This is a genomic window from Streptomyces sp. WI03-4A (genome assembly GCF_033792105.1).
GTDB lineage: Bacteria > Actinomycetota > Actinomycetes > Streptomycetales > Streptomycetaceae > Streptomyces > Streptomyces collinus_A.
This window is the reverse complement of record NZ_JARAUO010000049.1, coordinates 1-55,074: the sequence shown is the minus strand read 5'-3', so window position 1 is coordinate 55,074 and position 55,074 is coordinate 1. Positions and strand designations below refer to the sequence as shown.

Below are 55,074 nucleotides of genomic sequence, written 5' to 3'. Positions count from 1 at the left end.
TGCTCGCCGACTCCGGCGTGCTCAACCAGATCCTGGGCTCGCTCCACCTGCCCCAGCCGCAGTGGCTGGAGGACACCTTCTGGCAGCGGTTCGCCGCGATCATGGTGAACACCTGGTGCGGTGTGCCGTTCATGATGCTCTCGCTGCTCGGCGGCCTGCAGTCGATCGACTCCTCGCTCTACGAGGCCGCGGAGATGGACGGCGCCAGCGCCTGGCAGCAGTTCCGGCACGTCACGCTGCCGGGCCTGCGCTCGGTCAGCTCCACCGTGGTGCTGCTCGGCATCATCTGGACGTTCAACCAGTTCGCGATCATCTTCCTGCTCTTCGGGCCGACCGGCGCGCCCGACGCACAGATCCTCGTGACCTGGGCCTACTTCCTCGGCTTCGGCCAGCAGCCCCGGGACTTCGCCCAGTCCGCCGCCTACGGCGTGCTGCTGCTGTCGATCCTGGCCGTCTTCACCTCCTTCTACTTCCGCTGGCTGAAGCGCAATGACCAGCTCGCCGTCTGACGCCGCAGGAGCCGCCGCCATGAGCACCACGACCCTCGAGAAGACGCACACGGAGCCGGCCCCCGCTCCGCAGGCCCGGCGCCGCACCCGCGGGCGCGGCGAGCGCGGCCCGCTCGGCGCCGCCCTGATGCACGGCGGCCTGATCGTCGCGAGCCTGATCGCGCTGGCCCCGGTGGCCTGGCTGTTCTTCCTGTCCCTCGGCCCGGACAAGGACGACTACCTGCACCCGGGCAAGATCATGGGCAAGATCAGCTTCTCGAACTACAGCTTCGTGCTGCAGCACACCGCCTTCTTCGACTGGTTCAAGTCGACGATGATCGTGGCCCTCGGCACCACCGTGATCGGTGTCTTCGTCGCCGCGACCACCGGCTACGCCGTCTCGCGCATGCGCTTCCCCGGCTACAAGTCGCTGATGTGGGTGCTGCTGCTCACCCAGGCGTTCCCGATCGCCATCCTGATCGTGCCGATGTACGAGATCTTCAGCGAGCTCGGCCTCATCGACACCTACTGGTCGCTGATCGTCATCAACTGCACCACCGCCGTGCCGTACAGCGCCTGGCTGCTCAAGGGCTACTTCGACACGATCCCGTTCGAGATCGACGAGGCCGGCCGCGTGGACGGGCTCAGCCCCTTCGGCACCTTCTTCCGGCTGATCCTGCCGCTCGCCCGCCCGGGCCTGGCCGTCGCCGCGTTCTACAACTTCATCACCGCCGTCGGTGAGGTCGCCTTCGCGACGACCTTCATGCTCGACGACTCGAAGTACACCTTCGCCGTCGGTCTGCAGACGTTCGTCAGCCAGCACGACGCCGAGTGGAACTACATGGCCGCCACCGCGGTGCTGATCGCGATACCCGTGTCGGTGTTCTTCTACCTCGTGCAGAAGAACCTCGTCACCGGCCTCACCGCGGGCGGCACCAAGGGCTGACGCCCCACGGTGAAAGGCTCCCGCGCGCCTGACCGCGCGGGTAGGCGGCCGCGGTGTTCCATCCGACCCCGCTGACACCGCGGCCGCCTCGCACTCCAGCCGCCCACCACGTCACCCCTGACCAGACCTCTTTCACGCAGCAAGGAAGCCATGAGCCAGCAGACCCCCGCAGCCCCGGCCGCCGACTCCGCCGTCGCCACCGTCGCCAAGCGCCGCGACTGGTGGCGGGACGCGGTGATCTACCAGGTCTACCCGCGCAGCTTCGCCGACAGCAACGGCGACGGCATGGGTGACCTGGAGGGCGTCCGCTCCCGCCTCCCGTACCTGCGCGACCTCGGCGTGGACGCCGTGTGGCTCAGCCCCTTCTACGCCTCCCCGCAGGCCGACGCCGGCTACGACGTGGCCGACTACCGCGCGGTCGACCCCATGTTCGGCAACCTGCTCGACGCCGACGCGCTGATCCGCGACGCCCGCGGGCTCGGCCTGCGCATCATCGTCGACCTGGTCCCCAACCACTCCTCCGACCAGCACGAGTGGTTCAAGCGCGCCCTCGCGGAGGGCCCCGGCTCCCCGCTGCGGGACCGCTACCACTTCCGCACCGGCAAGGGGAAGAACGGCGAACTGCCGCCCAACGACTGGGAGTCCATCTTCGGCGGCCCGGCCTGGACCCGGGTCACCGAGCCGGACGGCACCCCCGGTGAGTGGTACCTGCACCTCTTCGCGCCCGAGCAGCCCGACTTCAACTGGGAGCATCCGGCGGTCGGCGACGAGTTCCGCTCCATCCTGCGCTTCTGGCTGGACATGGGCGTCGACGGCTTCCGCATCGACGTCGCCCACGGTCTGGTGAAGGCCGACGGCCTGCCCGACCTCGGCTCCCACGACCAGCTCAAGCTGCTGGGCAACGATGTCATGCCGTTCTTCGACCAGGACGGCGTGCACGCGATCTACCGCCAGTGGCGCACCATCCTGGACGAGTACGCGGGCGAGCGGATCTTCGTGGCCGAGGCCTGGACCCCGACCGTCGAGCGCACCGCCAACTACGTCCGCCCCGACGAGCTGCACCAGGCCTTCAACTTCCAGTACCTGGGCACCGCGTGGGACGCCGAGGAGCTGCGGACGGTCATCGACCGCACGCTGGAGGCGATGCGCCCGGTGGGCGCCCCCGCGACCTGGGTGCTGTCCAACCACGACGTCACCCGGCACGCGACCCGGTTCGCCAACCCGCCCGGCCTCGGCACCCAGATCCGCACGGCGGGCGACCGCGCGCTCGGTCTGCGCCGGGCCCGCGCCGCGACCCTGCTGATGCTGGCCCTGCCCGGCTCGGCCTACATCTACCAGGGCGAGGAACTGGGCCTGCCCGACGTGGTGGACCTGCCCGACGAGGTGCGCCAGGACCCCGCCTACTTCCGGGGTGCCGGCCAGGACGGCTTCCGCGACGGCTGCCGGGTGCCGATCCCGTGGACCCGCGACGGCTCGTCGTACGGCTTCGGCGGCGGCGGCAGCTGGCTGCCCCAGCCGGCCGAGTGGGCCGAGCTGAGCGTGGAGGCGCAGACCGGCGTGGCCGGCTCGACGCTGGAGCTGTACCGCGCCGCGCTGAGCGAGCGCCGTGCGCGCCCCGACCTGGGTGCGGGCGACGCGGTCGAGTGGCTGCGCGCCCCGGAGGGCGTCCTCGCCTTCCGCCGCGGGGAGTTCGTGTGCGTCGCGAACACCACGGGGGAGTCGGTGACGACCCCGGCGTACGGCCGGGTGCTGCTCGCCAGCGGTGAGGTGACCGAGGCCGACGGCGAGGCGAAGGTGCCCGCCGACACCACCGTCTGGTGGATCGCGGCGGTCTGACGCCCTCTTCGGCGCCCGCGCTGAAAGTTCTTGCATCAACTTGACCACGGCCCGCTGCCTTTCTGGCAGCGGGCCTTTAACATCTGCGTCACCGCAAGTTTGCTGAAACATTTCAGCAAGCGCCTTCAACGTCGAAGGAACCCCCACATGGCACGCAGCACCCTCCCCACGGCGCTCGCCGTCGCGGCCGCCTTCACGGTTGGCATGTACCCGACTACCGCAGCGGCCTCGCCGCCCGGCACCAAGGACGTCACCGCCGTCCTCTTCGAGTGGAACTACGCCTCGGTCGCCAAGGAGTGCACCGGCACCCTCGGCCCGGCCGGCTACGGCTACGTCCAGGTCTCCCCGCCCGCCGAGCACATACAGGGCTCGCAGTGGTGGACGTCGTACCAGCCGGTGAGCTACCGGATCGCGGGCCGTCTCGGCGACCGCACGGCCTTCCAGAACATGGTGAACACCTGCCACGCGGCCGGTGTGAAGGTCGTCGTGGACACGGTCGTCAACCACATGGCGGCGGGCAGCGGCACCGGCACCGGCGGCTCGTCGTACACGAAGTACACCTACCCCGGCCTCTACTCGAGCCCCGACTTCGACGACTGCACCTCGCAGGTCACCAACTACCAGGACCGCTGGAACGTCCAGCACTGCGAACTCGTGGGCCTGGCCGACCTGGACACGGGCGAGGAGTACGTCCGCAAGACCATCGCCGGCTACATGAACGACCTGCTGACCCTCGGCGTGGACGGCTTCCGCATCGACGCCGCCAAGCACATCCCGGCCGACGACCTGGCCAACATCAAGAGCCGGCTCACCAAGCCCGCCGCCTACTGGAAGCAGGAGGTCATCTACGGCGCGAACGAGGCGGTCCAGCCGACCGAGTACACCGGCGACGGGGACGTCCAGGAGTTCCGCTACGCCTACGACCTCAAGCGCGTCTTCAACAACGAGAAGCTCGCCTACCTGAACAACTACGGCGAGGGCTGGGGCTACCTGAGCAGCTCGGTGGCCGGCGTCTTCGTCGACAACCACGACACCGAACGCAACGGCTCCACCCTGAACTACAAGGACGGCGCCAAGTACACCCTGGCCAACGTCTTCATGCTGGCCTGGCCGTACGGCGCCCCGGACATCAACTCGGGCTACGAGTGGTCGGACGCGGACGCCGGCCCGCCCAACGGCGGCAAGGTCAACGCGTGCTGGCAGGACGGCTGGAAGTGCCAGCACGCCTGGCCCGAGATCAAGTCCATGGTCGCCTTCCGCAACGCCACCCGCGGCCAGTCCGTGACCAACTGGTGGGACGACGGCAACAACGCGATCGGCTTCGGCCGGGGCGGCAAGGGCTACGTGGCGATCAACCACGAGTCCTCGTCACTGACCCGCACCTACCAGACCTCGCTGGCGGCGGGCACGTACTGCAACGTGCAGAACAACACGACGGTGGCGGTGAACTCGAGCGGGCAGTTCACCGCCACCCTGGGCGCCGACACGGCGCTCGCGATCTACGCCGGGAAGTCGGGCTGCTGAGGCACCTACTTCCAGGTGTCGCTCGTGGTGTAGCCGGACGAGCCGCCCGTCGTGTACGAGCGGTTCGTCCCGGACTCCCAGGTCACGTTCCCGGAGGCGTCCCTCTTGACGTACTTGTACGTGAAGGACGTGCTCCTCGGGGCGATGACCAGCTTGCGCCAGACCGGGTACGCCGCCGACGACAGCGGGATCGCGTCGGCGGCGTTCCAGGAGCCGAGGGAGGGCAGGGAGCCGACGACGTAGACGTTGGTGCCCCAGTCCGTCGTCGCCGACTCGCTGAACGTCACGTCGGTGGCGTCCGCGTCCGCCACGTTCCAGGAGTTCTCCAGCGAGACCGCCGCGGCCGCGGCCGCGGCCGACCGGTTGGCGTTCGACTCCCAGGTGACGTTCCCGGAGGCGTCCCTCTTGATGTGACGTGCCGACGGGCACGCCCACCTCGCCGGACCAGACCGGGTAGCCCGTGGAAGACAGCCTGACCGCCTTCGAGGTGTCCCAGCCGCCCAGTGCCGGGATCGACCCGACCACGTACACGCTCGTGCCGGACGACGTCGGCGCGTACTCGTCGAACGTCGCGCTCACGGTGGAGCCGGACGAACCACCGCCGCCGCCCGTGTCGTCGCAGCCGACCGTGCAGGTGTAGGAAGCGTTGTAGAAGGCGACCGCGCCCTTGGCCAGGACGGTGAGCGAGGCGCTGCCGCCGGAGACGGTCACACTGGTCGCGCCGTCGTCGACGACGCGACGCGTCGTGGTAGTCCGGCCGGTCCCCGTCCGGGGTGTCGTACTTGCTGGTGAGCGTGGTGCCGTTGTAGCCGGTGCCGGTCTGCGCGGCGGTGTGGTCGATCACCGCGTCCGTGTAGACCTTCACGCCCGCCGCGTGACAGGTGCCGACCATCGAGGCGAACTCCGCGGCCGAGCCGAAGCGGCTGTTCAGGTCGTAGGCGTACGGCTGGTAGGCGTCCTACCAGTAGTAGCTCGGCTGCTTCAGGGACTCGGCCGGCGGTGCCACCTGGACCGCGCCGTAGCCGGCCGGGCCCAGGACGTGCGTGCGCTCCGAGGCGATCGAGTCCCAGTTCCACTCCCACAGGTTGGCGATGACGTCGCCCTTGGCGGACGTGTCCGCCTGTGCGGGCGCCGCCGGCAGGACCACGGCCCCGGCCGGCGCGAGGGCCCCCGCGACGGCCGCCGTCGCGGTGCGGCGGAGGGCCCGGGGAGGTCGGTGGGACCGTCGAGATCTGGTCATGTGCGGCTCCGAAGGTGGGGGTTACGGAGGGTGCCTGTTTCAACAACCCGTGAGAGTGGGCCAGTTGGGAGGGGCCGTCAGGGCGGTCGGTGAAAGTTCTTGCTGTGAGTTTCAAGCCTCTTGCTGTAAACCTTTCGTTAGCGGTACGGTCGCGCGGGCGCCCGGCATCGAAGCCGTGCCGCGGCGTTGGGGTCGGACCCAAGAGAGCCGTAATCGCAAGGAGTTACCGCCTGTGATACCGAGATGGCCGGCGCCCCCCGCGCGCCGTACCCCACGAGCGAGGCGGGCAGCGGCCGTCACCGTCGCCGCCCTCGCCGCAGCCCTCCTGCAGCCTGTGTCCGCCCACGCGGCCACCCCGCCCGCGCCCCCCTCGGACGCGAAGCTCGCGGCCCAGCCCGCGCGGCACGACGACACCCGCGAGCAGTTCTACTTCGTCATGCCGGACCGTTTCGCCAACGGCGACCGGTCCAACGACCGCGGCGGGCTCACCGGCTCACGCCTGAGCACCGGGTACGACCCCTCCGACAAGGGCTTCTACCAGGGCGGCGACCTCAAGGGCCTGACCAAGCGCCTCGACTACATCAAGGACCTCGGCACCACCGCCATCTGGATGGCGCCGATCTTCAAGAACCGCCCGGTGCAGGGCACGGGCGCCAACGCCTCCGCCGGCTACCACGGCTACTGGATCACCGACTTCACCCGGGTCGACCCGCACTTCGGGACCAACAAGGACCTCCAGACCCTCATCGCCAAGGCGCACGCCAAGGGCATGAAGGTCTTCTTCGACGTCATCACGAACCACACCGCCGACGTCGTGGACTACAAGGAGAAGTCGTACGACTACCTCTCCAAGGGCGCCTTCCCGTACCTGACCAAGGACGGCCGGCCCTTCGAGGACGCCGACTACGCCGACGGGCGCCGGAGGTTCCCGGCCGTCGACGCGGACTCCTTCCCGCGCACCCCGCAGGTCACGAGCAAATCGAAGGTCCCGGCCTGGCTCAACGACCCGACGATGTACCACAACCGGGGCGACTCCACCTACGCGGGCGAGTCCACCACCTACGGCGACTTCTCCGGCCTGGACGACCTGTGGACCGAGCGCCCCGAGGTCGTCAGCGGCATGGAGAAGATCTACGAGCGCTGGGTGAAGGACTTCGGCGTCGACGGGTTCCGCATCGACACCGTCAAACACGTGGACATGGACTTCTGGACCCAGTGGGCCACCGCGCTCGACCGCTACGCGGCCGCGCACGGGCGGAAGAACTTCTTCATGTTCGGCGAGGTCTACACCGCCGACACCTCCCTCACCTCCCCGTACGTCACCCAGGGCCGCCTCGACGCCACCCTCGACTTCCCCTTCCAGGACGCGGCCCGCTCCTACGCCTCCCAGGGCGGCAGTGCGCAGAAGCTCGCGAGCGTCTTCGGTGACGACTACAAGTACACGACCGACAAGGCCAACGCGTACGAGCAGGTCACCTTCCTCGGCAACCACGACATGGGCCGTATCGGGTACTTCCTGAAGCAGGACAACCCCAAGGCCACCGACGCCGAGATCCTGCGCAAGGACAAGCTCGCCAACGAGCTGATGTTCCTCAGCCGCGGCAACCCGGTCGTCTACTACGGCGACGAGCAGGGCTTCACCGGCTCCGGCGGCGACAAGGACGCCCGCCAGACCATGTTCGCCTCCAAGGTCGCCGACTACCTCGACGACGACGAGATCGGCACCGACCGCACCGCCGCGAGCGACGCCTACGATCGCGGCGCCCCGCTCTACAAGGACATCGCCGCGCTGGCCGAGCTCCGGAAGAACAACCCGGCGCTCACCGACGGCGTGCAGACCGAGCGGTACGCGGCCGACGGCGCCGGCGTCTACGCCTTCACCCGTACGGACGCACGCTCCGGCACCGAGTACGTCGTCGCCCTCAACAACGCCGACGAGGCGAAGGCCGCCACCTTCGCGACCGGCTCCGCGGGCATGACGTACCGCGGGATCTACGGCACGCACGCCACGGCGGACTCCGACGCCGACCGCAAGGTCACGGTGACCGTACCGGCCGGCTCCGCCGTCGTCCTCAAGGCCGCCGGCCCCCTCGCCGAGCCCACCGCCAAGCCGTCCCTCACCCTGAAGGCCCCGGACGCCGGCGCCACCGGCACCGTCGAGCTCTCCGCCGACGTCGACGGCGGCCGGCTCGACCGGGTCGTCTTCGCCGCCCAGGTCGGCAACGGCGCCTGGCGCACCCTCGGCTCCGCCGACCACGCCCCGTACAAGGTCACCCAGACCATCGGAAAGGGCGTGAAGGCCGGCACCGCCCTGCGCTACAAGGCCGTCGTCGTCGACTCCGCGGGACGCACCGCGAGCGCCACGGCCACCAGCAGCACCGGCGCCGCGCCCGCCCCCGAGGTCCCCACCGCTTCCTCCCGCGACTACGCGGTCGTCCACTACAAGCGCGCCGACGGAGACTACGACAACTGGGGCCTGTACGCCTGGGGCGACATCGCCGACGGCGAGTCCACGAACTGGCCCGCCAGCCACCCCTTCGTGGGACGGGACGCCTACGGCGCCTTCGCCTACGTCAAGCTCAAGTCCGGCGCCTCGAACGTCGGCTTCCTGGTCATCGACAAGGACGGCAACAAGGACGTCTCCGCCGACCGGAGCATCGACGTCACCAAGACCGGCGAGGTGTGGCTCGAACAGGGCAAGGCCGACGTCCTGACCACGAAGCCCGACTACCCGGCGCAGGACGAGACCAAGGCGGTCATCCACTACCACCGCGCCGACGGGAACTACGACGGCTGGGGCCTGCACGTCTGGACCGGCGCCGCGAACCCCACCGACTGGTCGAACCCGATGAAGCCGGTGAAGACTGATGCCTATGGCGCGGTCTTCGAGGTGCCGCTCAGCGCGGGTGCCACCAGTCTCAGCTACATCATCCACAAGGGCGACGACAAGGACCTGCCCACCGACCAGTCCCTCGACCTCAAGTCGAACGGCCACGAGGTGTGGCTGTTGAACGGCCAGGAGAAGTACCTGCTGCCGCAGCCCGCGGGCAGCGCGGCCGCACTCGACCTGACCACCTCCAAGGCGATCTGGATCGACCGGAACACCGTCGCCTGGAACGGCGTCGACGGCGCCGCCTCCACCCAGCTCCTCGCCTCCCACGACGGCTCGATCACCGTCAAGGACGGCGCGCTGACCAGCGACGACGAGCGCTGGCTGCGACTGGCCAAGACCACCCTGACCGACGCCCAGAAGGCGAAGTTCCCGCACCTGAAGGACTACACCGCCTGGTCCGTCGACCCCCGCGACCGGGACCGGGTGCGCGACGCGCTCGGCGGGCAGCTCGTCGCCACCCAGCGGGCCGCGAACGGCGCCGTCCTGGCCGCGACCGGCGTGCAGATCGCCGGCGTGCTGGACGACCTGTACCCCGGCGCGACGAAGGCCGCCCTCGGGCCGGCCTTCCACGACGGGAAGCCGACCCTCGCGGTCTGGGCGCCGACCGCGCAGAGCGTCCACCTCGACCTCGACGGCAAGGCCGTGAAGATGCACCGCGACGCCACCACCGGCGTCTGGTCCGTCACCGGTCCGGCCTCCTGGAAGGGCAAGCCCTACCGGTACGTCGTGAAGGTCTGGGCGCCCAGCGTCCGCAAGGTGGTCACCAACAAGGTCACCGACCCCTACTCGGTCGCCCTGACCGCGAACTCGGCGCGCAGCCTCGTCGTCGACCTGAACGACAAGAAGCTCTCCCCGAGCGGCTGGGCGGCCCTGAGCAAGCCCAAGGCCGTGCCGCTGAAGGACGCGCAGATCCAGGAGCTGCACATCCGGGACTTCTCGGTCGCCGACAAGACCGTCCCGGCCAAGGACCAGGGCACCTACCTGGCCTTCACCGACAAGAACAGCGACGGCTCGAAGCACCTGCGGGCGCTGGCCAAGGCCGGCACCTCCTACGTGCACCTGCTGCCCGCCTTCGACATCGCCACCATCCCCGAGAAGAAGGCCGACCAGGCCACCACCGACTGCGACCTGGCCTCCTACCCGGCCGACTCCGACAAGCAGCAGGAGTGCGTGGCGAAGGCCGCCGCGAAGGACGCCTACAACTGGGGCTACGACCCGTACCACTACACGGTCCCCGAGGGCTCGTACGCCAGTGACCCGGACGGCACCGCCCGTACCGTCCAGTTCCGCAGGATGGTGCAGTCGCTGAACGGCGACGGCCTCAGGGTCGTCATGGACGTCGTCTACAACCACACGGCGGCCAGCGGCCAGGCCGACACCTCGGTGCTCGACCGGATCGTGCCCGGCTACTACCAGCGGCTGCTCGCCGACGGCTCGGTGGCCAACAGCACCTGCTGCTCCAACACCGCGCCCGAGAACGCGATGATGGGCAAGCTGGTCGTGGACTCGATCGTCACCTGGGCCAAGGAGTACAAGGTCGACGGCTTCCGCTTCGACCTCATGGGCCACCACCCGAAGGCCAACATCCTGGCCGTCCGCAAGGCCCTGGACGCGCTGACCCTGAAGAAGGACGGCGTCGACGGCAAGAAGATCATCCTGTACGGCGAGGGCTGGAACTTCGGCGAGGTCGCGAACGACGCCCGGTTCGTGCAGGCCACGCAGGCCAACATGGCCGGCACCGGCATCGCCACCTTCTCCGACCGGGCCCGTGACGCGGTGCGCGGCGGCAGCCCCTTCGACTCCGACCCCGGTGTCCAGGGCTTCGCCTCCGGTCTGTACACCGACCCCAACTCCTCCACCGCCAACGGCACCAAGGAGGAGCAGAAGGCCCGGCTGCTGCACTACCAGGACCTGATCAAGATCGGGCTGACCGGAAACCTCGCGAAGTACCACTTCACCGCCACGGACGGCAAGGAGGTCACCGGCGCCGAGGTCGACTACAACGGCGCCCCGGCCGGCTACGCGGCCGCGCCCGGCGACGCCCTCGCCTACGTGGACGCGCACGACAACGAGTCGTTGTTCGACGCCCTGACCTACAAGCTCCCCAAGGACACCTCCGCGTCCGACCGGGCCCGCATGCAGGTCCTGGCGATGGCGACGGCCGCCCTCTCGCAGGGTCCGGCGCTCTCCCAGGCGGGCACCGACCTGCTGCGCTCCAAGTCGCTGGACCGCAACTCCTTCGACAGCGGCGACTGGTTCAACGCCATCCACTGGAACTGCGCCGACGGCAACGGCTTCGGGCGCGGACTGCCCATGGCGGCCGACAACCAGTCCAAGTGGGACTTCGCCAGGCCGCTGCTCGGCGCGGTCGAGGTGGGCTGCCCCCAGATCACCGGGGCCTCGGCCGCCTACCAGGACCTGCTGCGCATCCGCACGAGCGAGAACGCCTTCTCCCTCGGCACGGCCACGCAGGTGCAGGACCGGCTGTCCTTCCCGCTGTCGGGCAAGGACGAGACGCCCGGCGTGATCACCATGCGCCTCGGTGACCTGGTCGTGGTCTTCAACGCCACCCCGGAACGGCAGGAGCAGAAGATCGCCGCTCTGGCCGGATCGCACTACCGGCTGCACCCCGTGCAGGCGGCCGGCGCGGACACGGTGGTGAAGACCTCGTCCTACGCGGCCGGCACGTTCACCGTCCCGGCGCGGACCGTGGCGGTGTTCACCCGGGCGGCGAAGTAGGGTCGGCCCGACGCCGTAGAACAGGAGTACCCATGCCGCAGATCACCGTCGACTACACCGCCGTGCTGGACGATTCGGACAGCTTCGACGCGGCCGGCTTCGCGCGGGCGCTGCACGAGGCGGTCGTCGAGATCGCGGCGGCAAGGCCGGAGGCGTGCAAGACGCTGTTCCGGGAGGCCTATGCCGCCTATGGGTACGAAGAGATGGATCAGCGGCACGCGATCGTGCACGTGACCATCGGTCTCCTCGCCGGCCGGAGCGAGGAGACCAAGGCGGCGCTGACGGAGGCCGTGCTGGAACTGCTCCGTACGCATGTGGCGCCGGAGGACGGGATCACCCTGCACGCGTCCGCCGAGGTCCGCGACCTGGACCCGTCCTACCGGAAGTTCGAGCGGTAGGACGGCGGACGGTCCGGCCGCAGGGTCAGGACGCCAGAGTGATCAGCCGGCCGGCGAGCTCCGCGAAGGGGCCGTCGGCCGGCTCGTCCTGGACCATGGCCCGCACCAGCGCGGCCATGTCCGGGTCGTAGGCCGCGCTGACCGCGGCCAGCGCGGCGAAGTCGTGCACCAGTTGCCGTTCCAGCTCGCCCCGCGGGATGCGCCGGCCGTCCAGCCAGATCAGCGCCGTGGACTCGGCGAGCGAGATCCAGGTGCGGATCACCAGTTCCAGACGCGGGGACGCGTCGGTCACGTTCAGGTGCGACAGGATCTGGTCGTAGGCGGCCTGGCGCACCGAGTCGATCAGGGCGTTGGTCGCCGAGGTGTGCTCCTTCGAGCCCACCCCGTCCGCGGGTACGGCCGGGCCGCCGCGCATGAGCGCCGAGAAGCCGGGCCCGTGGTCGTCGACGAAGTCGAAGAAGCGGCGCATCACGCGCAGCAGCCGGGCTCCCAGCGGACCCTCGTGGGGCTCCTCGAACCGGCTCGCGAGGTCCTCCGAGGCACGCTTCAACGCGGCTTCGTACAGGCTGAGTTTGCCGGGGAAGTAGTGGTACACCAGCGGCCGCGAGATACCCGCGGCCGAGGCTATCTCGTCGATGGAGACCTCGTCGGGCGAGCGTCGGCTGAACAGGTCGAGCGCGACGCCGATCAGCTGCTGCCGCCGCTCCTCGACGCCCATCCTGCGGCGAACCCCGGTACTCATGCGAACACCTTACCGATCGAATCCGGCCGCTTGTGATCACATGTCGAGCACCAGCCGATCACTCCGGGACCGGGAGACGCAGATCAGCATCGAATCGCTCCGCTCCGCGTCCGTCAGCAGCTCGTCCCGGTGGTCGATCTCCCCTTCCAGCACCCGCTGTTGGCAGGTCCCGCAGAAACCCTGCTCGCAGGAGTAGGCGGTGTCCGGCAGCGCGTCGCGCACGGCGGCCAGCACCGTGGAGTCCGCCGGGACCGTCAAGGTCCGCCCGCTGCGCCGCAGTTCCAGCTCGAACTCCGTCTCCCCGCCGGCGCCGGTCCGTGGCGCGAAACGTTCCAGGTGCAGCGTGGCACCCGCCGGCAGCGCCTCCTCGACCGCGGCCGTCAGGCCCTCCGGGCCACAGCAGTACACGGCCGTGCCCTCGGCCGCGTCCGCGAACAGGGCCGCGAGGTCGGGGCGTCCGTCCTCGTCCTCGGCCACCACCGTCAGCCGGTCCCCGGCCAGCTCGCGCACCTCCGCGAGGAACGGCATCGACGCCCGGGTCCGCCCGCCGTACAGCAGCCGCCACTCGGCCCCGTCCGGCAGCGCCCGCAGCATGGGCAGGATCGGCGTGATCCCGATCCCGCCGGCCACGAAGACGTACGACGGCGCCGCGACGAGCGGGAAGCGGTTGCGCGGTCCGCGCACCTGGAGTTCCATGCCCTCCGTCAGTTGCTCGTGTACCTCGCGGGAGCCGCCCCGGCCGTCCTCGACCAGCCGCGCGGCGACCGTGTAGGACGAGGTGTCCCCGGGGTCCCCGCACAGCGAGTACTGCCGCACCAGACCCGACGGCAGCACCAGGTCGAGGTGCGCCCCCGGCTCCCAGGCCGGCAGCCCGGCGCCCTCCAGGCGTAGCCGTACGACCCCGTCGGCGATCGTCTCGTGGGAGGTGAGCAGCAGCCGCGCCCGCGAGCGCGGCCGGCCGGAGACCGGCGGGTCCAGGGCGGGCATCGGCCACAGCGGGGAGCGCCGCACCCGGTGGCGCAGGGCGCGCCGGGTCAGCAGGGCGGCACCCGCGAGCAGGACGAGGGTGCGCGGCTTCGGCGTCACGCGGCCCCCTCGCCGGCCCGCTGCGCCTTCTCCGCGGCCAGCGCGGCGGGGGAGGCGGCCAGATAGGCGACGGCCTGGGCGGTGGAGCACTCGTGGGAGGGGTGGTAACCGCGGCTGAGGTAGCGCGGGATGGACTTCAGCATGTCCCCGGTGGCGGGCAGGGTGCCCTGCCGGCCGCGCCGGTGGAAGCCGGCCAGGGACGGCTTCTCGCCGGCCGCGGTGGGATCGTTCGCCATGAAGAAGCGGACCCCGCGCTGCCACAGGAAGACCAGCGCCGAGAAGGCCGCCGCCCAGGTGCGCACCCGGCGCCCGTAGTCGCCGTCGACGTGCAGGAACAGGTCGAAGGCGACCGAGCGGTGCTCGACCTCCTCGGCGCCGTGCCAGCGCAGCAGGTCCAGCATGGTCGGGTCGGCCCCGCGCCGGTCGAGCTCGGCCGCGTTGAGCACCCAGTCGCCGAGGAAGGCGGTGTAGTGCTCGATGGCCGCGATGAGCGCCACCCGCTCCAGCAGCCACCAGCGCCGGGGCCGGCCCGGCGGCAGGGTGCGGTCGCCGAGCAGCTTCTCGAAGAACCAGTCGACCTGCGCGGTGTACGGCGTCGGGTCGAGCCCCTGCTCCTTCAGGTACGGCAGGACCTCGTCGTGTGCCTGGGAGTGCATGGCCTCCTGCCCGATGAACCCCAGGACGTCCGCACGCAGGCGGTCGTCCCGGATGAGCGGCAGCACCTGCTTGTACACGTGCACGAACCACCGCTCGCCGGCGGGCAGCAGCAGGTGCAGCACGTTGATGGTGTGCGTGGTGAACGGGTCGCCGGGCACCCAGTGCAGCGGGGTGTCCTGCCAGGAGAAGGACACGTTGCGGGCCTTGAGCGGGATGCGCTCGGACTCCACCGGCCGGGCCTGCGTATGAGACATGGCGTCAATGTACTGACGGGTAGATCGCCTGAGAACCCCTCCGCGGCACCTTGTTGACGCTGATGTCAGCTAGCGCAGTCCGGTGATCTGCCGGCCGTCCGCCAGCGTGCCCTTCAGGTCCGCCCGCGCACCCCGGGTCGCCCGCACCGCCAGCAGCGCGCCGCGTCCGGACGCCGTGACCCCGCCGGCCGCGCGGATCGACGCGGTGTCCGGACCGCCTGCCGCCAGCAGGTACCAGGCGCCGGTCCCCGACTTCCACAGCACACCGGCCAGCACGTGCGGCCCGCGCGGACCGCAGTCCGCCACGTCCGTGCCCTTGGCCACCACCGCCCCTACCGGGCCGCCCGGCGTCCGGAACTGGGCCAGCGCGATCGTGCCGTCACCGCGCCAGGTATCGGCCCGGGTGCACACCCACTGACCGGCCCCGCCCGCGTCGGGCAGCGTCTGGTTCGCGAACGCCCAGGCGTTGACGCTGCGCACACCGGCGGAGCGCTCCGTGGACAGCGAGCAGGCGAACGGCGCCCAGGCGCGCAGCCCGTCCACGCCGCTCGCCTCCGTGACCGCGCCCGGACGCCCGGCCGTGAGACGGGCCGGGACCAGCTCGCCCAGGTCCGTGGCGAGCCGGGTGCCGGAGGCGTCCGTCACCTGGAGCACGTTCCACGAGGTGCAGCCGCCGGGCTGCAGGGCCGGACTGGCCAGCGGGGTGGTCACGCCGTCGGTGAGGGTCAGCGGGGTCGCGGCCGCGTCCGGCTTCATCAGGTCCCGCTCGGCGGCCCGCTTCACCCAGGGCGCGGTCAGATAGCGGACGTTGCCGTCGGCACGGCCCAGCACCAGCGCGCTCGCCTCGGCGCCGGTCGCGCCGTCGACCCGGGCGAAGTCGAGGGCCGCGCCCGTCGCGCCCTCCGTCGGCTCGGCGTACCGCGCGACGCGCAGGCCGTCGTAGAGCATCACCACACGCGCGGTGTCCACCACGCCCGCGTACAGCAGCCGGGGCGGGCCGGCCGGGCCGCCGGTCTGGGTGCCGGGGGTGGCCGAGACCCGGACCGTCTCCCCGGGGCGGGCCCAGACGGCGAGGGCGCGGCGCAGCAGTGCCTTGTCCCCGGTGAGCGGGCCGCGCGCGGGCCACACGGAGAAGTCGGTGCGGTCGGAGGACCGCCAGGCGGTGGGGGCGGCCCTGAGCAGCTTGCCCGGGTCCAGGGCCGCCTCGGCCGCCGGGTTCTCCGCGTACACGGGCGCGGCGGCGCCGTCCGGTCCCCAGCCGCCGCCCGGCATGGCCACCAGCGCCCCGCAGACCGCGAGGGCGGCCGCCGCGGCGAGCACGGCCTTGGTGTGCTGGCGGCGCCGCATCAGGTCGGTGGGGCGGGCCTGCAGCGAGCACGGGTCGAACTCGGGGGAGGAGAGCAGCGCGTCCTGCGCGGGCACCCCGTTGGCCTCCGCCAGCGCAGACTCGGGGTCCTGCACCCCGGCGGACTTCAGGATCCGGCGCACGTCGGCGTCGGGCAGCTTCTCCAGACCACGCAGCACGTACGCGGCCCGGGCCGGCCCGGACAGGGCGGACAGCCGCTGGTCCAGGGCGAGTTCGTCGGCCCCGCCGGAGCGCGGGAACAGCCGCAGGCCCCACACCTGGGGCAGCAGCGGCGGCCGGTGCGCCAGCCGCGGCCGGCCCTTGCGGGTGCCGGACGCGCCGAGCGCGGTGCGCAGGACCCGGAGGCGGACGAACGCGTACCCGGGGTCGCCCTCCCGGCCCGCGGACTGGGCCGGGATCACGGACGTCTGCTTGCGGCCACGGGGGAGCGCGCGCTGGGCGAGGGCGTGTGCCGTCAGCACCCGGCGGCCGCGGCCGAGGCCGGGTGGCAGGACCAGGTAGGCGAGCCGGACCAGCCGTGGGTAGTGCTCGACGAGCGCGGCCTCGGCCTGCTCGACGTCGACGACCGGGCCGGTGGCGCCGGAGGAGGCGGGTGCGTGACGCTGGGCTACATCCTGTGACTGCACATCCGGGTGAACGAGCGAGGCGTTGGTTGGTCACCGCCGGGCGGGTGACCCGGGCGGTTCAGCCCGCCGGCTCCACGAGGGCGCGCGCGTAGTTGGCCATCGACCGCTGGTAGCGCGGCAGATGCGGGGCGAGGGCGCCGATCACCAGGGACAGCCCCTCGCGGTCGCGGCCCAGGCTGGACAGGCACAGGGCCAGGCAGGCCCGTACGGCGTCGTCCAACTCGTCCGACGGCGCGTCGAGTTCCGGGGTGAGCAGCTTCACGCCCTGCTCCGCCTCGCCGATGTTCCGCAGCGAGCTGGAGAGCTGGATCTTGGCCCGCCGCCCCTTGTACCCGCTGATCTCGCTCAGGCCGCCCGCCAGCGCCTCCCGGTACAACGGCACCGCCCGGTCCGAGTGCCCGGTCGAGTCCCAGGCGCAGGCCCGCTCGAAGGGGGCGAGCGGGCTGCCGTCCGGGAGTTCGGCGGCCAGCTCGTCGATCACCGCGCGGAACTCGTGGGCCCGCTCCTCCGGGTAGTCGTCGAAGGCGGCCCAAGCGGCGGTCACGCGGTCTTCCCAGTCCTGGTTCACCGGACCACCCTCGCACATCCGTACGCACAAGGTCACCGGATTTGAGCACACCGTGCGCGGGAGCCGTATCCGAGGGGACTGGGGCATGCTTGGCCCACCGGGACCGGAGGATCGGATGAGGTTGACGCGACTGATGATCGGCGCCGCGGCGGCGCTGACGCTGGCGGGCTGTGGCGCGGGCGGGGACCGCAAGCCGGTGCCGCCCACCGCCACGGGCAGTCTGGAGAGCCTGGCCGCCGAGGTGAAGTGCAAGCCGAACATGCAGACCGACGCCGACGAGATCCGCCAGGCCATCTGCCGGAACACCGACGGCAGGTTCATCCTCGCCACGTTCGCCACCGACCGCGGCCAGCGCGAGTGGATCAACGACGCGAAGGACTACGGCGGGTACTACCTCGTCGGCCGCAAGTGGGTCGCCGTCGGTGACGACGGGGTCGTCAAGGCGCTGCGCGGCACGCTCGGCGGCGACGTGGAGATCGGTACGAACCACCACGCCCACCAGGGCTGAGCCCGGCGTCGTACACGGAGCGGACAGGGCAGCGGACACGGAAGCGGGCGGTGGGAACTCCCACCGCCCGCTTCGTTCCTCCTCGTCGGCGACCGTCCGTCCGGCTGGTCCGGCCGTCCGGCTCGTGCGGCCGGTCAGGCGCAGTTCTGGCCGCGGTTGACGCAGTTCGCGATCCGGTTCGCCAGGCCGTTCTTCGTGACGCTGATGAAGTCGTCGTGGTCCGTGGCCGCCTTGTGGAGCTGCTCCGGGAAGCCGTCCACCGCGTAGGCGTTCTTCACCTGGCCGTTCTGGAGGACCGGCGGGGTGATGTTGTAGACCAGGCGCATCGTCAGCTGCGGGATCGCCTTGAAGCCGTTCTGGCAGTTTCCGCCTGCGTCCGCGAAGGCCACGTGCGTGCGGTGGTTGGCGCTGTCCACGTTCTGGCCGTCCCAGCAGCTCTGGAAGGCGAACGTCCGCACCACCTTGCTGCCCTGCGGGCAGACCGGGTACTGCGTGGTCAGCTGGACCTTGTTCTCGAAGCCGGTGCAGCTCCAGTGCGCGTTGGCGTTCGCCAGACCGTTGGTGGTGGTCTTGGCGTCACCGGTGATGATGCGCAGGAACTGCGGCATCGCGACGACCTTGGAGGTCGGGCTGCCGACGTACTTGATCTGTGCCGAGACCGGCGTCAGGATCTTGCCGACGTTGCCTTCCTTGCCGCCGCCGTCCTTGTTCTGGTCGAAGTCCTGCGAGCCGTCCTGGATGCGGACCACGGGCCAGTAGTACGAGGACAGGTCGCTGCGGTTCTGGCAGCTGGTGCCGCCCTGCAGGAACGTCTGGTTGCTGGAGAACGCGTTGACCTTCTGGTTGCCGACGTAGTCGTGCAGGTGGTGCGCGCCGTTGGTCACGCCGGGCGCCACGATCACGTTGTCGGTGTTGTGGTTCTTGTTGGCGTTCACCCCGCACCGCGTGGTGAACGTACCGGTCGACGCGTTGCCGTTGCGGCGCGGCTTGGCCGGCACGTTCGGCTGGACCTTGGTGATGTCGACGAAGTCCGCCGCCACCGGGCCGTTGCCGGCCTGCCCGCCGATGTTCTGCTGCTGCCCGGCGCCGCCCTGCTGCTGCCCGCCGGCGCCGCCCTGCTGCTGACCACCGGTGTTGTTCTGCTGCTGGCCGCCGGTGTTCTGCTGCCCGCCGGTGTTGTTCTGCCCGCCGGTGTTGTTCTGCTGCTGACCGCCGGTGGTCTGGTTGGCGTTCTGCGCCGTGCAGGAGGCGAGGACGCTCAGATCACCGGGCACGGTGCCGCCGACACGGGTGATCTCCAGCTTGATCCGGTCGAGGATCGCCGCCCGCCGGTCCTTCAGCGGCTGCAGGATGGAGTTCTGCACGAAACTCGCGTCCTGGGCCTGGGCGTCCCGCGTGGTCGCCAGACGCTGGTAGGCGTCGGTGATCTGCCGGTCGAGGTTGGCCAGTTCCCCGGCGACCTCGTTACGGGCCTGGTTCGGCACGTTGGTGAGCTTCTGGCCCACGTCCGGGCAGGAGATCGTGGCGACCTGTGCCGTCGCTGCCTTGGTCTGGTTGCCTCCCCACGACTGGTGGTTCGACTCGTGCGCCGAGGCGTAGAAGTTCGCCCAGATCAGCCCGCCCCCACCGAGCGCTAGGGCCGCCGATGCGGCTATGGCCTTGGTGGCCAGCGGCGTACGGCGTTTTCGTGTGTTGCGTCCCATGGAACTCCTCTGACTTCCTTGCGGGGCAGCATCGAGGCGCCCGACAGGAGTGAAGCGGCGTCCTTCCATACGGACGCCGCTTCCGGGGTGTTCACCGGTCACACGAATTCATCACGGACCCACAGCGTCACGGAGGCCCCAACAGGCTCCTGAACAGCGGAAGTTCACGAGAAAATCAGGCCGTTTCAGCGGTCGCGGTCGAGGTAGGCGAGCACCGCCAGAACGCGCCGGTTGTCATCGTCCGACACCTCAAGGCCCAGTTTGGTGAAGATGTTGGAGGTGTGTTTGGCGATGGCCCGTTCCGTCACCACCAACTGGCCGGCGATCGCCGCGTTCGACCGGCCCTGCGCCATCAGCTCCAGTACCTCGCGCTCCCGCGGGGTGAGGCCGCCGAGCGGCCGGTCGTCGCCGGCCCGGCGCGACAGCAGCTGCTGGATCACCTGCGGGTCCATCGCCGTGCCGCCCGCGGCCACCCGCCGTACCGCGTCCACGAACTGGTCGGCGTCGAACACCCGGTCCTTCAGCAGGTAGCCCACCCCGCCGCTGCCGTCGGCCAGCAGCTCGCGCGCGTACAGCTGCTCCACGTGCTGGGAGAGCACCAGCACCGGCAGCCCCGGCCGCTCCCGCCGGGCCCGCAGCGCGCACTGCAGCCCCTCGTCGGTGTGGGTGGGCGGCAGCCGCACGTCGACCACCGCCACGTCCGGCCGCGACCGTGCCAGGGCCGCGTCGAGTTCGGGTCCGGACTCGACGGCCGCCACGATCTCGAAGCCGTAGGCCTCCAGCATCCGGACCAGCCCGTCACGCAGCAGGAAGAGGTCCTCGGCTAGGACAACGCGCACGGAATCTCCATGGTCACCAGGGTGGGGCCGCCCGCGGGACTGCTGACGGCCAGGACGCCGTCGAATGTACCGAGCCGCCGCTCGATCCCGGCGAGCCCGGTGCCGGCCCCGACCGCCGCTCCGCCCCTGCCGTTGTCGGTCACGGTGACCCGCAGCATGCCGTCCGCGTGCAGCAGGTCGGCCCAGATCCGGTCGGCGCCCGAGTGCTTGACGGCGTTGGTGAGCACCTCGCTCACCGCGAAGTAGGCGGCCGACTCCACCGGGGCGTCCGCACGGCCGGACAGCTCCACGGTGACCTCCGTCGGCACCGGCAGCCGCAGCGCCAGGGCCCGCACCGCGTCCCCCAGGCCGCGCTCCGCCAGCACCGGCGGGTGGATGCCGCGTACCAGGTCGCGCAGTTCCTCCAGGGCCTCGACGGAGTTGCGGCGGGCCTGGGAGAGCAGCCGCTTGGCCTGCGCCGGGTCCTTGTCGAGCAGCATCTCGATCGTCCCGAGGTCCATGCCCATCGCGACCAGCCGGGCCTGCGCGCCGTCGTGCAGGTCCCGCTCGATCCGGCGCAGCTCGGCGGCGGACGTGTCCACCGCGTCGCGCCGGGTCTCGGTCAGCACCCGTACCCGCTCGGTGAGTTCCTCCCGGCCACCGCCCAGGAGGGCCCGGGTGAGCCGGAAGTGCGCGGTCAGCAGCCGCGGGGTGAGGCGGTAGGCGGCGAAGAGGAGCACGACGGCGGTCGCGGCCGCGCCGAGCGCGGACGGCTGGTCGGTGACCGGCACGAAGCCGTACCAGTAGGTGCCGCCGTCCGCGAGCACCCGCCACAGGCCGGCGGCCACCGCGAAGCCCTCGAAGGGGTAGAAGAGCAGGACGGCCGGGAGCAGCGCGGTGACGTACCCCGCCGTCATGTCGACGGCCAGCCAGCGCAGGTCCCGCCAGGTCGCGGGGTCGGACAGCAGCATGACGGTGCGGGTCCAGGGGTTCGCGTCCTCGGGGACCGGCCGGTACGACGACCGGATCGGCATCCCGCACCACTCGTCCGAGAGCCGCCGCCGTACGTCCGCGAACTGCCGTACCCCGCCCAGGACAGCGGGGGTCGTGAAGATGCCGAGGCCGAGCGGGACGAACGCGATGGACACCAGGCTGAGGACGAGACAGAGGATGGACAGGGGCAGCATCACCAGTGCGAGCACGAGTCCCCGTACGGCGGCGAGCACGACCTCCCGTATACGGTCGCGGACGACGTCGCTCTTCGTGTCGGTGTTCATGGGGTCAGTCTGGCCGACCCCGGCACCGGGTTCACTGGCCCGGAGCCCCCTCCTGCGAGGTGGTGCCAGGTACACCCCCGCCCGCCGCGAGCAGCTTCGCCTCCACCTCGGGGGCCAGGCCGACGCCCGCGCGGTCCGGCCGCCGTGGGGCCACGCCGCCGATCCGGGTGAGCCACTCCCAGGTGTCCGCGACGGTCTCGCCGGCCGGGCGGCACACCAGCCCCGTGGCCAGCGCCCGTGACACGTCCGTGCGGTGGACCGGCTCGTACATCTCGCCGTCCGGCGGCACCCACACCGGGAGCTGGGTCCACGGCTCCACCCCGGCGTCCAGGATCACCCGCGGATCGGTCCAGCGCAGCTCCGCTTCGGCGCCGGTGACCCGGACACAGCTCTCCAGCAGTTCGCCCATGGTGGTGTGGCCGGGCGGCCCGATCACGTCGTACGGCCCGCTCAGTTCTCGCTGTACCGCTCCGAGGAGCCAGCCGGCGAGGTCGCGCGCGTCGATGAACTGCACGGCCAGTTCGCGGGGTCCGGGCGCCAGGACCGGGCCGCCGCGGGCGATCCGGGTCAGCCACCAGGGCAGTCGGCCGACGTTCTCGTACGGGCCGAGGATCAGCCCGGCCCGGACGAGGAGGGAGCCGTCCGCGCCGAACGACTCCTGGGCCGCCAGCTCGCCGCCCCGCTTGTCCCGGGCGTAGTCCGTCGGGCCGGCGTCGGCGGCGGCGCCCTCGACCAGCGGGGCGTCCTCGGCGGCACGCGGGGGCCAGGGCCAGGCGTACACGGACCGGCTGGAGACGTACACGTACCGGCCGGCCCGGCCGCGCAGCAGCCGCGCCGCGTCCCGCACCGCGCGGGGCGCGGCCGACCAGGTGTCGACCACCGCGTCCCAGGTGTCACCGGTCCCGGCGAGCGCGGCGAGCCCGTCGGGAGCGGCGCGGTCGCCGTGCAGCGACCGCACCCCGGCCGGGGGCTCGTGCCGGCCCCGGTGGAAGACGGTCACCTCCCAGCCGCGGCCCAGCGCCGCTTCCACGACGGACCGCCCCACGAACTCCGTACCGCCCAGCACCAGAAGTCTCATGCCGGGAAGCCTGCCGGGTGCGGCCCGGGGAGGGAAGGCCCGTCTGCCGACGGCAGACGGAAGGGTTCAACGCCCGGTCGGCGGGGTGTACTTGTAGCCGACCCGGCGCACCGTCTGGATCGACTGGCGGTGCTGGACACCCAGCTTGCGGCGCAGCCGCGCGATGTGGACGTCGACGGTGCGGCCGTCGCCCACGTGGCCGTAGCCCCACACCGTGGTGACCAGCTGGTCCCGGGTGTGCACCCGGTGCGGGTGCGCCACCAGGTGGGCGAGCAGCTCGAACTCCAGGTAGGTGAGGTCGAGTACGGTCCCGTCGACGCTCGCGGTGCGCCGCACGGGGTCGATCCGCACCAGCGGGTCGGCGTCCCCGGGAGCGTCCCCGTGGACGCCCGCGCGGCCGTCATGCGCGGCCGTGTCCTCCACCGCGACCGGCGGGAACGGCAGCCGCTGGTCGGCCGGGACCAGCACGAGGTAGCCGACCATGGGCGGCCGGCCGGGGAGCGCGGGCAGGGTGTGCTCGGGGGCGGGCAGCCAGGTGGCGCCGGGCGGCAGCAGGTCGGCCACGTCGACGACCTCGTCCCGGTCGACGGCCCGCAGCCGGTGGCGTGCGGGGTGTGCCGGGGCCGGGGTGGTGGCGGTCAGGGCGGTGGGGGAGAGGGAACGAGGGGTCGCCATGAGAGGTCAGCTCTTTCGCGCGAGGAGTTCGTCGGGAGGTGCGGCGGCCGCGACTCGTGGTCGGGGCGTGCCCAAGGACGTACGTCGTTCCGCGCTGGCCGGAGGCCGGGGTACGGCTTCAGAGGGCCCGCGCGTCGAACGCGCGGCAACAGACCCGGTCGAAGTCGTGGTGCTGACGGGACGGCCAGAACGGCTCCAGGTCATGGCGACCCGTCGCGATGCGGTTCTCGAAGCTGGCCATGGGCCCATTGAAGCAGACGCGGGCGCCCGGCAGGAGCCTCCTCTCACCTCTTGGACGCCTGCCCGGACACGCGGTTGACGCCGCGCCGGCCGGCCGGGCACGACGGAGGGGCGCCCGCCGTCGTGGCGGGCGCCCCTCCGGGGAAGCGGTGCGGATCAGACCTGGCCGGCCTTCTCCAGCGCGGAGCAGCAGGTGTCCACCAGCAGGCGGGTCACCACGTACGGGTCGACGTTGGCGTTCGGGCGGCGGTCCTCGATGTAGCCCTTGCCGTCCTTCTCGACCTGCCACGGGATGCGCACCGAGGCGCCGCGGTCGGAGACGCCGTAGGAGTACTTGTCCCACGGGGCGGTCTCGTGCAGGCCGGTCAGACGCTCGTCGATGCCGGCGCCGTAGTTCTTGACGTGGTCGAGCGGCTTGGACCCCTCGCCGAGCGACTCGCACGCGGTGATGATCGCGTCGTAGCCCTCGCGCATCGCCTTGGTGGAGAAGTTGGTGTGCGCGCCCGCGCCGTTCCAGTCGCCCTTCACCGGCTTGGGGTCGAGCGTCGCGGAGACACCGAAGTCCTCGGCGGTGCGGTACAGCAGCCAGCGGGCCACCCACAGGTGGTCGGAGACCTCCAGCGGGGAGACCGGACCGACCTGGAACTCCCACTGGCCCGGCATGACCTCGGCGTTGATGCCGGAGATGGCGAGCCCCGCCTTCAGGCAGTTGTCCAGGTGGGCCTCGACGACGTCACGGCCGAAGATCTCGTCGGAGCCGACACCGCAGTAGTAGCCGCCCTGGGGGGCCGGGAAGCCGTTCTCGGGGAAGCCCAGCGGGCGGGAGCCCTCGAAGAAGGTGTACTCCTGCTCGATGCCGAAGATCGGCTCCTGCGCGGCGAACCGCTCGGCGACCTCGGCGAGCGCCGCCCGCGTGTTGGACCGGTGCGGGGTCATGTCGATGTCGAGGACCTCGCACAGGACGAGGATGTCGTCGCCGCCGCGGATCGGGTCCGGGCAGGTGAAGACCGGCCTGAGCACACGGTCCGAGGAGTGGCCCTCGGCCTGGTTGGTGGAGGACCCGTCGAAGCCCCAGACCGGCAGCGTGTCGAGACCGGCGAAAGCACCCGTGATGATCTTCGTCTTCGAACGGAGCTTGGCCGTCGGCTCGGTGCCGTCGATCCAGATGTACTCAGCCTTGAAGGTCACGGGGCCACATCCTTCGGAGGTGTGTCGGGCGCACTCGGTGCGGGTGCTGCGGCTGCGGCACCGGGGCACCGCTCGATCTGCCGCGCAGCCTGTCAACAGGCCGTTTCCCGGCCATTGCCCGAATGTGAACCCCGTGTTACCTGGGGCTTCTATGCCGCGACTCACACGGTGAGGCGAACCGGGCCCGCGTGCGGCGGGCCGACGCGGACCGGTGCGAGGTGGGGGCCGGCGACCGCCACCCCCGCACGGTCGCCGGCCCCGGCCGGGCACGCCGCCTGTTCCTCCTGACCCCGGCGCACCTCGTCGCCGGGGCCGAGGCGGCGTGCCCGCACCGTGCCCTGCCGGTCCGGCCCGGTCTCACCCCACCTTCTCGATCACGGCACGGCGGATCAGGAACTTGCCCGGCTCACGGACCTGCTCGAAGGCGGCGTTGTTGAGCAGCACGCAACTGCCGGACACCGAGGTGACCTTCACGGTCGTGGACTTGTTGTTGTCCAGGTTGGTGACCTTCAGCGTCGTCCCCGCCGGGAACTGGTTGCTGGAGGCGGCCGGGGCGCCGGCCTCGCCGGAGAGCGTGACCGTGGAGCCCTTGCAGACCTGCTGGCCGGAGGCCGCGGCACCGCCGCCGGCGTTCCCCGCGGCACCGGCCTGCTGGCCGCCCGCCTGCTGGCCGCCCGCTTGCTGGCCGCCCGCCTGCTGGTTGCCGTTGGCGTTGCCCTTGCCGGCGTTGCCCTGCTGGTTGGCGTTGCCCTGCTGACCGTTGCCGTTCTGCGCCTGCTGGGAGCCCTGAGCCGACTCCCCAACCGTGCATCCGGCGGCCTTCTGCTGGACCTCGATCTGCTTGATGACCGCCTCGCGGTTGGCGATCCGGGCCGCCGACTGCGCGTCCGGTTTCGCCTTCTGGTCCGCGATGAACCGGTCGTTGTTGCCGTGCGCCGTGGCCAGTCCCTGGCAGACGGTCGAGTCCCCGGCGGACAGGGTCCGGGCGTTCTGCGGCTGCGCGGCGTTCGAGGTCGACGCCAGTGCGAAGGCCCCGCCGCCCGCCACCGCCGCGGCACTGACGAGCAGCGCGATCTTCTTCTTCGTGCCGAGAGTTCTCCTGCGCGACATGCGCGCCTCCTGAAGAGGTAGGGGAGCGTACGCCGCTATGTACGAGATCCCGAACGCTGTTACTCAGCGGTCGGGGGGGTGATCGAAGTAACCTGCGTCACAAGGGGAGTTGAGCTCTGCTCAGTTCTTGCCCCGGGAGAGCGCGTCCTGGACGGCCTCGTCGGTCCTGGCCACCAGCGCGGTGCCGTCGTCGGCCGTGATGATGGGCCGCTGGATGAGCCCCGGGTGCTCGGCGAGCGCCGTGATCCAGCGGTCCCGCGCGCTCTCGTCGCGCGCCCAGTCCCCCAGGCCCAGCTCCTTGGCGGCGGCCTCCTGGGTGCGGGTGATGTCCCACGGCTCGAGCCCGAGCCGGTCGAGCACGGCCCTGATCTCGTCCTCGCTCGGCACGTCCTCCAGGTAGCGGCGCACGGTGTAGTCCGCCCCCTCGGCGTCGAGCAGGGTGAGTGCGCTGCGGCACTTCGAGCAGGCCGGGTTGATCCAGATCTCCATGCCGCACACGGTACGCGAAACCCGTTCTGCACGTGCGTCACGACAGCCCCGAAAGCCCTTGTGGCCAGGGGCTTTTGTCAGTGGTGGGTCGTAGAATAGAAGCAGTGTTCGAGGACATCGCCGGAGCCTTCCGGTGGGTGCCCTGACCGCGACAGGAGGATGCCCGTGCCCGCTGCCGCCCTGACGACCAAGCTGCTGCCGACCCAGTCCACCGCCAAGCGTCCCGTCCGGCTCGACTCGCCCTACGCGCCGGCGGAGAAGTCCCCGCTGCCGGCCGGCCGGCCGCGTGAGTGGTACGTGACGCACAACCGGCGCCTGAAGGCCATGCGCCTCGCCATCGCCCTGCTCGACTCCGGTGTCTACCTGCCGGCCCAGGCCCGCGACGAGACGATCCGCAGCACGGCGGAGCGGCTCGGCATACACCCGCCGTCGGCCACGACGTGCCACATGGTGCGGGCGTTCATGCGCTACTCCCGCTGAACCGGGGGACCCGGGTGCCCCGTGCCGGTGCGGGGCACCCGGGTCCGTACGCCGGCGTCCCTCACGCGGACAGCGTGCGCTCCAGCGGTGTGCGGAACCGGGGTGTCACCCTCGTCGTCCCCAGCCACGCCCGCAGCCGTTCGGCCTGCGCCGCCACCGCGGCCTCCGCCTCCCGGCCCACGCCGGCCCCGGGGATCCGCCAGACGATCTCGCCGTCCGGCCGCTGCGCCCAGCCGCCCACCACCCGGCCGTCCCACCACACCGTCGGGCCCACGTTGCCGCTGCGGTCGTACAGCAGCGGGCGCAGCTCCGGGGCCAGGTACCAGTCGCGCCCCTGCCAGGCCATCGCCGTCGGATCCAGACCGGGCAGCAGGGCGGCCCACGGCTCCCCGGGCGACTCGACCGGACCCTCGTCACCGGCGGCGACATGACCCGTGCCCTCGTCGAGGGACACCTCCCGCGCCCCGATCGCCGACAGCGCCCGGCGGACCTCCGTCACCCGCCAGCCGGTCCACCACTTCAGGTCGGCCTCGGTCGCCGGCCCGCAGGCCCGCAGCCACCGCTCCAGCAGGGCCGACTGCGCCCCGGCCACGTCGAGTTCCGGATGCTCGGGGGCGGGCGCCCAGCGGAACTGGCTCGACGTCCAGGAGCCGAGCGGGCGGCCGCGTACCACCTTCCCCTCGACGCCGAGCACGCGCAGCAGCCGGGAGGAGACCGTGTGGACGCCCTCGTAGCTCTTGCCCGGCGCGTACACGAACCGCTCGCGCAGCCGCGGTTCGTCCGCCGTCAGCTCCGCCGCCGTCGCCTGGCCGCGCCGGGCCAGCGCGGCCAGGGTGGCCGCCTCGACCTCCGCGAGCCAGGCCGCGTCCGGCGCGCCGGCCCCGGCCATGTCCTTGAGCAGCGAGGCGCGTTCCCGGGCGGCCACCGCGAGGCCCGTCGAGGCGTGCACGACGGCCGTGAGCCCGGTGGGGAACACGAACACCGTGTGCCGCATGCCGTGCATCCGGACCAGCGTGCGGTCCTCGTACAGCGCCCGCTCCGTCCCGGCCACCGCCTTCGCCGGGTCGGCCAGCCGGGCGGCCACCGCCAGGTACACCGTCGCCGGGTCCGTGCCGTGCAGGGCCACCAGCGAGTCCGCGACCTCCTCCGGGGCCGCCGCCCACGCCGAGGGTGCGAGGCGGTGGCGCAGGGCCAGCCGGGCCCGCCGCTCCGCCACACCGATGTGCCGCCGTCCGTCCGCCATGCCGACCTCCGTCGCTCACCATGCCCACCGCGCAGCATCGCAGACACCACCGACAGCCCGCCCCGTCACCCGTTCGCCGTACTCCGGGTGCGGCGGCCCGCCCCACCGGACTTCACTGCCAGCAGGACCAGCAGGAGGTGACGGCAGACGCGGAGAGCCGCGGGAACGGCGGAACCGCGGCACCGCGGATCCGTAGAGAGAGGCCGCCCCATGAGCAGCGCCCCATGAGCACCCCCACGGACCGCGCCCGGCGCGGCACGCCCGAGGACCGCGCCCGGCACGGCCGGGCGGCCCGCAAGGACGTGCCCCGCTCCGCACACGCCCTCTGGCTGCCCTCCGCCGACCGGCCCGACCCTGTCGCCACGCTGGAGCGGCAGGACCGGGACCGGCTGCCGGAGCTGCGGCCGGTCAGGTACGGGCGGATGGCCGCCTCGCCGCTGTCCTTCCTGCGCGGCGCCGCCGCCGTGATGGCCGCCGATCTGGCCGTCCAGCCGCACACGGGGCTCCACGTGCAGCTGTGCGGCGACGCGCACCTGCTCAACTTCGGCCGGCACACCTCCCCGGAACGCGCGCTCCTGCTCGACCTCCGCGACTTCGACGAGACCTTCCCCGGCCCCTTCGAGTGGGACGTCAAGCGGCTCGCGGCCAGTGTCGCCGTGGCCGCCCTGGAGAACGGGCACGCCCGCGCGAGGGCCCGTGAGGCGGCCCGGGCGGCCGTCACCGGCTACCGCACCACCATGCGCCGGCTGGCCGGGCTCGGGGAACTGGCCGTCTGGTACGAGCGGGTCGACGCGGACAGCCTGCTGCCCCTGGTCCGCTCCGCCGGCCGCCGGCGCGGCATGGGTTCCAGCCTCACCCGGGCCCGCCGCCGGACCAGCCTCCAGGCGCTGGGCAAGCTGACGGAGGTGGTCGACGGGCGGCTGCGCATCGTCCACGACCCGCCGCTGCTGGAACCCGCGGGACCCGCGGACATGGCCACCCTGCGCAAGGCCTTCAGCGACTACCGCTCCACGCTCACCGAGGAGCGCCGCCACCTCCTCGACCGCTACCGCTTCGTGGACGCCGCCCGCAAGGTCGTCGGGGTCGGCGGTGTCGGCATGCGCTGCTTCGTGGTCCTGCTCGCCGGGCGGGACGCCGACGACCCGCTCTTCCTGCAGCTCAAGGAGGCGCGGACCTCGGTCCTCGAGGCGCACCTGCCGAACGGGCCGTACGTCCACCCCGGGCACCGGGTGGTCTCCGGGCAGCGGCTGCTGCAGGCGGCCCCCGACCTCTTCCTCGGCTGGGTGAGCGGGCCGCAGGGCCGCGCCTTCTACTGGCGCCGGCTGCGCGACACGAAGGACTGCGCCGAGGTCGCGGGCCTCGGGCCGGCCGCTCTGCTCGGCTACGCCCGGCTGTGCGGCACCGTTCTGGCCCGGGCCCACGCCCGCTCCGGCGACCGCATCGCCATCGCCGCCTACCTCGGCGGCTCCGGCGGGTTCGACCGCGCCGTGGCCGAGTTCGCCCTGACCTACGCCGACCTGACCGCCGCCGACCACGCCGACCTGGGCGCGGCCGTCGCGGCGGGCGTGGTGACGGCGGAGCCCGGCGCGTGACCCCGCACCGCCCGGACGGAGCGCGGGCCTAGGCGGCCGCGTCGGGTGCCGCTCCGCCGAGCAGGGCGGTGACGAACGCGCGCCGGTCCTCCGGGTGGTCGTGGAACCACTGGCCGAGCCGGTGCCCGGCGTCCGGGAACTCCAGGCGGGTGAACCGGGCGCGGGCCGCGAGCGCGTCCCGCACCGCGTCCGTCACCTCCGGCGGGATGACGGCGTCCGTGCCCGGCACCGCCAGCACCGCCCGGCCCTCGTACGACCGCAGGGCCGTCAGCGCGGGCGAGTCCCGCCAGCCGCCCGGGATGCGGATGATCTCGCTGAACCGCCCGTCGCCCGTCCCGAAGGGCTCCGCCCAGGCGTCGGACGCGTACACGGCCGGTGCGCACAGGCCGACGGCCGTCACCCGGCGCCCGTAGTGGCGTACCAGGTCCGCGACCGTCTGCCCGCTCATGCTGAACCCCACCAGCACCAGCGGGCCGGGGGCCGGCGCGTGCGCGTCGACCACCGCCACCGCCTGCTCGAAGCGCCGCCGCAGACTCAGCTCCGCGAGCGCGCCGGTGCTTTCGCCGTGCCCCGAGAAGTCGAAGGCCAGCCCGTGGCCGCCGTGCGCCGCGACGTCGGCGAGCAGCGGCAGCAGCCGCTCCTTGCAGCCGTCGCCCGCGCCGTGCAGCAGGACGACGGTCGCCCGCCCGGCGGCCCCCGCGCTCACCGCGCTGAGCCGCTCACCGTCGTGGGCGTGGATGAATTCCTTCGGGGGGTACGGGAGTTCGCTCATGCGCCCATTCACCCACAGCCGCCGGACCGGGCGCCGGACCGGGTGCCGCGTCACAGGCCGGGGGCGCCCCACACCGGGAACCAGCGGCTCAGGTCCTGCTCGGTCCTGAGGTCGCTCGCGAGGGCCGCCTTCACCTGGAGTTCCAGGGCGCTGTCCCGGCGCTCGGCGGTGCCGGGCAGGGGCGCGAACGGGTAGAACGTGCCGCGCTTGTACAGGTAGACCAGGCCCAGGCGGCGTCCGCGCCCGTCCTCGAAGGCGACGAGGGAGCAGAGGAGCTGCGGCCCGAAGCCGTTGATCTCCATCGAGCTGTTCACCGCGTGCAGGTCGTTGACGAGCTGCGGAAGCTGGCCGGGGGAGCGGCGGGAGACCAGCCAGGAGTAGCCGTAGCCGTCCTGGGTCAGTTCCACCGGGGGGCCGGTGCGGTCGGCGTCCGCGTCGAGCAGGGCCTGCACCTCCCGGTGGGTCTGCTCGAAGGCCGCGCCCTCGACCGTGGCGAAGCACACCGCGCCCACCCCGGTCGGGGTGAACCCGGCCGCCGCCTCCAGGGTCACCGCCGCCGAGGGCAGTGCGAACAACTGGTCCAGATCCGGCGCGACCGGTTTGGTACGGCCGAGGAGGATGTCCAGCAGCCCCATCCTCAGCCCGCCTTCCCGGGCGCGGCCGCCTCGCCCAGCTCGGCGGAGATCCGCCCGAGCTGGTCGAGCCGCTGCTCCAGGGTGGGGTGGGTGGAGAAGAAGCGCTCGATGCCGGGCTCCTTGCCGGTCGCCGGGGTGAAGTAGAAGGCGTTGAACGCCTGGGCGGTGCGCAGGTCCTCGGTCGGGATCCGGGCGATGTCCCCGGAGACCTTGGTGAGCGCCGACGCCAGCGCCGAGGGCCGGCCGGTCAGGTGCGCGGCCGCCCGGTCCGCCGCCAGCTCCCGGTACCGGGACAGGGCGCGGATCAGCAGGAAGCTGATCGCGTACACGGCCGCGGAGACACCGATGACGGTGACGAAGACGACGGCGGTGTTCTGGTCCCTGCGACCGCCGCCGAACAGCTGCGAGTAGAAGGCGAACCGTACGATCAGGCCCGCGATCACGCCGAGGAACGAGGCGATGGTGATCACGGCGACGTCCTTGTGCGCCACGTGCGACAGCTCGTGGGCGAGCACACCCTCCAGCTCGGCGGGCTCGAGGCGGCGCAGCAGGCCCGTGGTCACGCAGACCACGGCGTGGTCGGGATTGCGCCCGGTCGCGAACGCGTTGGGCATGCCCATGTCGGACACGGCGACCACCGGCTTGGGCATGTCGGCGATCGCGCACAGCCGGTCGACCACCGCGTGCAGCTCGGGATACTCCTCGCGCTCCACGACCCGCCCGCGCATGGCGAACATGGCGATCCGGTCGGAGTACCAGAACTGGGCCACGAACATCGCCCCGACCAGCACCACGACCAGCAGCCAGGACTTCAGCAGCACGATCAACGCGGCGACGAAGGCCACGTACAGAAGCCCGAGCAGGAACAGCGTGACCGTCATCCGCACGGTCAGGCGCCGATCGCTCCGGAAGCGGCTCTGCATCTTGCATCACCCCGCAGTCAGGCACTCGTCCCGACTCCAGTGTGCACCTGCCGCATGCCATGAGGTGGTCCCGAGCGGCCCTAGGAGCGGCAAAAGCTCCCGGTGAGCGGCCCGCGCCGCCGCACGGCACCGGCGGGTGCGGCGGCCCGGGGGGTCTCCTGAGCGGGTGGGCGGGAAGGGCTCGGTAAGAGCTCAGTAGGGCGAGTGCAGCTGGGCGTAGCCCAGCAGGACTATCACCGCGGCCACGCAGCCGAGGACGACGGCCGTGGACACCCACGACGACCGCCGCGTCCGCACCGGGTCCGGGTCGGCCCGGAACGGCGCCGGGTCCGGCGGGTTCTCCTTCCAGCGGGCGGCGAGCATCCGGGCCCGGGCTGAGGGCTCCTTGTGCTCTGCGGAGTTCGCCCACCTGTGGTCGAACTCGCGCTCCCAGTCGTCCTGTTCAGTCATCCCCGTTCAACCTCTCTCGTCCGGCGGAGCCAAGAGGATGATCCCCCGAGAGTAGGAAGCCTGGGAAGCGGCGCTGGTCGCCCGAGATGCTGGGGGGTGGCCCGACGGTTATCGTTTACGAGTGAGAGCCGCACCGCAGGGTGCCCGAAGTCGTCTGCCCTGCTTCTCACACTCGTGCGGCACCCCTACGACCGCGCCGGACTCTTCACTCCGAGGTCGCGGCCATCCGTCTCGTGCCCGGAAAGCCGCACGAGGGGTGGAAGGAAGGTGGATCCATGAATGCACACCGCGCGAAGCGTCTGGCCGCGCTGTCCGCCGTCGGCGTCCTGATGGCCGGCGGAGCCGCGATCGGTACGGCAGGTGCCGCGTCGGCGGCGACCCCGACCCAGGTGCACACGGGCGGGGGCTGCTACTACAACAACTGGTGGGGCGGCAACTGCTTCAACCGCAACGACTTCTTCCGCAACAACTTCAACGGCTTCAACAACGGCTTCAACAACGTGCCCGTCGTGGTGGTCGTGGTGTCCTGACCCCGGCCGGTACCGCGCACGACGGAGGGCCGTCACCCGGAAATTCGCTCCCGGGTGGCGGCCCTCGGCGTTGCCGGCATCAGTCTCCGCCGCAGCAGCCGCGGGCGGCTCCCGCGTCGGCGCTCTTGCCGAGGGTGTCGGCGTCGGCCTTGACCACGTACACCTCCCAGGGCTCCCTGCCGGGTCCGTGCACCCAGACCTTGTCCTGGAGGGCGTAGCAGCAGGAGGTGTCGTTCTCCTCGAAGGTGGCCAGTCCCGCGTCCTTCAGCCGGCCGGCGGCGGCGCCGACCTGCTCGGTGGAGTCGACCTCGACGCCGAGGTGGTCCAGGCGGGTCTCCTCGCCGGGCTCGCCCTCGATGAGCACGAGCTTGAGCGGGGGCTCGGCGATGGCGAAGTTGGCGTAGCCCTCGCGCCGCTTGGCCGGTTCGGTGCCGAACAGCTTCGCGTAGAAGGTGATCGACGCTTCCAGGTCGCTGACGCGCAGGGCGAGCTGGGCACGGGACATGGCAGGGCTCCCATCGGCTTGCATTGATGTCTGTCGATGCAAGGTTGTGCCTTGGATCGACAGATGTCAACATAGACGCATGTCGAAGCAAGAACTCGTGGTGCTCGGGCAGGACGGCGGGGACGGCGCGTGCTGTCCCGGGACGGTCACCGCACCGCTGGACGAGGACCGGGCGGCGGAGCTGGCGAAGCTGTTCAAGGCGCTGGGCGACCCCGTCCGGCTGCGCCTGCTGTCGATGATCGCCTCGCGGGCGGGCGGCGAGGTCTGCGTCTGCGACCTGACCCCGGCCTTCGACCTGTCGCAGCCGACGATCTCGCACCACCTCAAGCTGCTGCGTCAGGCCGGTCTGATCGACTGCGAGCGCAGGGGCACGTGGGTCCACTACTGGGCGCTGCCCGCCACTCTCGACCGGCTCGCCGCCTTCCTGAAGACGGCGCGGACCGCCGGGGTGAGCGCGTGACCGCCCCGCTGGGACGCCGTGCCCTGGCCGAGGCCGTGGGGTCGGCCGCCCTGGTCGCGGTGGTCGTCGGCTCCGGCATCCAGGCCACCGAGCTGTCGAGGGACGTCGGCGTGCAACTGCTGGCCAACTCGCTGGCCACCGTCTTCGGCCTGGGCGTGCTCATCGTCCTGCTCGGGCCGGTCTCGGGCGCGCACTTCAACCCGGTCGTCACCCTCGCGGCCTGGCTCACCGGCCGCGGTGGCGGGGACGGGCCGACCGCGCGGGACGTCGCCGCCTACCTCCCGGCCCAGACCGCGGGCGCCGTCGCCGGTGCCGTCCTGGCCGACGCCATGTTCGGCAAGCCGCTCGTGCACTGGTCCACCCACGACCGGTCCGCCGGTCACCTGTGGCTGGGCGAGGTGGTCGCGACGGCCGGACTCGTCCTGCTGATCTTCGGACTGACCCGTACGGGACGGGCCCACCTCGGTCCCGTGGCGGTGGCGTCCTACATCGGCGCCGCCTACTGGTTCACGTCCTCCACCTCGTTCGCCAATCCGGCCGTCACCGTCGGACGCGCCTTCACGGACACCTTCGCCGGTATCGCCCCCACCTCCCTCGGCCCGTTCGTCGCGGCCCAACTGGTCGGCGCCGCGCTCGGACTGGGGCTGGTCCTCGCGGTGTTCGGGCGCCCGGCACCCGCACCCGCCGGCACCGCGCCGCTTCGGGACGAACCCGAACTCGCCGCCCCCGCACTCCCCTGACCAGGCCGCTCCCCGTTCCCCTTTCCCACCCCCGGTTCCCGAGAAGGACACCCGCGATGAACCCCCCTGCCGAGCGTCCGTCCGTGCTGTTCGTCTGCGTCCACAACGCCGGGCGTTCCCAGATGGCCGCGGCGTTCCTCACCCATCTCGCGGGCGACCGCGTCCAGGTGCGCTCCGCCGGGTCCGCGCCCGCGAGCACGGTCAACCCGGCCGTCGTCGAAGCGATGGCGGAGGCGGGCGTCGACATCTCCGCCGAGGTGCCCAAGATCCTCACCGTGGAAGCGGTCCAGGCGTCCGACGTGGTCATCACCATGGGCTGCGGCGACACCTGCCCGGTCTTCCCGGGCAAGCGCTACCTCGACTGGGCGCTCCCCGATCCGGCCGGCCAGGGGGTCGCCGCCGTCCGCCCCATCCGCGACGAGATCGCCCGGCGCGTCCGCGCACTGCTCGCCGAGATCACCCCCGGGAGCCAGGTGTGAGCGAGGCGGGCGTGAGTGGGCCGGGAGGGCGCGAGGCGGCCGGAGTGCGCGTCGTGCCCATGGAGGGCCGCCACGCCGCCGAGGTCCTCGCGGTCTACCGGCTCGGGATCGACGAGGGTGACGCCACGTTCGAGACGGCGGCGCCGAGCTGGGAGCAGTTCGACGCCGCCAAGCTGCCGGAACACCGGTACGTCGCCGTCGACGAGACGGACAGGGTGCTGGGCTGGGTCGCGGCCGTGCCGGTGTCCGACCGGTGTGCCTACGCCGGGGTGGTCGAACACTCGGTGTACGTCCACCCCGACGCCCGCGGCCGGGGGATCGGCCTGGTCCTGCTGCGCGCGCTGATCGCCTCGACCGAGGCGGCGGGCATCTGGACCGTCCAGTCCGGTGTCTTCCCCGAGAACACCGGCAGCCTCGCCCTCCACCGCAAGGCGGGCTTCCGCGTCATCGGCACCCGCGAACGCATCGGCCGGCACCACGGGGTGTGGCGCGACGTCGTCCTGATCGAACGACGCAGCCCCGTGATCGCCTAGCCGGACCGCCGGGCAGGTGAAAGCGTGCCGGGCGGTCCGGGGCCGGCGTGACGAAGTAGGGCGCCTTCACCTGTTCAGCGTTCCCCGGACGGGGTGGCGTGGCCCGAAACGACCGTCGGCCGTGTCCTTCCGGCAGGGAAGGACACGGCCGACGGCCCAGAGACGGCCCGGGGGAGCGGTCACCTGCTCTCGCCCGGGGCGATGTCACACGTCGAAGTAGAGCTCGAACTCGTGCGGGTGCGGACGCAGCTGCAGCGGGGCGATCTCGTTCGCGCGCTTGTAGTCGATCCACGTCTCGATCAGGTCGGGCGTGAAGACGTCGCCCTGGAGGAGGAACTCGTGGTCGGCCTCGAGGCGGTCGAGGACCGCGCCGAGGGAGGTCGGGACCTGGGCGACGTTCGCGTGCTCCTCGGGAGCCAGCTCGTACAGGTCCTTGTCGATCGGCTCGGCCGGCTCGATCTTGTTCTTGATGCCGTCCAGGCCCGCGAGGAGCAGCGCGGAGAAGGCCAGGTACGGGTTGCCGGAGGAGTCCGGGGCGCGGAACTCGACGCGCTTGGCCTTCGGGTTCGAGCCGGTGATCGGGATACGCATGGCCGCGGAGCGGTTGCGCTGCGAGTACACCAGGTTGATCGGCGCCTCGAAGCCCGGCACCAGACGGTGGTACGAGTTCACCGTCGGGTTGGTGAAGGCCAGCAGCGACGGGGCGTGCTTGAGGATGCCGCCGATGTAGTAGCGGGCGGTGTCCGACAGGCCCGCGTAACCGGCCTCGTCGTAGAACAGCGGGTCGCCGTTGCTCCACAGCGACTGGTGCACGTGCATGCCCGAGCCGTTGTCACCGAAGATCGGCTTCGGCATGAAGGTCGCGGTCTTGCCGTTGCGCCAGGCCACGTTCTTCACGATGTACTTGAAGAGCTGGAGGTCGTCGGCGGCGGCGAGCAGCGTGTTGAACTTGTAGTTGATCTCCGCCTGGCCGGCGGTGCCCACCTCGTGGTGCTGGCGCTCGACCTTCAGGCCCTGACGGTTCAGCTCCAGGGAGATCTCGGCGCGCAGGTCGGCGAAGTGGTCGACCGGCGGGACCGGGAAGTAGCCGCCCTTGTAACGGACCTTGTAACCACGGTTGTTCTCCAGGGCGCCGGTGTTCCAGGCACCCGCCTCGGAGTCGATGTGGTAGAAGGACTCGTTCGCGCCCGTCGAGAAGCGGACCGAGTCGAAGACGTAGAACTCGGCCTCGGGACCGAAGTACGCGGTGTCGGCGATGCCCGTCGACGCCAGGTACGCCTCCGCCTTCTTCGCCACGTTGCGCGGGTCACGGGAGTACTGCTCGCCCGTGATCGGGTCGTGGATGAAGAAGTTGATGTTGAGCGTCTTGTCCCGGCGGAACGGGTCGATGCGCGCGGTGGACAGGTCGGGTCGCAGGGCCATGTCCGACTCGTGGATGGCCTGGAAACCACGGATCGACGACCCGTCGAAGGCCTGCTCGTCGTCGGGGTCGAACGCCTCCGCGGGCAACGTGAAGTGCTGCATGACACCCGGCAGGTCGCAGAAGCGGACGTCGACGAACTTGACGTCCTCGTCCGCGATGTACTTCTTGGCCTCGTCGGCGTTCTGGAACATCCAGCTCCTCCTACTCCCGACCGTCCGCGCCGGGGTGGTAGATCGTTCGTGCGGCCAGTGCGGTGGCACACGCTGGTCTCGACCCTAGGGACCGGTGATTTCTCGGGCGTGACCCATTTGTTTCGCAGAAGTTAACCAGCCCCCTACCACCGTAGCCCCGACGCACCCTGGGCGCTCCGGCCGGAACCGGGCGCAGTACCGTGTTCGGGTGGACAACAGGCAAGCAATGGGATCCTGGCTCTCCGGGCCGCGCGCGGCCATGGAGGACGCCGGGGCCGACTTCGGCTACCGGGGCGAGCAGCTCGGCCTGCCCGAGGAGGGGCCGAACTCGATCGCACGGCCCGGCAGGCGCCTGGGGGCCCTGGCCGTCGACTGGGGACTGTGCGTGTTGATCGCATACGGTCTCATCACCCACGGCTACACCCCCGCGACCAGCAACTGGGCCCTGCTCGTCTTCTTCGCGATGAGCGCCCTGACGGTCGGCACCCTCGGCTCCACCCCGGGCAAGCGCCTCTTCGGCATCCGGGTCGTGGCCCTGCGGACCGGCACGGTCAACCCGGGGCGTTCCCTGCTGCGCACGGTCCTGCTGTGTCTCGCGATCCCCGCGCTGATCTGGGACCGCGACGGCCGTGGGCTGCACGACCGGCTCGCGCAGACGGTCGAGGTCCGCATCTAGCCCGCACCGCGTACGACGAAGGGGCCGCCCGGATCACTCCGGGCGGCCCCTTTCTCGACGAGGGGGACTAGCGGGCCTTCGGGCCGCCCCTGGGCATCCGCATGCCCTTGGGCATCGGGCCCTTCGGCAGCGGCATGTTGCTCATGAGGTCGCCCATGGCGCGCAGCCGGTCGTTGGTGGCGGTCACCTGGGGGCCGGTCAGCACCCGCGGGTACTTCAGCATGGTCGTGCGCAGCTTCTTCAGCGCGACCTGGCCCTCGCCGTTGCCGACGATCACGTCGTGCACCGGCACGTCCGCCACGATGCGGTTCATCTTCTTCTTCTCGGCGGCCAGCAGGCTCTTCACCCGGTTCGGGTTGCCCTCGGCGACCAGCACGATGCCGGCCTTGCCCACCGCGCGGTGCACGACGTCCTGGCTGCGGTTCATCGCCACCGCCGGAGTGGTCGTCCAGCCGCGGCCGATGTTGTCCAGCACGGCGGCGGCAGCGCCCGGCTGGCCCTCCATCTGCCCGAAGGCGGCCCGCTCGGCCCGGCGGCCGAAGACGATCGCCGTCGCGAGGACGCCGAGCAGCAGGCCCAGGATGCCGAGATAGACCGGGTGGCCGATCAGGAAGCCGATCGCGAGGAACACACCGAGGGTGCCGAGACCGACGGCCGCGAGTACAAGTCCGATCGTCTTGTCGGCCTTGCGGGTCATCTTGTACGTGAGGGCGATCTGCTTCAGTCGCCCTGCGTTCGCGGCGTCCGCCGCGGTTTCCTTCCTCGCCATGCCACGAAGTCTACGTGGCTCCGGGAGTGCCCACGACGGCAGTGTCCGGTGCCGTACGGCGGGGACGGGGCAGGGGGCCGGGAGGGTCAGGGGCGGCCGGTGGCCTGCTCCAGGAAGCGCTGGGCCTCCACACGGTCCTTGGCACGCCGGCGGTCCTCCAGCACGGAGGTCCAGGCGTTGCGGCGGGCGGTGCGCTGGCCGCTGCTCATGAGCAGGGACTCCACGGCGCGCAGGGCGTCGGTGAAGGACGGGATGGCGGTGGCGCGGACGGGCGCGGCCTGCATGATCGAGGTCCCCCCTCGGATCGAGTGTACGGGGTGTGATACCAGAGTCACTGTTTGGTGTTACCAGGGCGTGACCGACCGGTCAAACGCTGATGAAGCCTCGATGCGGACCCCCGGAACGCCGACGCGGCCCTGACGGCCGCCCTCATCAGCGAGGACGTTCAGGACCGCGTCGACTCGGCCATTACTGGCCAGTAAGTACTTGTGCGCGAGTTCACACGCTCGGCTCACACCGCCTGGGTGGCGACGTAGGAGCCGCGCTTCTCGACGGCCATCTGGTAGAGACGGCCGGCGCGGTACGAGGAACGGACCAGGGGACCGGACATCACACCGGAGAAGCCGATCTGCTCGGCCTCCTCCTTCAGCTCGACGAACTCGTGCGGCTTGACCCAGCGCTCCACCGGGTGGTGCCGGACGGAGGGGCGCAGGTACTGGGTGATGGTGATCAGCTCACAGCCGGCCTCGTGCAGCTGCCGCAGCGCCTCGCTGACCTCCTCGCGCGTCTCGCCCATGCCGAGGATCAGGTTCGACTTGGTCACCAGGCCGAAGTCGCGGGCGTCGGTGATGACCTTCAGCGAGCGCTCGTAGCGGAAGCCGGGGCGGATCCGCTTGAAGATCCGCGGGACCGTCTCGACGTTGTGCGCGAACACCTCGGGGCGGGCGGAGAAGACCTCCGCGAGCTGCTCGGGGACCGCGTTGAAATCGGGGGCCAGCAGCTCGACCTTGGTCCGGCCGGCCTCGCGGTCCGCCGTCTGCGCGTGGATCTGGCGCACGGTCTCGGCGTACAGCCAGGCGCCGCCGTCCTCCAGGTCGTCGCGGGCGACGCCGGTGATGGTGGCGTAGTTCAGGTCCATGGTGACCACGGACTCGCCCACACGGCGGGGCTCGTCCCGGTCGAGCGCCTCGGGCTTGCCGGTGTCGATCTGGCAGAAGTCGCAGCGCCGGGTGCACTGGTCGCCGCCGATGAGGAAGGTCGCCTCGCGGTCCTCCCAGCACTCGTAGATGTTCGGGCAGCCGGCTTCCTGGCAGACCGTGTGCAGGCCCTCGCTCTTCACGAGGTTCTGCATCTTCGTGTACTCGGGACCCATTTTCGCCCGGGTCTTGATCCACTCGGGCTTGCGCTCGATGGGGGTCTGGCTGTTGCGGACCTCCAGGCGCAGCATCTTGCGTCCGTCGGGTGCGACTGCGGACACGTCGGCTCCCTGTAGCTTCGATTCGTCGGCGTACACCAGGGTACGCCCGTACTGATTGGGCCCTGCCGGTGAGGCCAACCTCACGGCCGCAGGGTGCATTCCCTCGATCAGGCGGACGCCTTCTCGATCACCCGCGGCTTGAGCTCCGCGTTCTCCAGGATGTCGCGCAGGTGGCGCTCCACCACCGGCAGCACCTCCTCGATCGTGATGTCGCGGCCCAGCTCGGCCGCCAGCGAGGCCACCCCCGCGTCCCGGATGCCGCACGGGATGATGCGGTCGAACCACCGGTTGTCGGGGTTCACGTTGAACGAGAACCCGTGCATGGTGACACCCTTGGCGACCCGGATGCCGATCGCGGCGATCTTGCGGTCCTCGCGGCGCTGGCCGGCGTTGGAGGGCGCGTACTCCGGGCCGTTCAGCCGCGGGTCGAACTCCTCGTCGGCGATCCGCGGGTCGAAGTCGAGGGAGAGGCCGCCGAGCGCGGGCCGCTGCTCGACCGGGTCGCCGAGCACCCACACCCCGCTGCGGCCCTCGACCCGGGTGGTCTCCACGCCGTACTCGGCGCAGGTGCGGATCAGGGCCTCCTCCAGGCGCCGCACGTGCGCGACCACGTCCACCGGGCGCGGGAGCTTCTGGATCGGGTAGCCCACGAGCTGGCCGGGGCCGTGCCAGGTGATCTTGCCGCCGCGGTCCACGTCGATGACGGGGGTGCCGTCCAGCGGGCGCTCGCTGTCGTCGGTGCGCCGGCCGGCCGTGTACACCGGGGGGTGCTCCAGCAGCAGCACGGTGTCCGGGATCTCGTCGGCGAACCGGGCCGCGTGCACCCGGCGCTGCTCGTCCCACGCCTCCTGGTAATCGACGGCATCCGCGCCGAACCCCATGCGGACGAACCGCAACTCACTCACGGCAAGCGCCTCCCTCAGCGGACCGGTGTGTCAGGCCTGTAACGCGCCCACGCCACTGTACGTCCGCCCGTCACGCGTCAGCCCTGGGGCCAATCCTCACACGATCGGATGAATGCCTGGGGAAGCGTGCGATCAGCTGCTCACTCTCCGCTACATTCGCGCCGTTCGAGAGGCCAAATCGGCTGCTCACAGGCAATCCCGGCACTTCAGAGAAGTCCGGAAGGCAGGAGACCGCACCGCAGATGACGGACCGACCCGCGCAGCGCACCCCCAACCGCCAGCTCGCCGCGCTCATCGCAGAGGCGGGGTTCTCCAACGCGGGTCTGGCCCGACGCGTCGACCAGCTCGGTCTGGAGCACGGGCTGGACCTCAGATACGACAAGACGTCCGTCACCCGCTGGCTGCGTGGGCAGCAGCCCCGGGGCACGACGCCGGCCCTCATCGCCGAGGTGTTCACGCGCCGGCTCGGGCGCCGGCTCAGCGCCCAGGACCTCGGCCTGGACGCCTGCGCCCCGGTGTACGCCGGGCTGGAGTTCGCGGCCACCCCCGAGGAGGCCGTCGACATCGTCAGCGGGCTGTGGCGCAAGGACTCGGGCAGCCACGCCGAGCTGCGCAAGATCGCCTTCACTCCGGCCGGGCTCGTCGTGCCCAGCCGGGACTGGCTGATCGGCAAGGCCGACGACCGGGTGGCCCGCGAGCCGGCGCTCCGGGTACCCGCCCAGGCCCGTCCCGGCGCGCTCAAGGACCGCCCGGAGACCGTGCCGGCCCCGCCCCGGCCGCGCGGAACGACCGCCCGTGTCCCCGGGCACAAGGTCTCCGGCGGCGACATCGCCGCGCTGCGCTCGGTCGGCGAGCTGTTCCGCACCCTCGACGACGCCTACGGCGGCGGGCACGCCCGGCAGGCCCTCGTGCGGTACCTGGAGCACGAGTGCGAGCCGATGCTGCGCGGCAGTTACGACGAGCAGACCGGCCGCCGGCTGTTCGCCGCGGCGGCCGACCTCACCCGGCTCGCGGGCTGGACGTCGTACGACATCGCGGCGCACGGGCTCGCCCAGCGCTACTTCGTCCAGGCCCTGCGGCTCGCCCAAGCGGCCGGTGACCGGTCCTACGGCTCCTACGTCCTGGTCACCATGAGCCGCCAGGCCGTCTACCTCGGGCACGGCCGGGAGGCGGTGCAGCTCGCCCGGGTGGCCCAGCAGGGCGTGGGCACCGGCGCGCCCCCGGCCGTACAGGCGCTGCTGCACGCCTCCGAGGCCCGCGCGCACGGGGTGCTGGGGGAGGTGCGGGCGTGCACCGGCGCGCTGGTGCGGGCCGAGCGCGCCCTGGAGGCGGCCCGGCCCGGGGACGAGGTGCCGCACTGGGCCCGGTTCTTCGACGAGGCGCAGCTCGCCGACGAGTTCGGGCACTGCCACCGCGACCTCCACCAGTTCCGGGCGGCCGCGCAGCACGCCGAACGCTCCCTGCAGCTGCGCGCGCCCTCCTACGCCCGCAGCCGCCTCTTCTGCCGCGTCGTCCTCGCCACCGCCCGGCTCGGCCTCGGCGAACTCGACCAGGCCTGCGCCCTGGCCGCCGAGGCCGCCGGCCAGGCGGCGGAAATGCGCTCCGCCCGCGCGATCGAGTACGTCAGGGACTTCGAACGCCGCCTGGAGCCCTACAGGGACGCCCCACCGGCCCGGGGTTACCGGGAACGGGTCGCGGCACTGGGCTGAGCGGCCGGCGGCGGTGCTGGGCCGAGCGGCCGGAGTCGTGCCCGGTTGAGGTTCGGCCGGGTCACGCCGCGCGGGGCAGGGTGGCTGTCGGGTCCGCCCGGTGCAGGGAGCCCGCTGCGCCCAGGTCCGTCAGGATCGCCGACGCGGCCCGGTGGGCGGAGTGCAGGGCGCCCTGGACGGTGCTGGTGTCGCGGTGGTCGCCGCAGACGTACAGGCCGGCCAGCAGGCGCACCGGGCGGCGCAGGTCGTGCGGCGGGCGCATCGCCGGTACCGCTTCCGGGGTGTGATGCACCGCCAGCGTCTCCCAGCGGCGGGTCGGCGTGCCGTAGAGCCGGGTCAGATGGATGCGGACGGCGGTGTCGACCGCGTCGGGCGGTGTGCCCAGCACCGTCGACGAGATCAGCACCCGGCCGGCCGGCGCCCGGCTCGGGTCGACGCTGCTGAGCACCGCCGTGTGCGCCACCGGCCCGCCGCGGTCGGCGTCCAGCAGCAGCGAGGTGCCCGTCGCGAGCACCGCCGCCGGGTCGTCCGTGGTGTGGTGGACGACCGTCACCGGGTGGAAGTCCGGCACCCGCAGCCCCGGCAGCAGGTCGGCCGCGGCCCGCGCGTCGGTCGCCAGCAGCACCGCGCGGCAGCGGATCACCCCGTGCTCGGCCGTGGTCACCGCCGTCGTGGACACGGAGGTGACCCGCACCCCGGTGTGCACGGTGCCCGGCGGCAGCGTCCGGGCCAGCAGCTCCGGCACCGCCTCCGCACCGCCCTCCGGCACGCACAGCCGCCCGCTCGCGAAGGAGTGCAGCGCGAGGTCGGCGCACCTGCTGGAGGTGGTCAGGTCCGGATCGCACAGGAGGGCGGCCAGCAGCGGGCGCAGGAAGCCGTCGACGGTCCGCGCGGGCACCCCGCGGGCCGCGAGGGCCTGCGCGGCGGGCAGTTCGGGGCGGGCCAGCAGGCGCTCGACCGGTGTGGCGGCGATCCGGCCCAGGGCGGTGCCGAGGCGGGCCTGGTCGACGGCGCCGCCCACCGGCGCACCGGCCCGGCCCGGCACGGCCGACGATCCCCTGGGGGCGCTCGCCAGGGCGCGCACCACATGAAGTGCGCCCCTCGCGCTCCCCGTGGTCGCCGGTGCGCCGGCCCGGTGGGTGCGCCCGTCGCGGTGGAGCAGGACGCCCGGCGCGAAGCGGCGCAGGGCGAGCGAACCGAGCCCCGGGGTGAGGCGCAGTTCGGGACTGGACGTGGACAGCAGCTGCCCGATGCGGTCGAGGCGGAAGCCGTCCACCTTCTCGGTCGACATGCGGCCGCCCACCCAGGGGGCGGCCTCCAGGACTGCGGTCGATACTCCTGCGCTGGTGAGCCGGTGAGCCGCCGAGAGTCCGGCGATCCCGGCTCCCACGATGACGACGTCCACCTGGTACGCGGGCTCAAGCACGAGGCCCCTCCTGTGGTTGCGCGGCCGGTGGAGACGTCATGCCCCCAACAGGCCTCGGGAATACCCGAGTTCGGGTCGAGGGTAGGTTCGCTCTCGGTCAGGAACAGTCGCGCATCGACAGAGCACGGTCGCACGACGGTCGCATACGGTCACAAGGCAGCGCGGATCGCGTCGTCGACCTCAGGGAACGCGAACGCGAACCCCGACTCCAGCAGCCGCTTGGGCACCACCCGCGCACTGCCCAGCACCTCCCCGGCCATCTCGCCCAGCACCGACCGCAGGACGGGCGCCGGGACGGCGAACAGCGTCGGCCGCCGCAGCACCCGCCCCATCGCCTCGGTGACCTCACGGTTCGTCAGCGGCCGGGGCGCCGTCAGGTTGAACGGCCCGGACAGCGTGTCGTGGTCGATCAGATGCCGGATCGCGGCGACCTCGTCGTGCAGCGCGATGTACGACCAGTACTGCCGCCCGTCGCCCATCCGGCCCCCGAGCCCCGCCCTGAACAGCGGGAACAGCTTGGCCCAGGCCCCGCCGTCCCGGGCCACGACCAGCCCCGTGCGCAGCAGCACCGTCCGCACGCCCGCCTCCTGCACCGGCGCCGTCGCCTCCTCCCACTCCACGCAGAGCGACGGCAGAAAACCGTCCCCCGGCGGCGCGTCCTCGTCCACGGCCCGGTCGCCGGTGTCGCCGTAGACGCCCATCGCGCTGCCGTTCACGAAGACCCGCGGCGGTGTGTCCAGCGAGGCCACCGCCTCCGCCAGGGCGGCCGTGCCGAGCACCCGGCTGTCCCGGACCAGCCGCTTGTACTCGGGCGTCCAGCGCCGGTCCCCGATGCCCGCCCCGGCGAGATTGACCACCGCGTCGCAGCCGACCAGCCCCGCCGCGTCCACCTGCTGCCGTTCCGGGTCCCAGCGGACCTCGTCCGCCCCCCGGGGCGCGCGGCGCACCAGGCGCACCACCTCGTGCCCGTCCGCGGTCAGGGACCGCACCAGGGCGCTGCCGATGAGACCGGACGCGCCGGCCACCGCGATTCGCGAAGGTTCCATGAGGTCATCCTTACCCCGTGCGCCCCTAAGGTGGCCGTCATGTCCGCACCGTCCATACGTCTCGCCCTGCCCGCCGACGAGGAGCAGCTCGCCGTGCTCGACCGGACCGCCTGGTCCGTCCTGCACTCCGTGCAGCCCGCGCCGCTGCCGCCGTACCCGCCCTTCTTCGACGAGCGCCACCGGCCGCACGACTACCTGGTCGCCGAACACGACCGGCGGATCGTCGGCTACGTCCGCCTCGTGCGCGCCACCGCGTTGGCCGCCAACGCCCACGTGCGCCAGATCCAGGGCCTGGTGGTCTCCGACGAGGTCCGGGGCATGGGCGTGGGCCGGGCGCTGGTCCGGGCCGCGATCGAGGAGGCGCGCCGGCGCGGCGCACGCCGCCTCACCCTGCGCGTGCTCGGGCACAACGCCCCCGCGCGGGCGCTGTACGAGTCCGAGGGCTTCGTGGTCGAGGGCGTGCAGCCGGAGGAGTTCCTGCTCGACGGCGAGTACGTCGACGACGTGGCCATGGGCCGCTTCCTCTGAGCCCCACGGCTCCGCCGAGCCCCACGGCGCGCCGAGACCGGTCCTACGACGTGATCAGCCGGCCCGTGTCGACCGGGACCGTCGCCGAGCCCGCCCGGCCGGCGTCGCCCGCCACCTCGTCCGCCGTCAGGACGTAGCCCGTCTCCGTGTCCGAGGTGGAGCGGGCGAAGACCACCCCGAACACCCGGCCGTCCGTGGTCAGCAGCGGGCCGCCGGAGTTGCCCGGCAGCACCGTCGAGCGGATCGAGTAGATCTCCCGGGTGACCGTGCTGTCGCCGTAGATGTTCCGGCCCGTCGCCCGGATCCGGTTCGCCACCGTCGCCGCCTGCAGGTCCAGGCTGCCGTCCTGCGGATAGCCCGCGACCACCGCCGAGTCGCCGTGCGCCGCGCCCCGGTCGAACCGCAGCACCGGGGCGCGCAGCGCCGGCACGTACAGCACCGCCACGTCCCGGTCCGGGTCGAAGAGCACCACCCGGGCCGCGTACGCGGGACCGACCCCGCCCACCCGCACGCTCGGCCGGTCGATGCCCGCCACCACGTGCGCGTTCGTCATCACGTGCCGCGGCGTGTAGACGAAGCCGCTGCCCTCCCGCCCCTCGGTGCCGGAGGCGCCCTCGATCTTCACCGTGCTCCGCCGGGCCGCCTCGGTCGCGGCGGGCGTGACGTTGTCGCCGCTGGGCCGCGCCACCCGGGCCGTCGATTCGTTCTCGAACGGGTTGAAGACCTGCGGGAAACCCGCCTCCGTCAGCGCCGAGGTGGCCCGCGAGAACCACACCGGCGTGGTCGCCGGCATCGTCTGCTGCACCGCGCCCAGCAGCGTCGAACCCCGGATCGCCGTCGTCAGCGTCTGCGACGAGGACGCGCCCAGCACACTCGCCGCGACCCACGCCACGATCAGCACGGCCACCGAGTTGGCCGCCGCGCCCCCTATACCGTCCGCCACCCGCAGCGGACCCCGGCCCTCCCGGGCCAGCTCCCGGCGCAGCCGCAGCGCCAGCCGGCCCGCCAGCTCGTGCCCCACCATGCCCGGCAGCAGCACCGTCAGCACCGCGAGCACGGTCGCCTCGGCCGACCCGCGCGCCACCAGACCGGTCACCCACGGCAGCGCCCACACACCGACGACCGCACCGCCCACGAACCCGGCCAGCGACACACATCCGGCCACCAGCCCACGCCGGTAACCGGAGGCCGCGTAGCCGACGACCACCAGCACGAGCACCAGGTCGAGCAGGTCCACGGAGCCGCCTTTCTCTCGGACCCCCTAATACGGGCAGGACGGGCCCGGTGATCAGTCACGCGAGCGCGTGCACGACCCCGGACGGCGAACCGGCCACGTTCGGGTATACCCCCAGAAACGTCCCGCACCGGGACGATGGTTCCGCCAGGTGGCAGAGCGCACATCGCGAGCGGCCCCCGGGCGGCCCGACAGTGACACCATGCGTGCCTTCCGAAGAGCGCGGGCGCCACAGGAGCGGCGGGCCGGGCGGATCCCCGGCGGCGCCCTGGTCGCCCTGGGACTCCTGCCCGGCCTGACCGCCGTGCTCGCCCTGACCCTGAGCGCCCGCGGCGTCGAGCGTCCCGTCGCGGTCCCCCTGGGACCGGCCGGGGTACAGCCCGCCGCGGACCACACCGCCGGCCGGCCGCTCATCGTGCCGCGCTCCGCCTGGCTGGACCGCACCACCGCGCCGCGCACCCCGCCGCCCCCGCGCTACGACGACCGGGTCGTGGCCGTCTTCGTCCACCACACCGACTCGCCCAGCCGGTACGACTGCGCCGACGCGCCCCGGATCATCCGCGGCCTGTACGCCGGCCAGACCGGCCACCGCCGCTGGGACGACATCGGCTACAACTTCCTCGTCGACCGCTGCGGCACCATCTACGAGGGCCGCGCCGGAGGTGTCGACCGGCCCGTCACCGGCGCCCACACCCAGGGCTTCAACCACCGCACCGCCGGCATCGCCGCCCTCGGCACCTTCACCGCGGGTGCCTCCGTGCCCAAGGCCATGACGGACGCGATCGCCGCCCTCGCGGCCTGGAAGCTCGGTCTCGCCGGCATCGACCCGCGCGACCACGTCCACCTGGTCTCCAGCAGCGGCCTGAGCCGCTACCGGGCGGGCAGCACCGTCGTCCTGCCCGCCGTGTCCGGCCACACCGACGGCTACCCGACCAGCTGCCCCGGCGCCGCCCTGAGCGCCCGGCTCCCGCAGATCCGGGACACGGCCGCGCGCCTCCAGGGCCGGACGTCCACAGCCACGCAACAGGCGGCTCACCGGTCCCCCTGAGGCCGCCGCCCTACCGTCGGGGCATCGAGCACCGCGCCCCCGGGGCGCGCCGACGGGAGGCGGGGAGACGATGAGCGGTCGAACGGAACGGCAGGACGAGCGGCCGGAGTGGTCGGGGCGGTCGGAACAGCCGGAGCGGTCGCGGCGGCGGGCGCCTGCGGACCCGTCGTGGACGCGGGCGGCGCGCCGCCCCTGGACGGTCGCCTGCGTCGTGGCGGCCGTCGTGCTCGGACCGGCCGCGGCGACCGCGTCCGCGCTCGACCGGGCCAACGCCGCGCCGCTCCTGCACGCCCCGCAGCGCGGGACGCACCAGGGAACCGTCAGCCCCTGAAGCGGTCCCACAGCTTCGGGTACAGCTCGGCGAGGGCGTCCTCGCGCTCGAAGTCGACCGGTGTGCCCTCCGGCTCCGCGGGCGCCGGCTCGATCCCCAGGTCCGGGGCGACGGTGCCGGTGAGCTGCTCGTACGCCTCGTCCGCCGCGTAGCCCAGCTCCTCGCCGTCGCCGTCGATCTCCTCGTCGAAGTCGCCGAGCAGGTCGGCCAGGGTGTCGGGGGCGTGCAGCCCGCCCTCGAAGACCTCCCGGCCCTGGCCGATCAGCCAGCACCGGAAGTAGTCGAACGCGTCGTCGCTCGCCCCGTCCAGCAGCACCCAGGCGGCACCCCACAGGTCCCAGCGGTAGGCGCGGTTGTACCGGGCCTCGAAGTGACGGGCGAAGTCCAGGACCATGTCCGGGTCGAGCTGGAGCAGCCGGTCCAGGAGCAGGTCGGCCTGCTCCTCCGGGTCGCCCTCGGCGGCCTCGCGGGTGGCGTCGATCAGCTCCCAGAACTCCGTCTCGTCCATCACGCCACCAGCATCGGGCCTGAGCCGGTGGGGCGCACGTGGAGTGCGGCGGATCGTTATGTCCCGTACAGCGCGGCGAGCCGTACGGCGTCCCGCGCGAACCGCTCCCGCAGACCGCGCGGCGCGAGCACCTCGGCCTCGGGCCCGAGGGCCGTGAGCTGGTCGTGCGCCACCTCCTCCGACTCCACCGGCAGGGTCACCGTGACCCACCCGTCCCCGTCCGGCTCGCCCGCGCCGGCCAGCGCCTCCCGCGCGGAGAGCGGATCGACCACCCGCGGCAGCCCGCGCGCCCCGGCCGGGGACAGCCGTACGACGGCCTCGGCGCGCAGGATCGACCGCGCGAACCGCTCGGCCTGCGCCGCCCAGTGCGCGGGCAGGTCGAAGTCCGGGTCACGGGCGAAGCGCTCCTCGTGGACCTCGACGGCGCCGAAGCGGTCCATGCGGTACGTGCGGAAGGCACCGCCCTCGGGCACCCGCGCGCACAGGTACCAGACGCCCGCCTTCAGCACGAGCCCGTACGGCTCCAGCTCCCGCTCGACGGTGGTCTCCCCGCGCCGGTAGGCGGCGGTGATCCGCCGGTCCGCCCAGACGGCCTCGGCGATCACCGGCAGCGGCCCGGGCGTCCTCGGCTCCCGGAACCAGGCGGGCGCGTCCAGGTGGAACCGCTGGGCGGCGCTGTCCGGGGCGTCCCGCAGGGACGGCAGCAGGGCGGCGGCGACCTTGAGCCGGGCCGCCGAGGCCGCGTCCTCCAGGCCCATCTCCCGCAGCGCCCCCGGCACCCCGCTCAGGAACAGCGCCTCCGCCTCGCTCCGGGCCAGCCCGGTCAGCCGGGTCCGGTACCCGCCGACCAGCCGGTACCCGCCGGCCCGCCCCCGGTCGGCGTAGACCGGCACGCCCGCCTCCGACAGCGCCTGCGCGTCCCGGGTCACCGTGCGCTCCGACACCTCCAGCTCCCGCGCCAGCTCGGCGGCGGTCATGGAGGGCCGGGACTGGAGCAGGAGCACCATCTTGATGAGCCGGGCGGCACGCATGCCCTCATGATGCCGGGGGCCACCGACAGCGGACGGGGGACAGCAGAAGGGAACAGTAGAAGGGGTACGGCATCGGCCGTACCCCTTCTGTCGAACTCGGTGTGACTACAGCCCGTACATCTCGCGGGCTTCCTTCACCGCCGTCGCCTTGACCTCGCCGCGCTTGGCGAGCTGGGCCAGGGCCGCGACGACGATCGACGGGGCGTCGACGCCGAAGTGGCGGCGGGCGGCCTCACGGGTGTCCGACAGACCGAAGCCGTCGGCGCCCAGCGAGGACCAGTCCTGCTCGACCCACTGCGCGATCTGGTCCGGGACCTGGCGCATGTAGTCGGAGACCGCGAGGACCGGGCCCTCGGCGCCCTGCAGCGCCTGGCGGACGTACGGCAGCCGCTCCTCGCCGCGCAGCAGGGCCGCGTCGGCCTCGAGCGCGTCACGGCGCAGCTCCGTCCAGGAGGTCGCCGACCAGACGTCGGCGGCCACGCCCCACTCGTCGGCGAGCATCCGCTGCGCCTCGAGGGTCCAGTGGATCGCCGTGCCGGAGCCCAGCAGCTGGAGGCGCGGGGCGTTGGCCGGGACGGTCACGCCCGCGGACTCCGCCGTGTTGAAGCGGTACAGGCCCTTGACGATGCCCTCGTCGATGCCGAGGCCCTGCGGCTTCGCGGGCTGCGGCACCGGCTCGTTGTAGACCGTCAGGTAGTAGAAGACGTTCTGGTCCTCGCCCGGCTTGGCCTCGCCATACATCCGGCGCAGACCCTCACGGACGATCACCGCGATCTCGTAGGCGAACGCCGGGTCGTACGACAGCGCCGCCGGGTTGGTGGCCGCGATCACCGGGGAGTGGCCGTCGGCGTGCTGGAGGCCCTCGCCCGTCAGGGTCGTGCGGCCGGCCGTCGCGCCGACGAGGAAGCCGCGGCCGAGCTGGTCGCCGAGCTGCCACATCTGGTCGGCCGTGCGCTGCCAGCCGAACATCGAGTAGAAGATGTAGAACGGGATCATCGCCTCGCCGTGCGTCGCGTACGCGGTGGACGCGGCGATGAAGTCGGCCATGGAACCGGCCTCGGTGATCCCCTCGTTGAGGATCTGGCCGTTCTTGGCCTCCTTGTAGTACATCAGCTGGTCGCGGTCGACCGGCTCGTACGTCTGGCCCTTGGGGGAGTAGATGCCCAGGGACGGGAAGAGGCTCTCCATGCCGAAGGTGCGCGCCTCGTCGGGGACGATCGGCACCCAGCGCCGGCCCGTCTCCTTGTCGCGGACCAGGTCCTTGACCAGGCGGACGAAGGCCATGGTGGTGGCCACGTTCTGCGCGCCGGAGCCCTTGTCGAAGGAGGCGAACGCCTTCTCCGCGGGGGCGGGCAGCGGGGCCAGCGCGTGCGTGCGGCGGGCCGGGGCCGGGCCGCCGAGGGCCGCGCGGCGCTCCTGGAGGTAGCGGACCTCGGGGGAGTCGGCGCCCGGGTGACCGTAGGGCACCACGCCGTCGGCGAAGTCGCTGTCCTTGATCGGCAGGCCGAGCAGGTCGCGCATCGTCTTGAACTCGTCCACCGAGAGCTTCTTCATCTGGTGGTTGGCGTTCTTCGACGCGAAGCCCTCGCCGAGGGTGTGGCCCTTGACCGTCTGGGCCAGGATCACGGTAGGCGCGCCCTTGTGCTCGACGGCGGCCTTGTACGCGGCGAAGACCTTGCGGGCCTCGTGACCGCCGCGCGAGAGGTGGAAGCACTCGAGGATCTTGTCGTCGCTCAGCAGCTTCGCCATCTCGGCGAGCGCCGGGTCCTTGCCGAAGAAGTCCTCGCGGATGTAGGCGGCGCCGCGGGTCTGGTACGTCTGGACCTGGGCGTCCGGTACCTCGCGCAGCCGGCGTACGAGCGCGCCGGTGGTGTCGAGCTGGAACAGCTCGTCCCAGGCGGTGCCCCACAGCGTCTTGACGACGTTCCAGCCGGCGCCGCGGAACTGGGCCTCCAGCTCCTGCACGATCTTGAAGTTGGCGCGGACCGGGCCGTCGAGGCGCTGCAGGTTGCAGTTGATGACGAAGGTGAGGTTGTCCAGCTCCTCACGCGCGGCGAGCGCGATGGCCGCCGTCGACTCCGGCTCGTCCATCTCGCCGTCGCCGAGGAAGGCCCACACGTGCGAGGCGGAGACGTCCTTGATGCCGCGGCTGGTGAGGTAGCGGTTGAAGCGCGCCTGGTAGATCGCCGACAGCGGGCCGAGCCCCATGGAGACGGTCGGGAACTCCCAGAGCCAGGGCAGCCGGCGCGGGTGCGGGTACGACGGCAGGCCGTTGCCGCCGGCCTCCTGGCGGAAGTTGTCCAGGTGCGCCTCGTTCAGACGGCCGTCGAGGAAGGCGCGGGCGTAGATGCCGGGGGAGGCGTGGCCCTGGATGTACAGCTGGTCGCCGGAGCCGTCGCCCTCCTTGCCCTTGAAGAAGTGGTTGAAGCCGGTCTCGTACAGCCAGGCGGCGGAGGCGAAGGTGGCGATGTGGCCGCCGACGCCGTGCTTGGCGCCGCGGGTCACCATGGCGGCCGCGTTCCAGCGGTTCCAGGCGGTGATCCGGGCCTCCATCTCCGGGTCACCGGGCAGGCCCGGCTCCGCGGAGGTGGGGATGGTGTTGACGTAGTCGGTCTCGAGGAGCTTCGGCAGCGCGATGCCGCCCGCCTCGGCGCGTTCCAGCGTGCGCCGCATCAGGTACGCGGCGCGGTGCGGCCCGGCCTCCCGCGCGACGGCGTCCAGGGAGGCCTGCCATTCGGCGGTCTCCTCCGGGTCGCGGTCCGGGAGCTGGTCGAGCGCGCTCGGCTGGATGGCGTGGGGGTCGGTCATGTCGCCGCCTTCCTCAGTCGAAGGGGGTTCCCTCATCGTCAAGGGTTCGGGGTTGCCCTAGGTCTTTGGCAGGACAGGGCAGGGAGACTTCGGTGGAAGTCCGTCGGCGACTGTAACCCCCTGATCGATGATCGATCAAAGGGTTGAGGTCGAAAACCTCTTGATTCCGAGAAAGTCGGCACCGGGTGCCTTCGGCATGGGCACCCGGTGCCGTGTTCGATCAGGGTTTTCGCAGGTGAGCGCGGGTGTGCTCGGCTGCGTTCGAGGGGGTGCCCGGGTGGGTCAGGGGCGCGGGGCGCAGCCCAGTACGTGGGCCTTCACCAGCTCCGGGATGCGGGGGTCTCGGCGCTTGAAGGCCTGCACCAGCTCCTCGTGCTCCTCCGCGTACGACTGCTGGACCGTGCCCAGCCAGCGGATGGACAGGGCCGTGAAGACCTCGATGCCCAGGCCCTCCCAGGTGTGCAGGAGCACCGAGTTGTCCGCCGCGCGCACCAGCTCGCGGTGGAACCCCACCGTGTGGCGCACCTGGCCGGTGCCGTCGGCGGCGCGGTCGGCCTCGTAGAGGGCCAGGACGTGCGGCTCCAGGGCCGAGCAGTCCTCGGCGAGGCGTTCCGCCGCCAGCTCCGCCGCGATGGCCTCGAGGCCCGCCCGGACCGGGTAGCTCTCCTCCAGGTCGGCCGCGGTCAGGTTCCGCACCCGGACGCCCTTGTTGGGGGCCGACTCGATCAGCCGCAGCGACTCCAGCTCGCGCAGCGCCTCGCGCACCGGGGTCTGACTGACCTCCAGCTCGGTGGCGATCCGCCGCTCCACGATCCGCTCGCCCGGCTGCCAGCGCCCGCTGACGATTCCCTCCACGATGTGCTCGCGGATCTGTTCGCGCAGCGAGTGGACGACGGGCGCGGTCATGAGGGCTCCTTCGGGAAGGGCTGACGTTTAGACAATACGGCGGGTTCGCTCCGCGGGTAGGGCGTGCGGGGGCGCTTTGGCGCAGGTGAGACGAGACTTACACGGCGTGAGCGGGGGCTCGGCGCCCGGCTCCCCGGGAGGTTCCGGCCGCCCTCGTCACAAAGGCGACGCCCCGCCCGGGAAGTCCCGGGCGGGGCGTCGTACGTCCTGATGAGCGATCAGAGGCCCAGCTCGACCTCGAACTCGCCCGCCTCCAGGATCGCCTTGACGGCCGTCAGGTAACGGGCCGCGTCGGCGCCGTCGACCAGGCGGTGGTCGTAGGAGAGCGTCAGGTAGGTCATGTCGCGGACGCCGATGACCGTGCCCTCCTCGGTCTCGATGACGGCCGGACGCTTGACCGTGGCACCGATGCCGAGGATCGCGACCTGGCCCGGCGGCACGATGATCGTGTCGAACAGCGCGCCGCGCGAACCGGTGTTGGAGATGGTGAAGGTCGCGCCGGACAGCTCGTCCGGGGTGATCTTGTTGGCGCGGACCTTGCCGGCCAGCTCCGCCGTGGCCTTGGCGATGCCCGCGATGTTGAGGTCGCCGGCGTGCTTGATGACCGGGGTCATCAGGCCCTTCTCGGAGTCCACCGCGATACCGACGTTCTCGGTGTCGAAGTAGGTGATCGTGCCCTCGGCCTCGTTGATCTTGGCGTTGACGACCGCGTGGGCCTTCAGCGCCTGGGCCGCCGCCTTCACGAAGAACGGCATCGGGGAGAGCTTGACGCCCTCGCGCGCGGCGAAGGAGTCCTTGGCCTGGGCGCGCAGGCGCATCAGGCGCGTGACGTCCACCTCGACGACCGACGACAGCTGGGCCTGCTCGTGCAGCGCCTTGACCATGTTGTCGCCGATGACCTTGCGGATCCGCGGCATCTTCACGGTCTGGCCGCGCAGCGAGGAGACCTCCAGCGCGGGCGCCGCCTTCTTGGCGGCCGGGGCGGCGGCAGCGGCCGGAGCCGGGGCCGCGGCGGCCTTCGCGGCCTCGGCGGCCGCGAGGACGTCCTGCTTGCGGATACGGCCGCCGACGCCGGTGCCCTTGACGCCGGCCAGGTCGACGCCGTTCTCGGCGGCGAGCTTGCGCACCAGCGGGGTCACGTAGGCGCCCTCGTCGGTCGCCTGGGTGGCGGTCGGCGCGGTGGGCGCGGCCGCCGGGGTGACCGGAGCCGGGGCGGGCGCCGGAGCGGCCGGAGCGGGAGCGGCGGCCACGGGGGCCGGAGCCGGGG

At 72.2% G+C, this 55,074-nt stretch carries 55 protein-coding genes and 1 pseudogene (1 of these 56 only partly in view); 20 read left to right on the top strand and 36 right to left on the bottom strand.

Annotated features, from left to right (window positions below; translation table 11 throughout):
* The 4 genes from PV343_RS34865 to PV343_RS34850 all read left to right on the top strand — a co-directional run.
* Positions 1-509: the 3' portion of a carbohydrate ABC transporter permease gene (locus PV343_RS34865; RefSeq protein WP_319151037.1), read on the top strand. Its footprint begins 496 nt before the window's first position; only the last 509 of its 1,005 coding nucleotides appear in the window; the start codon falls outside the window, past its left edge; its stop codon occupies positions 507-509.
* Between the two features lie 19 nt (positions 510-528).
* Positions 529-1,434, top strand: coding sequence for a sugar ABC transporter permease (locus PV343_RS34860; protein ID WP_319151036.1), 906 nt, complete (start codon positions 529-531; stop codon positions 1,432-1,434).
* Positions 1,435-1,584: 150 nt separating this feature from the next.
* Positions 1,585-3,270, top strand: a complete 1,686-nt coding sequence (locus PV343_RS34855; protein ID WP_319151035.1) for a glycoside hydrolase family 13 protein — start codon at positions 1,585-1,587, stop codon at positions 3,268-3,270.
* Positions 3,271-3,417: 147 nt separating this feature from the next.
* Complete coding sequence (locus tag PV343_RS34850; RefSeq protein WP_319151034.1) at positions 3,418-4,794, top strand: alpha-amylase; 1,377 nt, start codon at positions 3,418-3,420, stop codon at positions 4,792-4,794.
* Positions 4,795-4,799: 5 nt separating this feature from the next.
* Here the strand turns inward: PV343_RS34850 and PV343_RS34845 are convergent, their stop codons facing one another.
* A complete protein-coding gene (locus tag PV343_RS34845; RefSeq protein ID WP_319151033.1) occupies positions 4,800-5,105 on the bottom strand; it encodes a carbohydrate-binding module family 20 domain-containing protein in 306 nt (101 codons plus the stop codon).
* Between PV343_RS34845 and PV343_RS34840 the strand changes: the two genes are divergently transcribed.
* The gene (locus PV343_RS34840; RefSeq protein WP_319151052.1) at positions 5,086-5,208 is read left to right on the top strand and encodes a hypothetical protein; all 123 of its coding nucleotides are present in this window, start codon (positions 5,086-5,088) and stop codon (positions 5,206-5,208) included. The two genes, PV343_RS34845 and PV343_RS34840, sit on opposite strands and share 20 nt — an antisense overlap.
* A gap of 57 nt (positions 5,209-5,265) precedes the next feature.
* On the opposite strand, the pseudogene PV343_RS34835 reads toward PV343_RS34840, so the two are convergent.
* Together PV343_RS34835 and PV343_RS34830 are read right to left on the bottom strand one after the other, a co-directional pair.
* Positions 5,266-5,319, bottom strand: a pseudogene (locus PV343_RS34835) (hypothetical protein); the annotation flags it as partial.
* A gap of 433 nt (positions 5,320-5,752) precedes the next feature.
* On the bottom strand, positions 5,753-6,034 hold the full coding sequence (locus tag PV343_RS34830) for a hypothetical protein (protein WP_319151032.1): 282 nt from the start codon (positions 6,032-6,034) through the stop codon (positions 5,753-5,755).
* A gap of 232 nt (positions 6,035-6,266) precedes the next feature.
* On the opposite strand from PV343_RS34830, the gene pulA reads away from it, so the two are divergent.
* Both pulA and PV343_RS34820 read left to right on the top strand, forming a co-directional pair.
* On the top strand, positions 6,267-11,666 hold the full coding sequence (gene pulA / locus PV343_RS34825) for a pullulanase-type alpha-1,6-glucosidase (RefSeq protein ID WP_319151031.1): 5,400 nt from the start codon (positions 6,267-6,269) through the stop codon (positions 11,664-11,666).
* Positions 11,667-11,698: 32 nt separating this feature from the next.
* Positions 11,699-12,064, top strand: a complete 366-nt coding sequence (locus tag PV343_RS34820; protein ID WP_319151030.1) for a 5-carboxymethyl-2-hydroxymuconate Delta-isomerase — start codon at positions 11,699-11,701, stop codon at positions 12,062-12,064.
* 25 nt (positions 12,065-12,089) lie between these two features.
* Here the strand turns inward: PV343_RS34820 and PV343_RS34815 are convergent, their stop codons facing one another.
* The 5 genes from PV343_RS34815 to PV343_RS34795 all read right to left on the bottom strand — a co-directional run bounded on the left by PV343_RS34815 (position 12,090) and on the right by PV343_RS34795 (position 17,381).
* Complete coding sequence (locus PV343_RS34815) at positions 12,090-12,806, bottom strand: TetR/AcrR family transcriptional regulator (RefSeq protein WP_319151029.1); 717 nt, start codon at positions 12,804-12,806, stop codon at positions 12,090-12,092.
* Between the two features lie 36 nt (positions 12,807-12,842).
* Positions 12,843-13,892 (bottom strand): PDR/VanB family oxidoreductase, encoded by a 1,050-nt coding sequence (locus PV343_RS34810; RefSeq protein ID WP_319151028.1) that lies wholly within the window; start codon positions 13,890-13,892, stop codon positions 12,843-12,845.
* Positions 13,889-14,803 (bottom strand): metal-dependent hydrolase, encoded by a 915-nt coding sequence (locus PV343_RS34805; RefSeq protein WP_319151027.1) that lies wholly within the window; start codon positions 14,801-14,803, stop codon positions 13,889-13,891. Before PV343_RS34805 ends, PV343_RS34810 begins: the two co-directional genes overlap by 4 nt.
* A gap of 69 nt (positions 14,804-14,872) precedes the next feature.
* Positions 14,873-16,795, bottom strand: coding sequence for a hypothetical protein (locus PV343_RS34800; protein WP_319151026.1), 1,923 nt, complete (start codon positions 16,793-16,795; stop codon positions 14,873-14,875).
* 58 nt (positions 16,796-16,853) lie between these two features.
* Positions 16,854-17,381: a tetratricopeptide repeat protein gene (locus tag PV343_RS34795; RefSeq protein WP_319151050.1), complete on the bottom strand. Its 528-nt coding sequence runs from the start codon at positions 17,379-17,381 to the stop codon at positions 16,854-16,856.
* Positions 17,382-17,478: 97 nt separating this feature from the next.
* Here PV343_RS34795 and PV343_RS34790 point away from each other — a divergent pair, with 97 nt between their 5' ends.
* Positions 17,479-17,871: a hypothetical protein gene (locus PV343_RS34790; RefSeq protein ID WP_319151025.1), complete on the top strand. Its 393-nt coding sequence runs from the start codon at positions 17,479-17,481 to the stop codon at positions 17,869-17,871.
* A 134-nt stretch (positions 17,872-18,005) separates the two neighbouring features.
* Here the strand turns inward: PV343_RS34790 and PV343_RS34785 are convergent, their stop codons facing one another.
* From PV343_RS34785 to PV343_RS34745, 9 genes are all read right to left on the bottom strand, one after another.
* Positions 18,006-19,574, bottom strand: a complete 1,569-nt coding sequence (locus PV343_RS34785; RefSeq protein WP_319151024.1) for a DUF1996 domain-containing protein — start codon at positions 19,572-19,574, stop codon at positions 18,006-18,008.
* Between the two features lie 185 nt (positions 19,575-19,759).
* A complete protein-coding gene (locus PV343_RS34780; RefSeq protein ID WP_133921999.1) occupies positions 19,760-20,413 on the bottom strand; it encodes a LuxR C-terminal-related transcriptional regulator in 654 nt (217 codons plus the stop codon).
* Complete coding sequence (locus PV343_RS34775) at positions 20,398-21,669, bottom strand: sensor histidine kinase (RefSeq protein WP_319151023.1); 1,272 nt, start codon at positions 21,667-21,669, stop codon at positions 20,398-20,400. Before PV343_RS34775 ends, PV343_RS34780 begins: the two co-directional genes overlap by 16 nt.
* A gap of 31 nt (positions 21,670-21,700) precedes the next feature.
* Positions 21,701-22,747 (bottom strand): SDR family oxidoreductase, encoded by a 1,047-nt coding sequence (locus PV343_RS34770; RefSeq protein ID WP_319151022.1) that lies wholly within the window; start codon positions 22,745-22,747, stop codon positions 21,701-21,703.
* Between the two features lie 66 nt (positions 22,748-22,813).
* Positions 22,814-23,422, bottom strand: coding sequence for a winged helix-turn-helix domain-containing protein (locus tag PV343_RS34765; RefSeq protein ID WP_319151021.1), 609 nt, complete (start codon positions 23,420-23,422; stop codon positions 22,814-22,816).
* Between the two features lie 118 nt (positions 23,423-23,540).
* The gene (locus PV343_RS34760; protein ID WP_319151020.1) at positions 23,541-23,663 is read right to left on the bottom strand and encodes a hypothetical protein; all 123 of its coding nucleotides are present in this window, start codon (positions 23,661-23,663) and stop codon (positions 23,541-23,543) included.
* A 155-nt stretch (positions 23,664-23,818) separates the two neighbouring features.
* The gene (gene glnII, locus PV343_RS34755) at positions 23,819-24,850 is read right to left on the bottom strand and encodes a glutamine synthetase (protein ID WP_319151019.1); all 1,032 of its coding nucleotides are present in this window, start codon (positions 24,848-24,850) and stop codon (positions 23,819-23,821) included.
* Positions 24,851-25,207: 357 nt separating this feature from the next.
* Complete coding sequence (locus PV343_RS34750; protein ID WP_319151018.1) at positions 25,208-25,960, bottom strand: hypothetical protein; 753 nt, start codon at positions 25,958-25,960, stop codon at positions 25,208-25,210.
* Positions 25,961-26,080: 120 nt separating this feature from the next.
* Positions 26,081-26,449, bottom strand: coding sequence for an arsenate reductase family protein (locus PV343_RS34745; protein WP_319151017.1), 369 nt, complete (start codon positions 26,447-26,449; stop codon positions 26,081-26,083).
* A gap of 165 nt (positions 26,450-26,614) precedes the next feature.
* Between PV343_RS34745 and PV343_RS34740 the strand changes: the two genes are divergently transcribed.
* Positions 26,615-26,929 (top strand): hypothetical protein, encoded by a 315-nt coding sequence (locus PV343_RS34740; protein WP_319151016.1) that lies wholly within the window; start codon positions 26,615-26,617, stop codon positions 26,927-26,929.
* A 61-nt stretch (positions 26,930-26,990) separates the two neighbouring features.
* Here the strand turns inward: PV343_RS34740 and PV343_RS34735 are convergent, their stop codons facing one another.
* On the bottom strand, positions 26,991-28,172 hold the full coding sequence (locus PV343_RS34735) for a winged helix DNA-binding domain-containing protein (protein ID WP_319151015.1): 1,182 nt from the start codon (positions 28,170-28,172) through the stop codon (positions 26,991-26,993).
* 224 nt (positions 28,173-28,396) lie between these two features.
* Here PV343_RS34735 and PV343_RS34730 point away from each other — a divergent pair, with 224 nt between their 5' ends.
* A complete protein-coding gene (locus PV343_RS34730) occupies positions 28,397-29,764 on the top strand; it encodes a DUF2252 domain-containing protein (RefSeq protein ID WP_319151014.1) in 1,368 nt (455 codons plus the stop codon).
* A gap of 28 nt (positions 29,765-29,792) precedes the next feature.
* Here the strand turns inward: PV343_RS34730 and PV343_RS34725 are convergent, their stop codons facing one another.
* The 4 genes from PV343_RS34725 to PV343_RS34710 form a co-directional block, all read right to left on the bottom strand.
* On the bottom strand, positions 29,793-30,536 hold the full coding sequence (locus tag PV343_RS34725; protein WP_319151013.1) for an alpha/beta hydrolase: 744 nt from the start codon (positions 30,534-30,536) through the stop codon (positions 29,793-29,795).
* A gap of 50 nt (positions 30,537-30,586) precedes the next feature.
* Positions 30,587-31,171 carry a PspA-associated protein PspAB gene (pspAB, locus tag PV343_RS34720; protein ID WP_319151012.1) on the bottom strand — a complete coding sequence of 195 codons (585 nt, stop codon included), beginning with the start codon at positions 31,169-31,171 and terminating at the stop codon, positions 30,587-30,589.
* 2 nt (positions 31,172-31,173) lie between these two features.
* Positions 31,174-32,094, bottom strand: coding sequence for a zinc metalloprotease HtpX (gene htpX / locus PV343_RS34715; protein ID WP_319151011.1), 921 nt, complete (start codon positions 32,092-32,094; stop codon positions 31,174-31,176).
* 192 nt (positions 32,095-32,286) lie between these two features.
* The gene (locus PV343_RS34710) at positions 32,287-32,544 is read right to left on the bottom strand and encodes a hypothetical protein (RefSeq protein ID WP_319151010.1); all 258 of its coding nucleotides are present in this window, start codon (positions 32,542-32,544) and stop codon (positions 32,287-32,289) included.
* A gap of 275 nt (positions 32,545-32,819) precedes the next feature.
* Here PV343_RS34710 and PV343_RS34705 point away from each other — a divergent pair, with 275 nt between their 5' ends.
* Positions 32,820-33,074 (top strand): hypothetical protein, encoded by a 255-nt coding sequence (locus tag PV343_RS34705; RefSeq protein ID WP_319151009.1) that lies wholly within the window; start codon positions 32,820-32,822, stop codon positions 33,072-33,074.
* 79 nt (positions 33,075-33,153) lie between these two features.
* Here PV343_RS34705 and PV343_RS34700 read toward each other — a convergent pair whose 3' ends face one another.
* Positions 33,154-33,579, bottom strand: a complete 426-nt coding sequence (locus PV343_RS34700) for an ArsI/CadI family heavy metal resistance metalloenzyme (protein WP_319151008.1) — start codon at positions 33,577-33,579, stop codon at positions 33,154-33,156.
* Positions 33,580-33,658: 79 nt separating this feature from the next.
* Here PV343_RS34700 and PV343_RS34695 point away from each other — a divergent pair, with 79 nt between their 5' ends.
* From PV343_RS34695 to PV343_RS34680, 4 genes are read left to right on the top strand one after another with little or no spacing between them, the layout of a single operon-like run.
* On the top strand, positions 33,659-34,039 hold the full coding sequence (locus PV343_RS34695) for an ArsR/SmtB family transcription factor (RefSeq protein WP_319151007.1): 381 nt from the start codon (positions 33,659-33,661) through the stop codon (positions 34,037-34,039).
* A complete protein-coding gene (locus PV343_RS34690) occupies positions 34,036-34,779 on the top strand; it encodes an aquaporin (RefSeq protein ID WP_319151006.1) in 744 nt (247 codons plus the stop codon). Before PV343_RS34695 ends, PV343_RS34690 begins: the two co-directional genes overlap by 4 nt.
* A 56-nt stretch (positions 34,780-34,835) precedes the next feature.
* Complete coding sequence (locus PV343_RS34685; RefSeq protein WP_319151005.1) at positions 34,836-35,258, top strand: arsenate reductase ArsC; 423 nt, start codon at positions 34,836-34,838, stop codon at positions 35,256-35,258.
* Between the two features lie 59 nt (positions 35,259-35,317).
* Positions 35,318-35,791 carry a GNAT family N-acetyltransferase gene (locus PV343_RS34680; protein WP_319151049.1) on the top strand — a complete coding sequence of 158 codons (474 nt, stop codon included), beginning with the start codon at positions 35,318-35,320 and terminating at the stop codon, positions 35,789-35,791.
* Positions 35,792-35,995: 204 nt separating this feature from the next.
* On the opposite strand, the gene glnA is transcribed toward PV343_RS34680, so the two are convergent.
* On the bottom strand, positions 35,996-37,405 hold the full coding sequence (gene glnA / locus PV343_RS34675) for a type I glutamate--ammonia ligase (RefSeq protein WP_319151004.1): 1,410 nt from the start codon (positions 37,403-37,405) through the stop codon (positions 35,996-35,998).
* 208 nt (positions 37,406-37,613) lie between these two features.
* On the opposite strand from glnA, the gene PV343_RS34670 reads away from it, so the two are divergent.
* Positions 37,614-38,081 carry an RDD family protein gene (locus PV343_RS34670; protein ID WP_319151003.1) on the top strand — a complete coding sequence of 156 codons (468 nt, stop codon included), beginning with the start codon at positions 37,614-37,616 and terminating at the stop codon, positions 38,079-38,081.
* 67 nt (positions 38,082-38,148) lie between these two features.
* On the opposite strand, the gene PV343_RS34665 is transcribed toward PV343_RS34670, so the two are convergent.
* The 4 genes from PV343_RS34665 to lipB all read right to left on the bottom strand — a co-directional run bounded on the left by PV343_RS34665 (position 38,149) and on the right by lipB (position 41,232).
* A complete protein-coding gene (locus PV343_RS34665) occupies positions 38,149-38,850 on the bottom strand; it encodes a DUF4191 domain-containing protein (protein WP_319151002.1) in 702 nt (233 codons plus the stop codon).
* 86 nt (positions 38,851-38,936) lie between these two features.
* Positions 38,937-39,134 carry a hypothetical protein gene (locus tag PV343_RS34660; RefSeq protein WP_020939596.1) on the bottom strand — a complete coding sequence of 66 codons (198 nt, stop codon included), beginning with the start codon at positions 39,132-39,134 and terminating at the stop codon, positions 38,937-38,939.
* A gap of 227 nt (positions 39,135-39,361) precedes the next feature.
* Positions 39,362-40,327 carry a lipoyl synthase gene (gene lipA, locus PV343_RS34655; RefSeq protein WP_319151001.1) on the bottom strand — a complete coding sequence of 322 codons (966 nt, stop codon included), beginning with the start codon at positions 40,325-40,327 and terminating at the stop codon, positions 39,362-39,364.
* Positions 40,328-40,434: 107 nt separating this feature from the next.
* The gene (lipB, locus tag PV343_RS34650) at positions 40,435-41,232 is read right to left on the bottom strand and encodes a lipoyl(octanoyl) transferase LipB (protein WP_319151000.1); all 798 of its coding nucleotides are present in this window, start codon (positions 41,230-41,232) and stop codon (positions 40,435-40,437) included.
* A 242-nt stretch (positions 41,233-41,474) separates the two neighbouring features.
* On the opposite strand from lipB, the gene PV343_RS34645 reads away from it, so the two are divergent.
* The gene (locus PV343_RS34645) at positions 41,475-42,941 is read left to right on the top strand and encodes a regulator (protein ID WP_319150999.1); all 1,467 of its coding nucleotides are present in this window, start codon (positions 41,475-41,477) and stop codon (positions 42,939-42,941) included.
* A 61-nt stretch (positions 42,942-43,002) separates the two neighbouring features.
* On the opposite strand, the gene PV343_RS34640 is transcribed toward PV343_RS34645, so the two are convergent.
* Positions 43,003-44,367 (bottom strand): NAD(P)/FAD-dependent oxidoreductase, encoded by a 1,365-nt coding sequence (locus tag PV343_RS34640; protein WP_319150998.1) that lies wholly within the window; start codon positions 44,365-44,367, stop codon positions 43,003-43,005.
* A 149-nt stretch (positions 44,368-44,516) separates the two neighbouring features.
* On the bottom strand, positions 44,517-45,413 hold the full coding sequence (locus PV343_RS34635) for a TIGR01777 family oxidoreductase (protein ID WP_319150997.1): 897 nt from the start codon (positions 45,411-45,413) through the stop codon (positions 44,517-44,519).
* Positions 45,414-45,452: 39 nt separating this feature from the next.
* On the opposite strand from PV343_RS34635, the gene PV343_RS34630 reads away from it, so the two are divergent.
* A complete protein-coding gene (locus PV343_RS34630; protein WP_319150996.1) occupies positions 45,453-45,941 on the top strand; it encodes a GNAT family N-acetyltransferase in 489 nt (162 codons plus the stop codon).
* Positions 45,942-45,984: 43 nt separating this feature from the next.
* Here the strand turns inward: PV343_RS34630 and PV343_RS34625 are convergent, their stop codons facing one another.
* On the bottom strand, positions 45,985-47,178 hold the full coding sequence (locus tag PV343_RS34625; RefSeq protein WP_319150995.1) for a MarP family serine protease: 1,194 nt from the start codon (positions 47,176-47,178) through the stop codon (positions 45,985-45,987).
* 199 nt (positions 47,179-47,377) lie between these two features.
* On the opposite strand from PV343_RS34625, the gene PV343_RS34620 reads away from it, so the two are divergent.
* Both PV343_RS34620 and PV343_RS34615 read left to right on the top strand, forming a co-directional pair.
* Entirely contained in the window at positions 47,378-48,223 is an 846-nt protein-coding gene (locus PV343_RS34620) for a peptidoglycan recognition protein (protein WP_319150994.1), read from the top strand.
* Positions 48,224-48,293: 70 nt separating this feature from the next.
* On the top strand, positions 48,294-48,554 hold the full coding sequence (locus tag PV343_RS34615; RefSeq protein WP_319150993.1) for a hypothetical protein: 261 nt from the start codon (positions 48,294-48,296) through the stop codon (positions 48,552-48,554).
* Here PV343_RS34615 and PV343_RS34610 read toward each other — a convergent pair.
* The 5 genes from PV343_RS34610 to sucB all read right to left on the bottom strand — a co-directional run.
* Complete coding sequence (locus tag PV343_RS34610) at positions 48,544-49,062, bottom strand: DUF4240 domain-containing protein (RefSeq protein ID WP_319151048.1); 519 nt, start codon at positions 49,060-49,062, stop codon at positions 48,544-48,546. The genes PV343_RS34615 and PV343_RS34610 overlap by 11 nt on opposite strands.
* Positions 49,063-49,118: 56 nt before the next feature.
* Positions 49,119-50,093 carry a helix-turn-helix transcriptional regulator gene (locus tag PV343_RS34605; protein WP_319150992.1) on the bottom strand — a complete coding sequence of 325 codons (975 nt, stop codon included), beginning with the start codon at positions 50,091-50,093 and terminating at the stop codon, positions 49,119-49,121.
* A 105-nt stretch (positions 50,094-50,198) separates the two neighbouring features.
* On the bottom strand, positions 50,199-52,901 hold the full coding sequence (gene aceE, locus PV343_RS34600; RefSeq protein ID WP_319150991.1) for a pyruvate dehydrogenase (acetyl-transferring), homodimeric type: 2,703 nt from the start codon (positions 52,899-52,901) through the stop codon (positions 50,199-50,201).
* Positions 52,902-53,183: 282 nt separating this feature from the next.
* Positions 53,184-53,807 carry a GntR family transcriptional regulator gene (locus PV343_RS34595; protein ID WP_020939583.1) on the bottom strand — a complete coding sequence of 208 codons (624 nt, stop codon included), beginning with the start codon at positions 53,805-53,807 and terminating at the stop codon, positions 53,184-53,186.
* A gap of 218 nt (positions 53,808-54,025) precedes the next feature.
* A partial coding sequence (gene sucB / locus PV343_RS34590) for a 2-oxoglutarate dehydrogenase, E2 component, dihydrolipoamide succinyltransferase (RefSeq protein WP_319150990.1) occupies positions 54,026-55,074 on the bottom strand: 1,049 nt, incomplete at its 5' end.

Excerpts from the sequence above, each read along its gene's own strand:
- PV343_RS34860 (WP_319151036.1), top strand. The coding sequence starts at position 529 with ATGAGCACCACGACCCTCGAGAAGACGCACACGGAGCCGGCCCCCGCT.
- PV343_RS34855 (WP_319151035.1), top strand. The coding sequence starts at position 1,585 with ATGAGCCAGCAGACCCCCGCAGCCCCGGCCGCCGACTCCGCCGTCGCC.
- PV343_RS34850 (WP_319151034.1), top strand. The coding sequence starts at position 3,418 with ATGGCACGCAGCACCCTCCCCACGGCGCTCGCCGTCGCGGCCGCCTTC.
- PV343_RS34830 (WP_319151032.1), bottom strand. The coding sequence starts at position 6,034 with ATGACCAGATCTCGACGGTCCCACCGACCTCCCCGGGCCCTCCGCCGC.
- PV343_RS34820 (WP_319151030.1), top strand. The coding sequence starts at position 11,699 with ATGCCGCAGATCACCGTCGACTACACCGCCGTGCTGGACGATTCGGAC.
- PV343_RS34815 (WP_319151029.1), bottom strand. The coding sequence starts at position 12,806 with ATGAGTACCGGGGTTCGCCGCAGGATGGGCGTCGAGGAGCGGCGGCAG.
- PV343_RS34805 (WP_319151027.1), bottom strand. The coding sequence starts at position 14,803 with ATGTCTCATACGCAGGCCCGGCCGGTGGAGTCCGAGCGCATCCCGCTC.
- PV343_RS34795 (WP_319151050.1), bottom strand. The coding sequence starts at position 17,381 with ATGTGCGAGGGTGGTCCGGTGAACCAGGACTGGGAAGACCGCGTGACC.
- PV343_RS34790 (WP_319151025.1), top strand. The coding sequence starts at position 17,479 with ATGAGGTTGACGCGACTGATGATCGGCGCCGCGGCGGCGCTGACGCTG.
- PV343_RS34785 (WP_319151024.1), bottom strand. The coding sequence starts at position 19,574 with ATGGGACGCAACACACGAAAACGCCGTACGCCGCTGGCCACCAAGGCC.
- PV343_RS34775 (WP_319151023.1), bottom strand. The coding sequence starts at position 21,669 with ATGAACACCGACACGAAGAGCGACGTCGTCCGCGACCGTATACGGGAG.
- PV343_RS34770 (WP_319151022.1), bottom strand. The coding sequence starts at position 22,747 with ATGAGACTTCTGGTGCTGGGCGGTACGGAGTTCGTGGGGCGGTCCGTC.
- PV343_RS34765 (WP_319151021.1), bottom strand. The coding sequence starts at position 23,422 with ATGGCGACCCCTCGTTCCCTCTCCCCCACCGCCCTGACCGCCACCACC.
- PV343_RS34760 (WP_319151020.1), bottom strand. The coding sequence starts at position 23,663 with ATGGCCAGCTTCGAGAACCGCATCGCGACGGGTCGCCATGACCTGGAG.
- PV343_RS34750 (WP_319151018.1), bottom strand. The coding sequence starts at position 25,960 with ATGTCGCGCAGGAGAACTCTCGGCACGAAGAAGAAGATCGCGCTGCTC.
- PV343_RS34745 (WP_319151017.1), bottom strand. The coding sequence starts at position 26,449 with ATGGAGATCTGGATCAACCCGGCCTGCTCGAAGTGCCGCAGCGCACTC.
- PV343_RS34735 (WP_319151015.1), bottom strand. The coding sequence starts at position 28,172 with ATGGCGGACGGACGGCGGCACATCGGTGTGGCGGAGCGGCGGGCCCGG.
- PV343_RS34730 (WP_319151014.1), top strand. The coding sequence starts at position 28,397 with ATGAGCACCCCCACGGACCGCGCCCGGCGCGGCACGCCCGAGGACCGC.
- PV343_RS34725 (WP_319151013.1), bottom strand. The coding sequence starts at position 30,536 with ATGAGCGAACTCCCGTACCCCCCGAAGGAATTCATCCACGCCCACGAC.
- pspAB (WP_319151012.1), bottom strand. The coding sequence starts at position 31,171 with ATGGGGCTGCTGGACATCCTCCTCGGCCGTACCAAACCGGTCGCGCCG.
- htpX (WP_319151011.1), bottom strand. The coding sequence starts at position 32,094 with ATGCAGAGCCGCTTCCGGAGCGATCGGCGCCTGACCGTGCGGATGACG.
- PV343_RS34710 (WP_319151010.1), bottom strand. The coding sequence starts at position 32,544 with ATGACTGAACAGGACGACTGGGAGCGCGAGTTCGACCACAGGTGGGCG.
- PV343_RS34705 (WP_319151009.1), top strand. The coding sequence starts at position 32,820 with ATGAATGCACACCGCGCGAAGCGTCTGGCCGCGCTGTCCGCCGTCGGC.
- PV343_RS34700 (WP_319151008.1), bottom strand. The coding sequence starts at position 33,579 with ATGTCCCGTGCCCAGCTCGCCCTGCGCGTCAGCGACCTGGAAGCGTCG.
- PV343_RS34695 (WP_319151007.1), top strand. The coding sequence starts at position 33,659 with ATGTCGAAGCAAGAACTCGTGGTGCTCGGGCAGGACGGCGGGGACGGC.
- PV343_RS34685 (WP_319151005.1), top strand. The coding sequence starts at position 34,836 with ATGAACCCCCCTGCCGAGCGTCCGTCCGTGCTGTTCGTCTGCGTCCAC.
- PV343_RS34680 (WP_319151049.1), top strand. The coding sequence starts at position 35,318 with ATGGAGGGCCGCCACGCCGCCGAGGTCCTCGCGGTCTACCGGCTCGGG.
- glnA (WP_319151004.1), bottom strand. The coding sequence starts at position 37,405 with ATGTTCCAGAACGCCGACGAGGCCAAGAAGTACATCGCGGACGAGGAC.
- PV343_RS34665 (WP_319151002.1), bottom strand. The coding sequence starts at position 38,850 with ATGGCGAGGAAGGAAACCGCGGCGGACGCCGCGAACGCAGGGCGACTG.
- PV343_RS34660 (WP_020939596.1), bottom strand. The coding sequence starts at position 39,134 with ATGCAGGCCGCGCCCGTCCGCGCCACCGCCATCCCGTCCTTCACCGAC.
- PV343_RS34645 (WP_319150999.1), top strand. The coding sequence starts at position 41,475 with ATGACGGACCGACCCGCGCAGCGCACCCCCAACCGCCAGCTCGCCGCG.
- PV343_RS34635 (WP_319150997.1), bottom strand. The coding sequence starts at position 45,413 with ATGGAACCTTCGCGAATCGCGGTGGCCGGCGCGTCCGGTCTCATCGGC.
- PV343_RS34630 (WP_319150996.1), top strand. The coding sequence starts at position 45,453 with ATGTCCGCACCGTCCATACGTCTCGCCCTGCCCGCCGACGAGGAGCAG.
- PV343_RS34620 (WP_319150994.1), top strand. The coding sequence starts at position 47,378 with ATGCGTGCCTTCCGAAGAGCGCGGGCGCCACAGGAGCGGCGGGCCGGG.
- PV343_RS34615 (WP_319150993.1), top strand. The coding sequence starts at position 48,294 with ATGAGCGGTCGAACGGAACGGCAGGACGAGCGGCCGGAGTGGTCGGGG.
- PV343_RS34610 (WP_319151048.1), bottom strand. The coding sequence starts at position 49,062 with ATGGACGAGACGGAGTTCTGGGAGCTGATCGACGCCACCCGCGAGGCC.
- PV343_RS34605 (WP_319150992.1), bottom strand. The coding sequence starts at position 50,093 with ATGCGTGCCGCCCGGCTCATCAAGATGGTGCTCCTGCTCCAGTCCCGG.
- aceE (WP_319150991.1), bottom strand. The coding sequence starts at position 52,901 with ATGACCGACCCCCACGCCATCCAGCCGAGCGCGCTCGACCAGCTCCCG.
- PV343_RS34595 (WP_020939583.1), bottom strand. The coding sequence starts at position 53,807 with ATGACCGCGCCCGTCGTCCACTCGCTGCGCGAACAGATCCGCGAGCAC.